The organism is Burkholderia sp. RF4-BP95, from assembly GCF_001521985.1.
GTDB classification, from domain to species: Bacteria; Pseudomonadota; Gammaproteobacteria; order Burkholderiales; family Burkholderiaceae; genus Burkholderia; species Burkholderia diffusa.
Window position 1 is genome coordinate 113997 of sequence record NZ_LOSX01000016.1, and the last position, 54936, is coordinate 168932.

Annotated in this window: 53 protein-coding genes, 1 tRNA gene and 1 pseudogene (1 of these 55 cut by a window edge); 29 read left to right on the forward strand and 26 right to left on the reverse strand. The window is 67.2% G+C overall.

Annotation, left to right across the window (positions count from 1 at the left end):
- On the forward strand, positions 1–1004 hold the 3' portion of the coding sequence (locus tag WS46_RS04455) for a DNA translocase FtsK (RefSeq protein ID WP_059689418.1). It extends 3823 nt beyond the left edge of the window; the window shows 1004 of its 4827 coding nt (coding positions 3824–4827); its start codon lies beyond the left edge, outside the window; its stop codon occupies positions 1002–1004.
- A gap of 101 nt (positions 1005–1105) precedes the next feature.
- Here WS46_RS04455 and WS46_RS04460 read toward each other — a convergent pair whose 3' ends face one another.
- Positions 1106–2353, reverse strand: a complete 1248-nt coding sequence (locus WS46_RS04460) for a lactonase family protein (RefSeq protein WP_156443073.1) — start codon at positions 2351–2353, stop codon at positions 1106–1108.
- Between the two features lie 165 nt (positions 2354–2518).
- On the opposite strand from WS46_RS04460, the gene WS46_RS04465 reads away from it, so the two are divergent.
- Positions 2519–4348 carry a glycoside hydrolase family 15 protein gene (locus WS46_RS04465; protein ID WP_059527320.1) on the forward strand — a complete coding sequence of 610 codons (1830 nt, stop codon included), beginning with the start codon at positions 2519–2521 and terminating at the stop codon, positions 4346–4348.
- 211 nt (positions 4349–4559) lie between these two features.
- The gene (locus tag WS46_RS04470; protein WP_059689420.1) at positions 4560–6047 is read left to right on the forward strand and encodes a polyhydroxyalkanoate depolymerase; all 1488 of its coding nucleotides are present in this window, start codon (positions 4560–4562) and stop codon (positions 6045–6047) included.
- An 81-nt stretch (positions 6048–6128) separates the two neighbouring features.
- Here WS46_RS04470 and WS46_RS04475 read toward each other — a convergent pair whose 3' ends face one another.
- Positions 6129–6761 carry a TetR family transcriptional regulator gene (locus WS46_RS04475; protein WP_059527327.1) on the reverse strand — a complete coding sequence of 211 codons (633 nt, stop codon included), beginning with the start codon at positions 6759–6761 and terminating at the stop codon, positions 6129–6131.
- A gap of 156 nt (positions 6762–6917) precedes the next feature.
- On the opposite strand from WS46_RS04475, the gene rsxB reads away from it, so the two are divergent.
- On the forward strand, positions 6918–7913 hold the full coding sequence (gene rsxB, locus WS46_RS04480) for an electron transport complex subunit RsxB (protein ID WP_059689421.1): 996 nt from the start codon (positions 6918–6920) through the stop codon (positions 7911–7913).
- Complete coding sequence (gene nth / locus WS46_RS04485; RefSeq protein ID WP_006754450.1) at positions 7910–8554, forward strand: endonuclease III; 645 nt, start codon at positions 7910–7912, stop codon at positions 8552–8554. The genes rsxB and nth overlap by 4 nt, the downstream gene beginning before the upstream one ends.
- A 109-nt stretch (positions 8555–8663) precedes the next feature.
- Here nth and WS46_RS04490 read toward each other — a convergent pair whose 3' ends face one another.
- Positions 8664–9593 carry a DMT family transporter gene (locus WS46_RS04490; RefSeq protein WP_059689422.1) on the reverse strand — a complete coding sequence of 310 codons (930 nt, stop codon included), beginning with the start codon at positions 9591–9593 and terminating at the stop codon, positions 8664–8666.
- Positions 9594–9794: 201 nt separating this feature from the next.
- Between WS46_RS04490 and WS46_RS04495 the strand changes: the two genes are divergently transcribed.
- Positions 9795–10262, forward strand: coding sequence for a DUF1841 family protein (locus WS46_RS04495; protein WP_373557189.1), 468 nt, complete (start codon positions 9795–9797; stop codon positions 10260–10262).
- A 72-nt stretch (positions 10263–10334) separates the two neighbouring features.
- Here WS46_RS04495 and WS46_RS04500 read toward each other — a convergent pair whose 3' ends face one another.
- Positions 10335–10694, reverse strand: coding sequence for a cytochrome c (locus tag WS46_RS04500; RefSeq protein WP_011885615.1), 360 nt, complete (start codon positions 10692–10694; stop codon positions 10335–10337).
- A 40-nt stretch (positions 10695–10734) separates the two neighbouring features.
- The gene (locus tag WS46_RS04505) at positions 10735–11094 is read right to left on the reverse strand and encodes a cytochrome c (RefSeq protein ID WP_011885616.1); all 360 of its coding nucleotides are present in this window, start codon (positions 11092–11094) and stop codon (positions 10735–10737) included.
- Positions 11095–11338: 244 nt separating this feature from the next.
- On the opposite strand from WS46_RS04505, the gene WS46_RS04510 reads away from it, so the two are divergent.
- The 5 genes from WS46_RS04510 to WS46_RS04530 all read left to right on the forward strand — a co-directional run bounded on the left by WS46_RS04510 (position 11339) and on the right by WS46_RS04530 (position 16467).
- The gene (locus tag WS46_RS04510; RefSeq protein WP_059527339.1) at positions 11339–12181 is read left to right on the forward strand and encodes a MoxR family ATPase; all 843 of its coding nucleotides are present in this window, start codon (positions 11339–11341) and stop codon (positions 12179–12181) included.
- A gap of 21 nt (positions 12182–12202) precedes the next feature.
- Positions 12203–13378 carry a VWA domain-containing protein gene (locus WS46_RS04515; RefSeq protein ID WP_059527344.1) on the forward strand — a complete coding sequence of 392 codons (1176 nt, stop codon included), beginning with the start codon at positions 12203–12205 and terminating at the stop codon, positions 13376–13378.
- A gap of 56 nt (positions 13379–13434) precedes the next feature.
- Positions 13435–14646, forward strand: coding sequence for a benzoate/H(+) symporter BenE family transporter (locus WS46_RS04520; RefSeq protein WP_059689423.1), 1212 nt, complete (start codon positions 13435–13437; stop codon positions 14644–14646).
- 168 nt (positions 14647–14814) lie between these two features.
- Positions 14815–15768: a transaldolase gene (tal, locus tag WS46_RS04525; protein WP_059689424.1), complete on the forward strand. Its 954-nt coding sequence runs from the start codon at positions 14815–14817 to the stop codon at positions 15766–15768.
- A 246-nt stretch (positions 15769–16014) separates the two neighbouring features.
- Complete coding sequence (locus WS46_RS04530) at positions 16015–16467, forward strand: VOC family protein (protein WP_059527353.1); 453 nt, start codon at positions 16015–16017, stop codon at positions 16465–16467.
- 53 nt (positions 16468–16520) lie between these two features.
- Here WS46_RS04530 and WS46_RS04535 read toward each other — a convergent pair whose 3' ends face one another.
- The 4 genes from WS46_RS04535 to WS46_RS04550 all read right to left on the reverse strand — a co-directional run bounded on the left by WS46_RS04535 (position 16521) and on the right by WS46_RS04550 (position 20370).
- On the reverse strand, positions 16521–17033 hold the full coding sequence (locus WS46_RS04535) for a hypothetical protein (RefSeq protein WP_156443074.1): 513 nt from the start codon (positions 17031–17033) through the stop codon (positions 16521–16523).
- A 430-nt stretch (positions 17034–17463) separates the two neighbouring features.
- The gene (mctP, locus tag WS46_RS04540; RefSeq protein ID WP_059689426.1) at positions 17464–19014 is read right to left on the reverse strand and encodes a monocarboxylate uptake permease MctP; all 1551 of its coding nucleotides are present in this window, start codon (positions 19012–19014) and stop codon (positions 17464–17466) included.
- Positions 19011–19253, reverse strand: a complete 243-nt coding sequence (locus WS46_RS04545; RefSeq protein WP_011352801.1) for a DUF3311 domain-containing protein — start codon at positions 19251–19253, stop codon at positions 19011–19013. Before WS46_RS04545 ends, mctP begins: the two co-directional genes overlap by 4 nt.
- 199 nt (positions 19254–19452) lie before the next feature.
- A complete protein-coding gene (locus tag WS46_RS04550) occupies positions 19453–20370 on the reverse strand; it encodes a hypothetical protein (protein WP_059689427.1) in 918 nt (305 codons plus the stop codon).
- Positions 20371–20512: 142 nt separating this feature from the next.
- On the opposite strand from WS46_RS04550, the gene WS46_RS04555 reads away from it, so the two are divergent.
- Entirely contained in the window at positions 20513–20767 is a 255-nt protein-coding gene (locus WS46_RS04555; protein WP_059689428.1) for a hypothetical protein, read from the forward strand.
- A gap of 37 nt (positions 20768–20804) precedes the next feature.
- On the opposite strand, the gene WS46_RS04560 is transcribed toward WS46_RS04555, so the two are convergent.
- Genes WS46_RS04560 through htpG form a run of 3 tightly spaced genes read right to left on the reverse strand, consistent with a single transcriptional unit; the run spans position 20805 to position 23784 of the window.
- A complete protein-coding gene (locus WS46_RS04560; protein ID WP_059689429.1) occupies positions 20805–21281 on the reverse strand; it encodes a DNA-deoxyinosine glycosylase in 477 nt (158 codons plus the stop codon).
- Positions 21281–21877: a chorismate lyase gene (locus WS46_RS04565; protein WP_059689448.1), complete on the reverse strand. Its 597-nt coding sequence runs from the start codon at positions 21875–21877 to the stop codon at positions 21281–21283. Before WS46_RS04565 ends, WS46_RS04560 begins: the two co-directional genes overlap by 1 nt.
- Before the next feature lie 8 nt (positions 21878–21885).
- A complete protein-coding gene (gene htpG, locus WS46_RS04570; RefSeq protein WP_059689430.1) occupies positions 21886–23784 on the reverse strand; it encodes a molecular chaperone HtpG in 1899 nt (632 codons plus the stop codon).
- Positions 23785–23925: 141 nt separating this feature from the next.
- On the opposite strand from htpG, the gene WS46_RS33435 reads away from it, so the two are divergent.
- Positions 23926–24504, forward strand: a complete 579-nt coding sequence (locus WS46_RS33435) for a DUF2778 domain-containing protein (RefSeq protein WP_306453738.1) — start codon at positions 23926–23928, stop codon at positions 24502–24504.
- A gap of 326 nt (positions 24505–24830) precedes the next feature.
- Here WS46_RS33435 and WS46_RS04575 read toward each other — a convergent pair whose 3' ends face one another.
- Complete coding sequence (locus WS46_RS04575) at positions 24831–26291, reverse strand: PLP-dependent aminotransferase family protein (protein ID WP_059689449.1); 1461 nt, start codon at positions 26289–26291, stop codon at positions 24831–24833.
- A 230-nt stretch (positions 26292–26521) separates the two neighbouring features.
- On the opposite strand from WS46_RS04575, the gene WS46_RS04580 reads away from it, so the two are divergent.
- The 7 genes from WS46_RS04580 to WS46_RS04610 all read left to right on the forward strand — a co-directional run bounded on the left by WS46_RS04580 (position 26522) and on the right by WS46_RS04610 (position 34876).
- A complete protein-coding gene (locus WS46_RS04580) occupies positions 26522–27214 on the forward strand; it encodes a VOC family protein (RefSeq protein WP_059689431.1) in 693 nt (230 codons plus the stop codon).
- A gap of 55 nt (positions 27215–27269) precedes the next feature.
- Positions 27270–28178, forward strand: a complete 909-nt coding sequence (locus WS46_RS04585; protein ID WP_059689432.1) for a DMT family transporter — start codon at positions 27270–27272, stop codon at positions 28176–28178.
- 152 nt (positions 28179–28330) lie between these two features.
- Complete coding sequence (locus WS46_RS04590; RefSeq protein ID WP_059600352.1) at positions 28331–29512, forward strand: PLP-dependent aminotransferase family protein; 1182 nt, start codon at positions 28331–28333, stop codon at positions 29510–29512.
- Positions 29513–29554: 42 nt separating this feature from the next.
- The gene (locus WS46_RS04595; RefSeq protein ID WP_006478174.1) at positions 29555–30013 is read left to right on the forward strand and encodes a RidA family protein; all 459 of its coding nucleotides are present in this window, start codon (positions 29555–29557) and stop codon (positions 30011–30013) included.
- A 13-nt stretch (positions 30014–30026) separates the two neighbouring features.
- Complete coding sequence (locus tag WS46_RS04600) at positions 30027–30908, forward strand: PhzF family phenazine biosynthesis protein (RefSeq protein WP_059689433.1); 882 nt, start codon at positions 30027–30029, stop codon at positions 30906–30908.
- A 217-nt stretch (positions 30909–31125) separates the two neighbouring features.
- Entirely contained in the window at positions 31126–33465 is a 2340-nt protein-coding gene (locus WS46_RS04605) for an EAL domain-containing protein (RefSeq protein WP_059527386.1), read from the forward strand.
- Positions 33466–33661: 196 nt separating this feature from the next.
- Positions 33662–34876 carry a chromate transporter gene (locus WS46_RS04610; RefSeq protein ID WP_059527389.1) on the forward strand — a complete coding sequence of 405 codons (1215 nt, stop codon included), beginning with the start codon at positions 33662–33664 and terminating at the stop codon, positions 34874–34876.
- 36 nt (positions 34877–34912) lie between these two features.
- Here the strand turns inward: WS46_RS04610 and WS46_RS04615 are convergent, their stop codons facing one another.
- The gene (locus WS46_RS04615; protein ID WP_059527391.1) at positions 34913–35359 is read right to left on the reverse strand and encodes a multidrug/biocide efflux PACE transporter; all 447 of its coding nucleotides are present in this window, start codon (positions 35357–35359) and stop codon (positions 34913–34915) included.
- A 112-nt stretch (positions 35360–35471) separates the two neighbouring features.
- Between WS46_RS04615 and WS46_RS04620 the strand changes: the two genes are divergently transcribed.
- Positions 35472–36356: a LysR family transcriptional regulator gene (locus WS46_RS04620; RefSeq protein WP_059689434.1), complete on the forward strand. Its 885-nt coding sequence runs from the start codon at positions 35472–35474 to the stop codon at positions 36354–36356.
- A 62-nt stretch (positions 36357–36418) separates the two neighbouring features.
- Here WS46_RS04620 and WS46_RS04625 read toward each other — a convergent pair whose 3' ends face one another.
- From WS46_RS04625 to WS46_RS04645, 5 genes are all read right to left on the reverse strand, one after another.
- Positions 36419–36877 carry a CopD family protein gene (locus tag WS46_RS04625; protein ID WP_059448642.1) on the reverse strand — a complete coding sequence of 153 codons (459 nt, stop codon included), beginning with the start codon at positions 36875–36877 and terminating at the stop codon, positions 36419–36421.
- Between the two features lie 247 nt (positions 36878–37124).
- Positions 37125–39446: a DNA topoisomerase IV subunit A gene (gene parC, locus WS46_RS04630; protein WP_059527396.1), complete on the reverse strand. Its 2322-nt coding sequence runs from the start codon at positions 39444–39446 to the stop codon at positions 37125–37127.
- A gap of 62 nt (positions 39447–39508) precedes the next feature.
- The gene (locus WS46_RS04635) at positions 39509–41491 is read right to left on the reverse strand and encodes a DNA topoisomerase IV subunit B (RefSeq protein WP_059527399.1); all 1983 of its coding nucleotides are present in this window, start codon (positions 41489–41491) and stop codon (positions 39509–39511) included.
- A 223-nt stretch (positions 41492–41714) separates the two neighbouring features.
- A complete protein-coding gene (locus WS46_RS04640; RefSeq protein ID WP_179949124.1) occupies positions 41715–43700 on the reverse strand; it encodes an ATP-binding cassette domain-containing protein in 1986 nt (661 codons plus the stop codon).
- Positions 43701–43893: 193 nt separating this feature from the next.
- A complete protein-coding gene (locus WS46_RS04645; protein WP_059528288.1) occupies positions 43894–44298 on the reverse strand; it encodes a DUF4399 domain-containing protein in 405 nt (134 codons plus the stop codon).
- A 197-nt stretch (positions 44299–44495) separates the two neighbouring features.
- Between WS46_RS04645 and WS46_RS04650 the strand changes: the two genes are divergently transcribed.
- Both WS46_RS04650 and WS46_RS04655 read left to right on the forward strand, forming a co-directional pair.
- Positions 44496–44678, forward strand: coding sequence for a rubredoxin (locus WS46_RS04650; RefSeq protein WP_006478164.1), 183 nt, complete (start codon positions 44496–44498; stop codon positions 44676–44678).
- A gap of 147 nt (positions 44679–44825) precedes the next feature.
- Positions 44826–44900: transfer RNA gene (locus tag WS46_RS04655), tRNA-Arg, on the forward strand.
- A 161-nt stretch (positions 44901–45061) separates the two neighbouring features.
- On the opposite strand, the gene WS46_RS04660 is transcribed toward WS46_RS04655, so the two are convergent.
- Entirely contained in the window at positions 45062–46324 is a 1263-nt protein-coding gene (locus WS46_RS04660; protein WP_373558354.1) for a right-handed parallel beta-helix repeat-containing protein, read from the reverse strand.
- A gap of 422 nt (positions 46325–46746) precedes the next feature.
- On the opposite strand from WS46_RS04660, the pseudogene WS46_RS04665 reads away from it, so the two are divergent.
- Positions 46747–46992, forward strand: a pseudogene (locus tag WS46_RS04665) (TetR/AcrR family transcriptional regulator); the annotation flags it as partial.
- 83 nt (positions 46993–47075) lie between these two features.
- Here WS46_RS04665 and eco read toward each other — a convergent pair.
- Positions 47076–47579 (reverse strand): serine protease inhibitor ecotin, encoded by a 504-nt coding sequence (gene eco, locus WS46_RS04670; RefSeq protein ID WP_059689437.1) that lies wholly within the window; start codon positions 47577–47579, stop codon positions 47076–47078.
- A 143-nt stretch (positions 47580–47722) separates the two neighbouring features.
- Between eco and WS46_RS04675 the strand changes: the two genes are divergently transcribed.
- Positions 47723–48100 (forward strand): hypothetical protein, encoded by a 378-nt coding sequence (locus WS46_RS04675; RefSeq protein ID WP_059527437.1) that lies wholly within the window; start codon positions 47723–47725, stop codon positions 48098–48100.
- 183 nt (positions 48101–48283) lie between these two features.
- Here WS46_RS04675 and WS46_RS04680 read toward each other — a convergent pair whose 3' ends face one another.
- Positions 48284–48685, reverse strand: a complete 402-nt coding sequence (locus WS46_RS04680; protein ID WP_059689438.1) for a hypothetical protein — start codon at positions 48683–48685, stop codon at positions 48284–48286.
- A 117-nt stretch (positions 48686–48802) separates the two neighbouring features.
- Between WS46_RS04680 and WS46_RS04685 the strand changes: the two genes are divergently transcribed.
- Positions 48803–49183, forward strand: a complete 381-nt coding sequence (locus tag WS46_RS04685) for a DUF5594 family protein (protein ID WP_059527440.1) — start codon at positions 48803–48805, stop codon at positions 49181–49183.
- 184 nt (positions 49184–49367) lie between these two features.
- Complete coding sequence (locus WS46_RS04690) at positions 49368–50735, forward strand: MFS transporter (protein ID WP_059689439.1); 1368 nt, start codon at positions 49368–49370, stop codon at positions 50733–50735.
- 25 nt (positions 50736–50760) lie between these two features.
- On the opposite strand, the gene WS46_RS04695 is transcribed toward WS46_RS04690, so the two are convergent.
- The 3 genes from WS46_RS04695 to WS46_RS04705 all read right to left on the reverse strand — a co-directional run bounded on the left by WS46_RS04695 (position 50761) and on the right by WS46_RS04705 (position 53089).
- Entirely contained in the window at positions 50761–51339 is a 579-nt protein-coding gene (locus tag WS46_RS04695; RefSeq protein WP_059527446.1) for an AAA family ATPase, read from the reverse strand.
- A complete protein-coding gene (gene otsA, locus WS46_RS04700; protein ID WP_059527449.1) occupies positions 51332–52753 on the reverse strand; it encodes an alpha,alpha-trehalose-phosphate synthase (UDP-forming) in 1422 nt (473 codons plus the stop codon). The genes WS46_RS04695 and otsA overlap by 8 nt, the downstream gene beginning before the upstream one ends.
- 150 nt (positions 52754–52903) lie before the next feature.
- Positions 52904–53089 (reverse strand): hypothetical protein, encoded by a 186-nt coding sequence (locus tag WS46_RS04705; protein WP_059689440.1) that lies wholly within the window; start codon positions 53087–53089, stop codon positions 52904–52906.
- Between the two features lie 248 nt (positions 53090–53337).
- Between WS46_RS04705 and WS46_RS04710 the strand changes: the two genes are divergently transcribed.
- Together WS46_RS04710 and WS46_RS04715 are read left to right on the forward strand one after the other, a co-directional pair.
- Positions 53338–53928, forward strand: coding sequence for a hypothetical protein (locus tag WS46_RS04710; protein WP_223962547.1), 591 nt, complete (start codon positions 53338–53340; stop codon positions 53926–53928).
- Positions 53925–54419, forward strand: a complete 495-nt coding sequence (locus tag WS46_RS04715) for a hypothetical protein (RefSeq protein ID WP_059689442.1) — start codon at positions 53925–53927, stop codon at positions 54417–54419. The genes WS46_RS04710 and WS46_RS04715 overlap by 4 nt, the downstream gene beginning before the upstream one ends.
- 70 nt (positions 54420–54489) lie before the next feature.
- Here WS46_RS04715 and WS46_RS04720 read toward each other — a convergent pair.
- Positions 54490–54936, reverse strand: a 447-nt coding sequence (locus WS46_RS04720) for an AAA-associated domain-containing protein (protein WP_179949125.1), incomplete at its 5' end; no start/stop codon positions are given.

The window sequence follows — 54936 nt, forward strand, 5'->3', positions numbered from 1 at the left end:
CGGGCAAGTCGGTCGCGATCAACGCGATGATCCTGTCGCTGCTGTACAAGGCGACGCCCGAGGACGTGCGGCTCATCATGATCGACCCGAAGATGCTCGAGCTGTCGGTCTACGAAGGCATCCCGCACCTGCTGGCGCCGGTCGTCACCGACATGAAGCTCGCGGCGAATGCGCTGAACTGGTGCGTCGGCGAAATGGAGAAGCGCTACCGCCTGATGTCGGCCGTCGGCGTGCGCAACCTCGCGGGCTTCAACCAGAAGATCCGCGACGCTGAAGCGAAGGAAAAGAAGATCGGCAACCCGTTCTCGCTGACGCCCGACGATCCCGAGCCGCTGTCGAAGCTGCCGCTGATCGTCGTCGTGATCGACGAGCTGGCCGACCTGATGATGGTCGCCGGCAAGAAGATCGAGGAGCTGATTGCCCGTCTCGCGCAGAAGGCGCGCGCGGCCGGCATCCACCTGATCCTCGCGACGCAGCGCCCGTCGGTCGACGTGATCACCGGCCTCATCAAGGCGAACATCCCGACGCGCGTCGCGTTCCAGGTGTCGTCGAAGATCGACTCGCGCACGATCCTCGATCAGATGGGCGCCGAATCGCTGCTCGGCCAGGGCGACATGCTGTTCCTGCCGCCGGGCACGGGCTACCCGCAGCGCGTGCACGGCGCGTTCGTCGCGGACGAGGAAGTGCACCGGATCGTCGAATACCTGAAGCAGTTCGGCGAGCCGCAGTACGAGGAAGGGATTCTCGACGGCCCGGCCGCCGACGGCGCGACGCAGGACCTGTTCGGCGACGCGCCGGATGCGGAAGCCGATCCGCTGTACGACGAAGCGGTCGCGTTCGTCGTGCGCACGCGGCGCGCGTCGATCTCGTCGGTGCAGCGCCAGTTGCGCATCGGCTACAACCGCGCCGCGCGCCTCGTCGAGCAGATGGAAGCAGCCGGGCTCGTGTCGCCGATGGGGATCAACGGCAGCCGCGAGGTGCTCGTGCCGGCCGCGGCCGACTGAGCACGGCGGCCGCGCGGCCGACGACGACCGATACGGGCGCCCCGCGCAAGCGGCCGCCCGAACGAAGAAAGGGCGCTGCCGAGGCAGCGCCCTTTCTCCATTTACTGCGCCACCGGCACCAGCTTGAAATCGACCGGGCTGCCGAGCGCCACCTTCTGCGGATTCGGGCCGAGCTGCCCCGTTTCGACGTCGCGACTGAATACGTAGAACGTATCGCTGTCCTGGTTGCCGACGATCAGCCACTTGCCGGTCGGATCAATCAGGAATTCGCGCGGCGTCTTGCCGAGGCTCGACTGGCGCCCGACGGTCTTCAGCCGGCCATCGGCCTTGTTCACCGCGTAGATCACGATTTCGTTCACGTCGCCACGGTTGCTCGCGTACAGGAAGCGGCCGTCCGGCGACAGGTGGATCGCGCCGCCGCCCACCTTGCCCTTGAAGCCCGGCACCGTCATCGGCAGCGACTCGACCGGCGTCAGCTTGCCGTCGTGGTGGCCGAACACCTCGACCGCCGCGTTGAGCTCGCTCGTCACGTACGCGAACCGGCCGTCGGCGCCGAACACCATGTGACGCGGGCCGGAGCCGGCCTTCACCGGCGTGTAGCGCGTGTCGGTCGGGCTGATCAGCCCGCGGCTGCCGTCGACCGTGTAGCGGTAGCCGTAGATCTTGTCCGCGCCGAGGTCCTGGACGAACAGGTAACGGCCGTCGGGCGAGAACACCGTCGAGTGCACGTGCGCGCCGTCCTGGCGCCCCTTCACGGGCCCCGTGCCTTCGTGATGCACCGTCAGCGCGGCCGGGCCGACCGCACCGCCGTCGCGGACCGGGAACACGGCGAAGCTGCCGCCCGGATCGGCCGCGACCGAGTAGTTGGCCGTGACGAGGTACTTGCCGTCCGGCGACAGCGCGAGATAGCAAGGATCGTTCCCTTCGGACGACACGCGGTCGATGAACGTCAGCGCACCCGTCTTCGGATCGAAGCCGAACGCGCTGACGCCGCCGCGCTGCGTCGCCGGGCCGTTGTCGCCGGGCAGTTCGTTGACCGCGTAGACGGTGCGACCGTCGCGGCTCGGCAACAGGTAGGACGGATTCACGGTCTTCGCCGACGACACGGGTGCGACACTGCCCGTTTTCGTATCGAAGCGGTAAACGTAGATCCCGTCGCTGCCGCGCCCCGTATAGGTGCCGACGAGCAGGTTGTAGACGCCGTCGGCCGGTGCCGGCGATTGTTGAGCGAAGGCATGGGTCGCGGACAAGGACAGCACGATCGCGAAACCTTTCATCCAGTGAGCGAGCCTAAGCGGGAACCCTCGTGTCGAAGCGCGTGCGTCACGCTCGCGTAAACGGCTGGGCATTGAATCCTCCTTGCATCGAGTCGCTTCAAGTGTTGAGATAGGACGAAACGCCGGCCGTTCATGCGCTCCGCCGCCCGGCCGAGTATACGGGGCGCGACGCCGGCACGTGAAGCCAGGGCGCCTCCGCCTGCATAGTGAACTCGAATACCCAAGGACCGCTTGCCCATGCCCGCCCTGATCGAAGACTACGCCCTCGTCGGCGACGGCCACACCGCCGCGCTGATCTCGAAAGACGGCTCCGTCGACTGGCTGTGCTGGCCCCGCTTCGATTCGGGCGCCTGTTTCGCGGCGCTGGTCGGCACGCCCGAGCACGGCCGCTGGCTGCTCGCGCCGGCCGACGACGCCGCGATCACGCACACGACGCGCCGCTATCGCGGCGACACGCTGATCCTCGAGACCGACTATGAAAGCGCCGACGGCGCCGTCACCGTGATCGACTTCATGCCGCCCGGCAACGGCTGGTCCGAACTGGTGCGGATCGTCGTCGGCCGCCACGGCACGATGAAGATGCGCATGGAACTGGTGTTGCGCTTCGACTACGGTTTCTCGATCCCGTGGGTCACGCAACTGACCCGCGAGGACGGCATGAAGGCGATCGCCGGCCCGGATACCGTCGTGCTGCGCACGCCGGTGCCGCTCACCGGCAAGAACCTCCATACGCTCGCGGAATTCACGGTGAGCGCCGATGAACGCGTGCCGTTTTCGCTCAGCTACGCGGCGTCGCACCTGCGGCTGCCGCCTGCGCGCGATCCGCTGTCGATGCTCGCCCGCACCGAGAACTACTGGCTCGAATGGTCGGGCCGCTGCCAGGTGCAGGGTCGCTACGCGGCCGCCGTGCGCCGCTCGCTGATCACGCTGAAGGCGCTCGCGTACGAACCGACCGGCGGGATCGTCGCGGCGCCCACCACGTCGCTGCCCGAGAAGATCGGCGGCAACCGCAACTGGGACTACCGCTACTGCTGGCTGCGCGACGCGACGATCACGCTGCTCGCGCTGATGCGCGGCGGCTACTACGACGAGGCGCGCGCCTGGCGTACGTGGCTCGGCCGCGTGATGGCCGGCTCGCCCGAGCAAATCCAGATCATGTACGGGATCGCGGGCGAGCGCCGGCTGCCGGAAATGGAGCTCGACTGGCTGCCCGGCTACCAGGATTCGAAACCGGTGCGCGTCGGCAACGGTGCCGCGAACCAGCTCCAGCTCGACGTGTTCGGCGAAGTGATGGCCGCGCTGCACCTCGCGCGCGTGGGCGGGCTGCAGGCCGACGACACGGTGTGGTCCGTCCAGTGTTCGCTGCTCGATCATCTCGAGAAGATCTGGCAGGAACCCGACGAGGGGATCTGGGAAACGCGCGGCGGCCGCCGCCATTTCACGTTCTCGAAGGTGATGGCGTGGGTTGCGTTCGACCGTGCGATCAAGTCGGCGGAAATGTTCCGGCTGCCCGCGTCGCTCGACCGCTGGCGCGCGCTGCGCGACCGGATCCACGCCGACGTCTGCGACAACGCATGGCATGAAGGCAAACGGGCGTTTGCGCAGAGCTACGGCAGCGACGAGCTCGACGCGAGCGTGCTGCTGATGCCGCTGCTCGGCTTCCTGCCGCCGGAAGACCCGCGCATCGTCGGCACGGTCGACGCGATCGAGCGGGAATTGCTGCACGACGGGCTCGTGATGCGCTACCGAACGACGGAGTACGACGACGGCCTGCCGCCCGGCGAAGGCACGTTTCTCGCGTGCAGTTTCTGGCTGGTCGACAACTACGCGCTGCTCGGCCGGATCGACGACGCGCACCGGCTCTTCAGCCGGCTGCTCGCGCTGTCCAACGACCTCGGGCTGCTCGCCGAGGAATACGATCCGGTCGAGGGCCGGCTCGTCGGCAACTTCCCGCAGGCTTTCTCGCACGTGGCGCTGGTGCATACTGCTATGAACCTGATGCACCACGAAGACGCCATGGCGCGCGCGGCCGGCCAGCCGGCGCCGGCCGTGGCGACGGGGCGCTGACCGGGGCCGGAGCGGCTTCTTCAGAGATCGTCAATTCGCAAAAGTTTGATGAAAAATCGGGGAAATGTTGCATTGCAACACCCATCGTTGTCCGATATGATCGATTCGATTGTCCGGCCGCACTGCACCATGGCCGGTCGCTGACCCACACGGCACGCCGCGACGCCCCACGCCGCCCTTGCGCACCGTCCCCCACGCGGGAGTAGTCTGCATGCTTTACCAACTGCACGAATTCCAGCGGGCGATGTTGAGCCCGCTCACGGCCTGGGCCCAGGCCGCATCCAAGTCGTTCGCCAATCCGTCCAGCCCGTTCTCGCTGATGCCCGGCGCGACGCGGATGGCCGCCGCGTACGAGCTGATGTACCGGCTCGGCAAGGATTACGAGAAGCCCGAATTCAACATTCATCAGATCGTCAAGGACGGCCACAACATCCCGATCGTCGAGCAGACGATCATCGAAAAGCCGTTCTGCCGGCTGCTGCGCTTCAAACGCTATTCGGACGACGCCGATGCCGTCACGCAGTTGAAGGACGAGCCGGTCGTGCTGGTCTGCGCGCCGCTGTCGGGCCACCACTCGACGCTGCTGCGCGACACCGTGCGCACGCTGCTGCAGGATCACAAGGTGTACATCACCGACTGGATCGACGCGCGGATGGTGCCGGTCGAGGTCGGCCCGTTCCACCTGCACGACTACATCGCGTACATCCAGGAATTCATCCGCCACATCGGCGCGCGCAACCTGCACGTGATTTCCGTGTGCCAGCCGACCGTGCCGGTGCTCGCGGCGATCTCGCTGATGGCGAGCCGCGGCGAGGACACGCCGCTCACGATGACGATGATGGGCGGCCCGATCGACGCGCGCCGCAGCCCGACGTCGGTGAACTCGCTCGCGACGCAGCACTCGACCGCGTGGTTCGAGAACAACGTGATCCACACGGTGCCCGCGAACTATCCGGGCGAAGGCCGCCACGTGTATCCGGGCTTCCTGCAGCACACGGGCTTCGTCGCGATGAATCCGGAACGTCACGCGCAATCGCACTGGGACTTCTACCAGAGCCTGCTGCGCGGCGACGAGGACGACGCCGAGGCGCACCGCCGCTTCTACGACGAGTACAACGCGGTGCTCGACATGGCGGCCGAGTACTATCTCGAGACGATCCGCGTCGTGTTCCAGGAATTCCGGCTCGCGGAAGGCACGTGGGATGTCGAAGGCGAGCGCGTGCGTCCGCAGGACATCAAGCACACTGCGCTGATGACGATCGAGGGCGAACTCGACGACATCTCGGGCAGCGGCCAGACGCACGTCGCGCACGAGCTGTGCACGGGCATCCCGCAGGACGATCGCCGCAGCCTGACCGCCGAGAAATGCGGTCACTACGGGATCTTCTCGGGCCGCCGCTGGCGCACGATCATTTACCCGCAGCTGCGCGATTTCATCCGCGAGCATGCGCCGGAACCGAAGAACGGCGCGACCAAGGCGCCCGCCGAAGCACCGGCCGCGACTACACTCGCCGCCGTGCCGGCCGTCAAGCCGCAGCCCGAAGCGACGGCGCGAGCGACTGCCGCGAAGCGCGCGCGCGCGAAGGCGCCGGCCGTGACGGTTGCGCCCGCCAAGACGGCAACCGCGAAGGCCGCACCGGCCGCGAAACGCGCGGGCGCCACGCGCGCCAAAACCGTTCGCGCGCGCAAGGCCGCCTGACGCGCCGCGTTCCGACGCAAAAACGCCGCCGTTGCTTGCGCACGGCGGCGTTTTTTTATCCGGCGGCCACGGGTGGGCCGCTCATCGGCGCAACAGATACGCGAGCAGCACCTCGGTGTTCATCCTGACCATCTCCGCGCGCTCGTCGGCTTGGCTGAAGTCGCGGCCGAGTGTCGCGGCGAGCGTGAAACGGTTCGACACGATGTAGTAGCCGAGCCCCGACAGCGTCACGTAGAAGCGCAGCGGATCGACGTCGCTGCGGAACAGCCCGGCCTTCTGGCCGCGCATCAGCACGTTGCCGAGCTTCGCGACGATCGGCGACATCATCTCGCGGATTCGCGTCGACTTGTGCAGGTAGCGCGCCTCGTGCAGGTTCTCGTTGTTGATGAGCCGCAGCAGCTCCGGATGATCGCGGTAGTAATCCCACACGAAGTGCGCGAGCCGCGTGACGGCCTCGACGGGCGCGACGCCGTCGAGATCGAGCACGCGCTCGGCCTCGGTCAGCGCGGAGAACGCGTGTTCGAGCACGGCCGTAAACAGCTGCTCCTTGCTGCCGAAATAGTAATAGAGCATGCGCTCGTTGGTTTCGGCCCGGCGCGCGATCTGGTCGACGCGCGCGCCGAACAGCCCTCCACTCGCGAACTCTTCGGCTGCCGCCATCAGGATGCGGCGGCGGGTACCTTCAGGATCTCTTTTGATTTTTGGCTGATTCATGGTGGCGTTTTGCTATGTGAGCCGCGTGATCCGGACCGGCACCCCCACCGCCTCGGCGCCGGCTGCCCTGGAACGAGCGCGCCGCGTGCGGCCGCCCTCCTGCTGAGCCCCTGCAAAAAAGCGGTTCGATTATGCGCACAGACAGCGTCCAGCGCAATGCGGGAAATCGGCGATAATCGAGGTTTGGCAAACCTTTCCGGCCGCGCCAGACGCGGCCGAGAGCCATTCGGCGCTGCTGCGCCCGTTGTCACCGTGACCGATTCCAAGACCCTCGCGGATCGCATCGAAGATCTGCTTCCCCAGACGCAATGCACGAAGTGCGGCTATGACGGCTGCCGTCCGTACGCCGACGCGATCGCCGCCGGCGACGCAAACTACAACCAGTGCCCGCCCGGCGGCGCCGAAGGCATCGCGCGCCTCGCGCGCCTGCTCGGCAAGCCGGTGATCCCGCTGAACCCCGTCAACGGCACCGAGCATCCGCGCGCCGTCGCGTTCATCGACGAAAGCCTGTGCATCGGCTGCACGCTGTGCATGCAGGCATGCCCGGTCGATGCGATCATCGGCGCGCCGAAACAGATGCACACGATCGTCGAATCTCTGTGCACGGGCTGCGACCTGTGCGTGCCGCCTTGCCCGGTCGACTGCATCGCGATGGTCCCCGTGACCGACGAGCGCACCGGCTGGGACGCGTGGTCGCAGGAACAGGCGGACGCCGCGCGCGAACGCCACGACCGCCGGCTCGCCCGCCAGCGCCGCGAACGCGAGGCCGCCGAAGCGCGCGCCGCCGCCCGCCGCGCGGCCAGTGCCGGTGCGGCCAAGGCGGCGCCGGCCGCGGCGCCGGCTGGCACGCCGGGCGCCGCCCCGGCCGACGACGCCGACGCGAAGAAACGCGCGATCATCGCCGCCGCGCTCGAACGCGCCCGCAAGAAGAAGGAAGAACTGTCCGAACAAGGCGCCGCGCCGAAGAACACCGAAGGCGTGAGCGCGGCCGTGCAGGCGCAGATCGACGCGGCCGAAGCCCGCCGCAAGCGGCTCGCCGAACAGCAGGCGCAGCGCGACGCCGAAGCTGCGGCTGCGCGCGACGACCGCGACGTTCCGAACAACGACGACCAAAGCGACCCGACCGCGCCGCCCGACAAGAACCGTCCATGAACGCCACCAAACGACGCGCGATCTACGAAACGCTGCAGAGCCTCAATCCGCATCCGACCACCGAGCTCGAATACACGACGCCGTTCGAGTTGCTGATCGCGGTGATGCTGTCCGCGCAGGCGACCGACGTGTCGGTCAACAAGGCGATGCGCAAGATGTTCCCGGTCGCGAACACCCCGCGACAAATCGTCGCGCTCGGTGAAGAAGGCGTCGCCGACTACATCAAGACGATCGGCCTGTACCGCACCAAGGCGAAGAACGTGATCGCGGCGTGCAACATCCTGCTCGAGCGCTACGACGGCGAGGTGCCGGCTGATCGCGAAGCGCTCGAGAGCCTGCCGGGCGTCGGTCGCAAGACCGCGAACGTCGTGCTGAACACCGCGTTCGGCCAGCCGACGATCGCGGTCGACACACATATCTTCCGCGTCGCGAACCGCACGGGGCTCGCGCCGGGCAAGGACGTACGGGCCGTCGAGGCCGCGCTCGAGAAGTTCACGCCGAAGGAATTCCTGCAGGACGCGCATCACTGGCTGATTCTGCACGGTCGCTACGTGTGCAAGGCCCGCAAGCCCGAATGCTGGCACTGCGCGATCGAGCCGCTGTGCGAATTCCGGCCGAAGACACCACCGCCGAACGAGTGAGCGCCGGCGGCGGCCGACGCGCCTCACGCGGCCGGCCTGGCCGTGCGCGGCCCGCGGCACGACCCGCAAGCGCCGGTGCGGCGCCCACGACTTTCACCGTTTCCGCTGCTTATGCGTTGGACGTCGCCGTCGCGTCGTCGGCCGCCGCGCCGCCCGCACGCACGAGCGCCAGCACGGCCGCGAGGATCGCGACGCCGCCGGCCCACTGCAACGGCGACAGCGCCTCGCCGAACAGCAGCGCCGCGAGCGCGACCGTCACGACCGGCTCGAGCGTCGACAGCATCGACGTGCGCGCAGCCCCCAGCCGCTCGAGCCCGGCGAAGAACGCGAGCATCGCGGCGACCGTCGACACCAGCGCGATCGCGAGCATCGACGCCCAGCCGGCGGCCGTCGCCGGCCAGCGCGGCGGCGCGCCGAACGCCGCGGTCCGCACGACCGCGATCGCGACGAGCGTCGCGGTCGCCGACAGGCAGATGATCGCGGTGGTCGCGAGCGGATCGACGCCGCGCGTTGCCTTCGTGCCGCCGACGATGTACAGCGAATAGATCACCGCGGCGGCCAGTGCGAGCGCGATGCCGAGCGGCTCGCCGTGGCCGCCGCCGACCATCAGCGCGGAGCCCGCGACACAAAGCACGAGCGCGATCGCCTTCGCGCGCGTCAGGCGCTCGCCGAGCCACCACGCGGCCAACAGCGTGACGAAGGCCGGATACAGGTACAGCAGCAGCGCGACGAGGCTCGCCTGCGCATGCTGGAGCGCGCTGAAATAGCAAAACGACTGCCCGACGTAGCCAAGTGCACCCATCGCCACGAGCGGCGCGAGCGCGCGGCCGCGCGGCCATGCGACGCGGCGGTGCCGGGCGATCGCGGCCAGAACCGCGCCGCCGATCGCGAAACGCACGATCAGCAGCCCGAGCACGTCGACGCCGGCCGCATACGCATAGCGGCCGAAGATCGCCATCGCGCCGAATGCGGCGGCGGACAGCGCGACGTAGAGCGCGCCCTGCAGCGCGGCGGACGATGAGCGGACGGTGGCGGACATGATGTAAGTGGGCAAGTGCGACGACGGGAATCGTCGGAGTGTAGCGGCCCGCTGGCCGGCAGCCTAGCCCTCGCTTACCTGTTGCGCCGCGCAGCAGCCCGCGCCGGCCGACGCCAATCGACGTCGCCGCGCCGCGCCACGGGCGCCCCCCGCCCGCCGCCAGCGCCGTGCGCCGACCCGGCGTACAATGCGCGACGCGGCATGACGCCGCCCGAATCACGACGCGTCCCCACCATGTTCAATCCGAGTCGCGACGAAGTCCGTCGCTTTTTCACCGAGACCTGGCGCAAGCAGCGCGCCGGCGAGATCCTGACGCCGCTGGAAGCGATGGCGGCCGACTGGATCGTCGAGCATCCCGAATACCACGACGACCTCGCGGACGCCGACAGCGCCGCCGCGCGCAACTACACGCCCGAGGAAGGCCGCACGAACCCGTTCCTGCACCTGTCGATGCACCTCGCGATCAGCGAGCAATTGTCGATCGATCAGCCGCCCGGCATCCGCGCCGCGCACGACAAGCTGGCCGCGAAGCTCGATTCGACCCACGAGGCGCAGCACATGATCATGGAATGCCTCGGCGAGACGATCTGGGAAGCGCAACGCACCGGCACGCCGCCCGATACCGACGCGTACCTGCAGCGCATCCTGCGCCGCGCGTCGCGCGACTGAGCGCCGCGGACAAAAAAATACCCCGCCGCGGCGGGGTATGCTGGCTGCACGGACCGGCGAGGTCCGGCGCGCTTACTTCTTGAAGACGAGATCGGTCTCTTTCAGCGACTCGATGTAGGCGGCAATGTCCTTCATGTCGCTGACCGACAGGTTCTGCACCTGCGCCTGCATGATCGCGTTGTTGCGACCGAGCAGCGGGTTCGTCAGCCCCATCTGGTACTGGCGCATCGCCCACACGAGATAGTCGGCGTGCTGGCCCGCGAGGCGCGGATATTCCGCGTTGATCGGCTTGTTCAGCTGCGCGCCGTGGCAGGCCGCGCAGTTGTGCGACTCGACCAGCTCCTTGCCCTTCGTGGTGTCCGCCGCATGCGCGGTACCGATCGCGAGGCCGGCCGCCAGTGCAACCGCCGCCGTCTTGAATGCGTTGTTCATGAATGCTCCTGTCCCGCCGGTCAGATCGGCGGCGCGCGCTTTACTTGTAGGGATTGTCCTTCGTGTCGGCCTTCTGGGCGGCGTAGTAGGCCGCCAGATCCGCGATGTCCTGGTCCGTCAGCGAACCGGCGATCGCGTTCATCGACGGGAAATGACGATCCTTCTTGCGGTAGGCCTTCAGCGCGTTCTCGAGGTATTGCTGGTTCTGGCCGCCGAGGACCGGCACCCGGTAGACCTCCGGGTATGCCGCGCGGTAATCCTGGATGCCGTGGCAACCGATGCACATGGCGGCCTTGCTCGCCCCGTCCTTCGGGTTGCCGACCACACCGGCCGCCTGCGCGCTGCCCGCGAGCGCCACGAGCGCTGCGACAACGACGTGTTTGCCGACGAATTTGTTCATAGCTCTTGTAACCTAGCTTGAGGGGAAACTGGCGCCGAAGCGGCAACGGCCCGCGCCGTTTTGCTTGTCGGTCGCCACGCAGGCCAAAAAAAACGGCCAGATTGTACCGCGTCGGCGGGGAATGCGTCCATACGGCGCCCCGGCCCGCCCCGCCGCAGCCCCGCAACGATACGCGGCCCCGGGCCAACCGGACAGCCCTTCTGACTTATACTGGGTTTTTTTGCGACCAGGAAAGAGCGCCGCCATGCGTTTCGAAGGATCCTCGCACTACGTCGCCACCGACGACCTGAAGCTCGCGGTCAACGCCGCGCTGACGCTGCAACGGCCGCTGCTGATCAAGGGCGAGCCCGGCACCGGCAAGACCATGCTCGCCGAGGAAGTGGCGGCCGCGCTCGACATGCCGCTGTTGCAGTGGCACATCAAGTCGACGACGAAGGCGCAGCAGGGCCTGTACGAATACGACGCGGTATCGCGGCTGCGCGACTCGCAGCTCGGCGACGAGCGCGTGAAGGACATCTCGAACTACATCGTGAAGGGCGTGCTGTGGCAGGCGTTCGACGCCGAGCACCCGAGCGTGCTGCTGATCGACGAGATCGACAAGGCCGACATCGAATTCCCGAACGACCTGCTGCGCGAGCTCGACCGGATGGAATTCCACGTGTACGAGACGCGCGAGACGGTACGCGCGAAGCACCGCCCGCTCGTGATCATCACGTCGAACAACGAGAAGGAACTGCCCGACGCGTTCCTGCGCCGCTGCTTCTTCCACTACATCCAGTTTCCCGATCCGTCGACGATGCAGCAGATCGTCGCGGTCCACTTCCCGCACATCCGCGAGGAGCTACTGCGCGCGGCGCTCGAGAGCTTCTTCGAGTTGCGCGCCGTGTCGGGGCTGAAGAAGAAGCCGTCGACGTCCGAACTGCTCGACTGGCTGAAGCTGCTGCTCGCCGAGAACATCCCGGCCGACGCGCTGCGCGGCGCCGACGCGAAGCAGATCGTGCCGCCGCTCGCGGGCGCGCTGCTGAAGAACGAGCAGGATCTGAGCCTGCTCGAGCGGCTCGTCTACATGAACCGGCACAACCGGTAACCCACCCGCGAAGGCCCGGCCATGCTGCTCAATTTCTTCTACGCGCTGCGCGCAGCCAAGCTGCCCGTCTCGGTGAAGGAATACCTGACGCTGCTCGAATCGCTGAAGGCCGGGCTGATCTCGCCGTCGATCGACGCGTTCTACTTCCTCGCACGGATGACGCTCGTCAAGGACGAGCAGTACTTCGACAAGTTCGACCAGGCGTTCGGCGCGTATTTCCATGGCGTGTCCGCGTTGCCATCCGAAGCGTTCGACATTCCGCTCGACTGGCTCGAGAAGCGTCTCGAGCGCGAGCTGTCGCCGGAGGAAAAGGCGCAGATCGAAGCGATGGGCGGCCTCGACAAGTTGATGGAGCGCCTGAAGGAACTGCTCGACGAGCAGAAGGAACGCCACGAAGGCGGCAACAAGTGGATCGGCACCGGCGGCACGTCGCCGTTCGGGCACGGCGGCTACAACCCCGAAGGCGTGCGCATCGGCGGCCCGTCGAACGGCAACCGCACCGCGGTCAAGGTGTGGGAGGCGCGCGCCTACCGCGACTACGACGATTCGGTCGAGATCGGCACGCGCAACATCAAGGTCGCGTTGCGGCGCCTGCGCCGCTTCGCGCGCGAAGGCGCGGCCGAGGAACTCGACCTGCCCGGCACGATCCGCAGCACGGCCGCGAACGCCGGCTGGCTCGACTTGCGGATGGTGCCCGAGCGCCACAACAACGTGAAGGTGCTGATGCTGCTCGACGTCGGCGGCTCGATGGACGATCACATCAAGCGCACCGAAGAGCTGTTCTCGGCCGCGAAGGCCGAATTCAAGCACCTGGAGTTCTACTACTTCCACAACTGCGTGTACGACCACCTGTGGAAGAACAACCGCCGCCGCCACTCGGAGCGCACCGCGACGTGGGACGTGCTGCACAAGTTCACGCCCGATTACAAGCTGATCTTCGTCGGCGACGCGACGATGAGCCCGTACGAGGTGCTTCAGCCCGGCGGCTCGGTCGAATACAACAACCCGGAAGCCGGCGCCGTCTGGCTGCGCCGCCTCGCGGACCAGTTCCCCCACCATGCCTGGCTGAACCCCGAGCCCGAGCGGCTATGGGAGTACCGGCAATCGGTCGCGGTGATCCGCGATCTGCTCGGTCAGCGCATGTATCCGCTCACGCTCGCGGGCCTCGAAACCGCGATGCGCGCACTCAGCAAATAACGAACCCGCCCTGCAGACACTAAGGCCGCGTCCAGGCGGCCTCCCCCGGAGATAGCATGAACCCTTCGCCCACCGCGAGCGCTGGCCGCGCCGGCGGCCGCCGCTTTTTCGCCGATACGTCCGTCTCGACGCTCGTCGCCGGCTTCGTCGCGATGATGACGGGCTACACGAGCTCGCTCGTGCTGATGTTCCAGGCCGGCCGCGCCGCGCACCTGACCGACGCGCAGATCTCGTCATGGATCTGGGCGCTGTCGATCGGCATGGCGCTGACGACGATCGGCCTGTCGCTGCGCTTTCGCGCGCCCGTCGTGGTCGCCTGGTCGACGCCCGGCGCTGCGCTGCTGATCGCGTCGCTGCCCGGCGTGCCGTACGCCGAGGCGATCGGCGCGTTCGTCGTGTGCGCGCTGTTGCTGACCGCGATCGGCGTGAGCGGGCTGTTCGACACGCTGATGCGGCGCATTCCGGCCGGCATCGCGGCCGCCTTGCTCGCCGGCATCCTGTTCGAGATCGGCATCGAGATTTTCCGCGCCGCGCAGTTCCAGACCGCGCTCGTGCTCGCGATGTTCTTCACCTACCTGATCGTCAAGCGGCTCGCGCCGCGCTACGCGATCGTCACGACGCTGATCGTCGGCACCGCCGTGGCCGGCGGCCTCGGGCTGCTCGACTTCAGCCGCTTCCATATCGCGCTCGCGCAGCCCGTGTTCACGATGCCCGCGTTCTCGATCGCATCGATCGTCAGCATCGGCATTCCGCTGTTCGTGGTCGCGATGGCGTCACAGAACGTGCCCGGCATTGCGGTGCTGCGCGCGGACGGCTATTCGACGCCGTCGTCGCCGCTGATCGCGACCACCGGCCTCGCGTCGCTGCTGCTCGCGCCGTTCGGCTCGCACGGCGTGAACCTCGCGGCGATCACCGCCGCGATCTGCACGGGCCCCGAAGCGCACGAGGATCACGCGAAGCGCTACACGGCCGCCGTGTGGTGCGGCACGTTCTACCTGATCGCCGGGATCTTCGGCGCAACCATCGCCGCGCTGTTCGCGGCGCTGCCGAAGGCGCTCGTCGTGTCGGTCGCCGCGCTCGCGCTGTTCGGCTCGATCATGAGCGGGCTCGCGAACGCGATGCAGGACGTGAAGCAGCGCGAAGCAGCGCTCGTCACGTTCATGGTCACCGCGTCGGGCCTCACGCTGCTGTCGATCGGCTCGGCGTTCTGGGGGCTCGTCGCGGGGATCGTCACGCAGGTGATCCTGAACGCGCGGCGCCCCGCATAGCGCCGCATGGCGCGGGCCCGCACCGCAAACGGCACGCCGAAACGTGCGCGACGCGATTCGGGCCTAGAATAGTGGACCGGAGGCGGCGCCCGGCGCCGCCTCGCTTCGCTGCCGCGCTCGCGCGGCCCGTGAGAACCCCGGCGCCTTGCGCCCTCCTCCCGAATCGCCATGACTACCGCACTCGACCAGCTGAAGCAGTACACGACCGTCGTCGCCGACACGGGCGATTTCCAGCAGCTTGCGCAATACAAGCCGCAGGACGCGACCACGAACCCGTCGCTGATCCTGAAGGCCGTCCAGAAGGACGCATACAAGCCGATCCTCGAGAAAACCGTCCGCGATCACCGCGACGAAAGCACCGATTTCATCATCGACCGCCTGCTGATCGCATTCGGCACCGAGATCCTGAAACTGATCCCGGGCCGCGTGTCGACCGAGGTCGATGCACGCCTGTCGTTCGACACGCAGCGTTCGATCGACAAGGGCCGCGAGCTCATCAAGCTGTACGAAGCCGCCGGCATCGGCCGCGAACGCATCCTGATCAAGCTCGCGTCGACGTGGGAAGGCATTCGCGCGGCCGAGGTGCTGCAGAAGGAAGGGATCAAGTGCAACATGACCCTGCTTTTCTCGCTGGTCCAGGCCGCCGCATGCGCGGAAGCCGGCGCGCAACTGATTTCGCCGTTCGTCGGCCGCATCTACGACTGGTACAAGAAGCAGGCCGGCGCCGACTGGGATGAAGCGAAGAACGGCGGTGCGAACGATCCGGGCGTGCAGTCGGTGCGACGCATCTACACGTACTACAAGACGTTCGGCTACAACACCGAAGTGATGGGCGCGAGCTTCCGCACGACGAGCCAGATCACCGAGCTCGCGGGCTGCGACCTGCTGACGATCAGCCCCGATTTGCTGCAGAAGCTGCAGGACAGCAACGACACGGTGGCACGCAAGCTGTCGCCGGACGCGCTGCTGGACAAGCCGACCGAGCGCGTCGCCATCGACGAGGCATCGTTCCGCTTCCAGTTGAACGACGAAGCAATGGCAACGGAAAAACTGGCCGAGGGCATCCGCGTGTTCGCCGCCGACGCGGTGAAGCTCGAGAAGCTGATCGATGCGCTGCGCTGAACCGCGTTGCGCGTGACGGCTGTCAGTTGAACTGTCAGCAAGCCTGACAACAGCCGTCAGCAAGCGTGGCAAACGGCCGCGAACTGCGTGTTCGCGGCCGTTTTTATTTTTCATTCCATCGTCAAGCGCGCGCACTACAATCCACGTCACGAGTGCGCCGGCCGCATCCCGGCGTGCTCTTCCCGGTCAATCTTGGAAGTACCCGTGCCGGCACCGACACGCCGGCCCGGTCAACAGGAGACAACGATGCAAGTCCAACCGTATCTGACGTTCTACGGCCGCGCGGAAGAGGCCCTTCAGTTCTACGAAAAGGCGCTCGGCGCGAAGACGATGTTCAAGATGCACTTCAAGGACGCGCCGCCGAATCCCGACTACCCGATGTCGCCGGAGATGAGCGACAAGGTGATGCATGCGAGCTTCACGATCGGCGACTCGATGATCATGTGCTCGGACGGCGACTGCAGCCAGCCGGGCGGCACGCATTCGGGTTATTCGCTGTCGCTGAACCCGGCGACGGTCGAGGAAGGTCAGAAGCTGTTCAATGCGCTCGCCGACGGCGGCGAGGTGACGATGCCGTTCGGCAAGACGTTCTGGGCGCTCGGCTTCGGGATGGCGAAAGATCGTTTCGGCGTGCACTGGATGGTCAACGTCGAAGACCTCTCGCAACGCGAGGATCTCGCGAAACGCGCGGGACAGTAACGCACCCGCGCCGCCCGGACCGCCACGCAAGCGCCGGGATCCGGGCGGCCTCGCTACTTGCGCAGCACTTCCGCCAGCGCCCGCTCCAGCGTGCCGTTCGAATGGCACGCGACGCGCGCGCTCTTCTGCTTGCCGGCCGCGACCACGCTGGCCGTGCCCGCGACGTCGATCGACACGGTCACGCCTTGCGTGGCGTCGTCGATGCGCGTCACGACCTTCAGCGTATGCGTCACGTTCGACGTCTGCTTCAGCGCGGAGCAATCCAGGAAATTGCCCGCGTTCGGATAATCGGCATAGGCGGCGGCCAGAAGGCCCGCGTCGCGATCGCTGACGCGCACGGCAAGCTTGTGGTCCGCATAGAACTGCGCGACAGCCGTCCATACTTCGTCGTACTTGCGATTGCCGATCACGATGCCCGACGCATCGTCGACGCCGTGCGCACGGTCGGACGTATCCTGCTGCTCCGACGGCGCATCGCGCGCCGCGTACCGCTGTCCAGGACCGTAGACTGAAATGCAGCCGGCGAGCATCGCGCACAGCATCGCGGCCGGCAAGATCGTTTTCATCGGGCCCACCATCACCGGTAATACATGTTCGCGCAGCCGGCGAGCAGGATCGGGGCGACGAGCACCCACATCAACAGGACTCTCATCGTTGGCCTCACCGGTAGTACGCGTTCACACAACCGGCAAGCGCGGCGCACCACAGGCCGAGCACCAGCAACCCCATCTTCATCATTGCATCCCTCATGTAGTCGAATCGTGTCGAGATCGAATCACCCGGCGTGGGCCGGGCGGGACGCAATATTGACAATCGGCAAGCACCTCTTCCAATCGGTCATACACCGATTTTCACCGCGGCGCGGTCATCCTAGAATCGCTTGGAGATCAACGAGAACGGAAGCACGGCCGCACGGGGCGTTCGCGGCGGACCATGCAAAACGCCCGCGATTTGCGTCGCAGGCGCCGTGTCGAAACTGCAACAGCTCGGGTGCGTTCAGCTCTCGACGACGTCGAGGTAATCCTCCGGCCGCGTGCGGTCCTCCGCATGCGCCATGCCCATCGCGCGCACCAGCACGCTGACCACCACCGACACCACGAGGTTCACGACCAGCGACCACACGGCCGCATAGCCGGGGATCGCGAGGCCGAACAGGTGGATCGTGAAGATCGAGCTCGCAAGCTTCAGCGACACCGCCATCCACGTGCCGCACACGATGCCTGCCGCCCAGCCGGCCAGCAGGCCGCGGTGGTCGAGCAGCCGCGTGTACAGGCCGAGCACGATCGCGGGCAGCGTCTGGATGATCCAGATTCCGCCGAGCAGCTGCAGCTGGATCGCATAGGTCAGCGGCAGCCCGAGGATGAACGCCACCGCGCCGACCTTCACGATCAGCGACACGAGCTTCGCGACGTGCGTCTCCTGGTCGTGCGTCATGTTGCGGTTCACGAACTCGCGGTGGATGTTGCGCGTGTACAGGTTCGCGGCCGCGATCGACATGATCGCCGCCGGCACCAGCGCGCCGATGCCGATCGCCGCGAACGCGACGCCGACGAACCACGACGGGAAATACTCGAGGAACAGCGCGGGCACCGCGAAGTTCGGGCCGAACGCCTTGAAGTACGGCGCGTACTGCGGCATGTCCTTCACGCCCGCGGCGAGCGCCATGTAGCCGAGCAGCGCGAGCAGGCCGAGCACGAACGAGTACGCGGGCAGCATCGCCATGTTGCGGCGGATCGAGTTGCCCGACGCCGACGACAGGATCGCCGTAACCGAGTGCGGATACAGGAACAGCGCGAGCGCGGAACCGAGCGCGAGTGTCGCGTAAGCGCTGTAGCCGTTCAGGCTCGCCGCGTCGGGCGCCTTCAGCAGCAGCTTCGCCGGCGGCACCGACGCGAAGATATGGCCGAAGCCGCCGAGCTTCGCAGGGATCACGATGACCGCCGCGGCAATCGTGATGTAGATCAGGATGTCCTTCACGATCGCGATCATCGCGGGCGCGCGCAGCCCCGACGTGTACGTGTAGGCGGCGAGAATCGCGAACGCGATGATGAGCGGCAGATCGCCGATGAAGCCGGTCGTGTCGAAACCGAGCGCGCCGATCACGACTTCGATGCCGACGAGCTGAAGCGCGATGTACGGCATCGTCGCGAGGATGCCCGTCACCGCGATCGCGAGCGCGAGCATCCGGCTGCCGTAGCGCGCGTTGACGAAGTCGGCGGCCGTCACGTAACCGTGCCGCTTCGCGATGCTCCACAGCTTCGGAAACACGACGAACGCGAACGGGTAGATCAGGATCGTGTACGGCAACGCGAAGAAGCCCATCGCGCCGGCGCCGAACACGAGCGCGGGCACCGCGACGAACGTATAGGCCGTGTAGAGGTCGCCGCCGAGCAGGAACCACGTGACGATCGTGCCGAAGCGGCGTCCGCCGAGGCCCCATTCGTCGAGGTGGGCGAGATCGCCGCGCCGCCAGTTCGCGGCCAGGAAGCCGATGATCGTGACGCCGATGAAGAGCAGGACGAAGACGAAGGTTGCGCCGAGGTTCATCGCGCACCTCCTTGCGGGCCGCTCGCCTTCCACGCGTTCTTGGTCTTGAAATACACGAACGCGGTGATCACCGCGCTAATGAACACCCACAGCAACTGGTACCAGTAGAAAAACGGAAAACCCAACCATTGCGGTTCGATCTTGCTGTACGACGGCACCCAGACCATCGCGATCAGCGGCAGCACCAGCAGCCAGAGCCAGCGCTTGGCGGCCCGATTGGCGTCGGCATCGTGAGCCATGACGTCTCCTCATCTTTCCCGGTTATCGATCTTGTCAAGCGGGTACGGCGGCGAGAGGAGGGGCAAAACGGGTAAGCTGCGGCTCCCCTGGCTTCGCGCCAGTATAGGAGCCGCGAGCGAGCGGTCAAGCAGGGGCGAACCCGAGGTGATCCGCCCCCAGTCAGGCTGGTTGCACCGGCATGCGACCGGTGCATGAGCGTCAGATCGCGAACGAGGATTCGCGTGCGCCGATCGTTTCTTTCAAAGCTTTCACCCACTTGCGCGCGGGCAGCTTCAGCGTGTCCTCGATCAGCTTCGCGCGGGCCTCCAGCTGCGCGAACGACACGTCGAGCGCGGGGCCCGAGAACGCGATCGCGATCCGGTTGCCGTCGTGCACTTCCGGCAGCGCGATCACGCGATGGTCGAACGCCGCGTTCAGATGCTTCATGTTGCGCACGAAGCTCGGATGGTCGCCGAACAGGTTGATCGTCGCGATGCCCGCGTCGGCGAGGCAGCCGCGCACCGCGCGGTAGAACGCGACGCTGTCGAGCACCGGACCGCGCGCGGTCGCGTCGTACAGGTCGATCTGCAGCGCGCCCGTCGTGCCGCGGTTGGCCGGATCGTTCACGAAATCCCATGCGTCGGCTTCATGCACGACGAGGCGTGCGTCATCGGGCGGCAGCGCGAACATCGTGCGCGCCGCGACGATCACGGCCGGGTTCAGTTCGACGGCCTCGACCTTCGCGTGCGGCAGGAAGCGGTGCGAGAACTTGGTCAGCGCGCCGGTGCCGAGCCCGAGCTGGACGATCCGCTCGGGCGTTTCGAGGAACAGCAGCCACGCCATCATCTGCTGCGCGTATTCGAGCTCGATGTGCAGCGGCTTCGAGATCCGCATCGCACCCTGCACCCATTCGGTACCGAAGTGCAGGAAGCGCACGCCGCGCTCTTCGGAGAACGTGACGGGCGCGAAGCGCGGCTTGCGCGGCGCCTCGAGGACGGGCACGTCGTCGTGTTCGTCGATCTCCGGACGGCGTTTCACGCGCGCCGGCTGGAGTTTGTCGGAGCCGTTGTAGGCGGCCGGCTTGCGTTGCTTGAACGCGCGCGCCTCGGCGGACGCGCGCTTGATCAGTCGGGTCATGATTGAATCTCGCTGGGTGACGCTGGATGAGCGGACGAGAGGATAGCATTGGTGGGGGATGGCGGCCGTGCCGCCCACCCTGCCCTGCGTGACTTCGAAGCCGGTTGGCGCTACGCTGCGCTCGGTGATCGAAGGAGAACGCATGAACCCGAACGGCAAAAGGATCTGGTTTCCGGCGAAGCGCTACGGATGGGGATGGGGGTTGCCGATTGCCTGGCAAGGCTGGGTCGTACTGCTGCTGTTCGCGATCGGGATCATCGCGAGCGCGTGGCTGGTGCCGCCGCACCGGTCGCCGATCGCATACGCTGCATGCATCGCGGTGTTGGTCGCGCTGTTGACCGCCGTTTGCTGGATCAAGGGCGAAAAGCCCAGGTGGAGATGGGGCAAGGACGACTGAGCGCCGCGGCGACGGCCGCGCGCGATCCGGATCGATGTCAGGCGAGAATCGCCCGCCACTGCACCAGCTTCTGCTCGAACGACAGCATCGCATTCGCCGGACTCGACGACGGCAGCACCAGCGTGTCGTACCCGGCCTGGCCGATCACGTCGGCAAACCGCCCTGCCGTCTTGCCGTTGAAACACACTTTCTTCAGCAACGGCGCATGCGCGCGCAACGACGCGAAGTCGTTCGGCTTCGCATTCCGGATCGCAGAATCGAGACTGCCTTGCCGGTGGCAGGCGTCGAGGACGTCCCAGATGCCGATGCCGTGCGAAAGCACGCGCTCGAGCCGCGCGTCGTACGCAAGCTCGTGCAGCCCCGGCTCGCCGAGCACCGCCCCGAGCAACCGCCAGAACTGGTTGCGCGGATGCGCGTAGTACTGCGCGGCATCGAGCGACGCCTCGCCCGGAAAGCTGCCGAGAATCATCGTGTGCGTATGCGGCCCGACGACCGGCGGAAAGCCCTGCAGCATCACGCCGCTCCGCGCGGCCCGGCGGATCGCGGCCCGTCGCCGTGCGCATCGAGATGGCGCCACAGCGCGGGCAGCATGCATTCGGTGACCATCAACGGCTTGCCGTGCCGCTGGAACACCGAGCGCCGCGCGGCGAACGCATGTGGCGCCCGCGCGCCCTGCAACGCATGGCTCGCGAGCGCATACAGCGGATGACCGGCGATCACGCGCCGGCTGACGAGCGTGGAGCGCTCCACCTGCGGATCGCTGTACAGCAGCTCCGCGAGCGGCCGCGTGCGCAACCGCCGCATTGCCTGCCAGACACCCTTGCTGGCCGCGAGCGGCGCGATGCTGTGCGCGGCGACGTACGGCATGCCGTCGACCGACAGGATCACCTCGCGCACCCACATCGGCGCGCGCGGCGCACTGTCGAGCGCGTCCGGTTCGTCGAACCACGGACAGTCGACGGCCTCGCGCGTCACGCGCACGCTCACGCTGCCGAGGCGCGCCAGATGCGCGGTCAGCGAACCGCCGCGCGTCAGCCAGTCGCGCTGATCGAGCGTGCAGCCGGGCCGGGGCGTTTCGCGCCAGCCCGCCCGTGCGCCGTCGAATCGCATCCGCGCGTTCACGCGGTGCGCGACAGCAGCAGCGCGTTGGTCCGCTTCACGAAGCTCGCCGGATCGTCGAGCATCCCGCCTTCGGCCAGCAACGCCTGGTCGAACAGCAGGTGGCACCAGTCGCCGAAATTGGCGCTGTCGGCGTTCAGCTGCTTCACGAGCGCGTGCTCCGGGTTGATCTCGAGGATCGGCTGCATCGCCGGCGCGTTCTGGCCGGCCGCCTTCAGCATCCGCTGCAGGTAGCCGCTCATGTCGTTGTCGTCCGCGACGAGGCACGACGGCGAATCGGTCAGGCGGAACGTGACGCGCACTTCCTTCACCTTGTCGCCGAGCGCTTCCTTCATCTTCTCGACGACCGGCTTGATCGCCTCGCCCGCCTGCTCCTGCGCCTTCTTTTCCTCGTCGTTCAGCTCGCCGAGGTCGAGATCGCCGCGGGCCACGCTCGCGAGCGGCTTGCCGTCGAATTCATGCAGGAACGACAGCATCCATTCGTCGACGCGATCGGTCAGCAACAGCACCTCGACGCCCTTCTTGCGGAACACTTCCAGGTGCGGGCTGTTCTTCGCGGCCTGCCACGTATCGGCGGTCACGTAGTAGATCTTGCTCTGCTCGGGCTTCATGCGCGACACGTAGTCGGCGAGCGACACGTCCTGCGCGTCGGTGTCGCCGTGCGTCGATGCGAAGCGCAGCAGCTTCGCGATCCGCTCGCGGTTCGCGTGATCCTCGCCCAGACCTTCCTTCAGCACCTGGCCGAACGCGCTCCAGAACGTCTTGTACTTTTCCTTGCCGGCGTCCTCTTCCGCGTTCGCGAGTTCCTCGAGCATCGACAGCGCGCGCTTGGTCACGCCTTCGCGGATCGCCTTCACGTCGCGGCTTTCCTGCAGGATTTCACGCGACACGTTCAGCGGCAGGTCGGCCGAATCGACGACGCCCTTCACGAAGCGCAGGTATTGCGGCAGCAGCTGCTCGGCGTCGTCCATGATGAACACGCGCTTCACGTACAGCTTCAGGCCGCCGCGGTAATCGCGGTTCCAGAGGTCGAACGGCGCGTGCGCCGGCACGAACAGCAGCTGCGTGTATTCGCTGCGGCCCTCGACGCGGTTGTGCGTCCACGTGAGCGGATCCTGGTGATCGTGCGCGATGTGCTGGTAGAACTGCGTGTACTGCTCGTCGCTGACGTCGCTCTTCGAACGCGTCCAGAGCGCGCTCGCCTGGTTGACGGTTTCGTCCTCGTCCTTCAGGACCATCTCGCCCTTTTCCTGATCCCACTCTTCCTTCTGCATCAGGATCGGCAGCGCGATGTGGTCGGAGTACTTCTGGATGATCGACTTCAGGCGGTGCGACGACAGCAGCTCGTCCTCGCCTTCGCGCAGATGCAGCGTGATCGTCGTGCCGCGCTGCGCGCGCTCGATCGCGTCGATTGTGAAATCGCCCTCGCCCGCGCTTTCCCAGCGCACGGCTTCGTTCGCCGGCAGGCCGGCGCGGCGCGTCTCGACGGTGATCCTGTCCGCGACGATGAAGCCCGAGTAGAAGCCCACGCCGAACTGGCCGATCAGCGCCGCGTCCTTCTGCTGGTCGCCGGACAGCTTCGTGAAGAATTCCTTGGTGCCCGAACGCGCGATCGTGCCGAGGTTCGCGATCGCCTCGTCGCGGCTCATGCCGATGCCGTTGTCCTCGATCGTGATCGTGCGTGCGGCCTTGTCGAAGCCGATGCGGATGCGCAGATTCGGATCGTTCTCGTACAGCGCGTTGTCCGCGAGCGCTTCGAAACGCAGCTTGTCGGCCGCGTCGGACGCGTTCGACACCAGTTCGCGCAGGAAGATTTCCTTGTTGCTGTAGAGCGAATGAATCATCAGGTGGAGGAGTTGCTTGACCTCTGCCTGAAAGCTCATCGTTTCGTGTGCCATGGATGCTGTTTCCTCTTACATGAATGGTGTTAACCCCGGGCACCCGGCGCACGATGCCGGGGCCGACCGGTTGTTGCCGCCATCTGGGGGCGGCCGGCTGGATTTCAAGGGCTCGGCCGTGTGCTTCGGTGCCTTGTCCGGATGCACGTGTGGGTCGAGTCGCGAATTAGCGCTTTTACCGCGCGAATTTCGGACCGATCCAATGTTCGCGCCGCTTTCAATTCGCTGAAATACCGTATCGCTACCCGAATTGAGAACGAAATGATTCCATGCAGCTTTGAGCTTAATGATCAACCCATCAGCCACTTCCAGATTCGCGGCCTTGAACTGCCGGCATTCTCAGGACTTCCCCCTTACGTCAACGCTCGAACGGCTGCCTGCGTTGCAGAACGCGGACCGATTCCGCCCGGAGAATATTACGTTGTCGACCGACGATCAGGGGGCAGGCTCGGATGGCTGCATGATCGTGTCGGCGGAAAATCGGAATGGTTCGCACTATATGCGGCCGATGGCTCGATTGACGACGCCACACTGTGCGACGACGTGCAACGAGGCCAGTTCCGCCTGCATCCGCGCGGCCTTCGCGGAATCAGCCGTGGATGCATCGTGATCGACAGTCAAAGCGACTTCCGGCGTTTGCGGGAGCTCCTGGTCAACAACGGCCTGCATCCCATACCCGGAAGCATGCTGCGCGCATACGGAATGGTGGCAGTGTGGTGAAGCGGCTACTCCGCATCTGCACGGTCATTGCATGGATTTCGTTTGCATCGCTTGCACTGACCTATTGGTGGATTCGTCATCCCGACCTTGTCCCTGCCCCGCCGCTAGCGCTCTCGCTGTGGCTGGACCGCCTGTTCTCCGCGCACGATTGCGAGTCTTCAGCGAATTTCGATATCTACTACGCACTTGTCGTGTCCGCGGTGGTAGTAAGCCTTCTTACGTTCATCTGCTGCCGGATCTTCGGACGGTTCAATCGATCCCGTATCGAATGACCTCTTGGGCGCCGCGTCCCGGGCGGCGGGATGATGAAGCGCGGCACGCCGCCGTCACGACGCGCGCCGCGCCGCCGCTTCGATATAGCGCGCGAGAAACCCCGGCAGTGCCGGATCGCCGCAGTTCGCGACGTTGAAGCGCGTCCATGTCGACGACGACTGCTGCGGCGAGAACAGGCTTCCCGGAGTCAGCAGGAACCCTTCCTCGTGCGCGGCGGCCGCGAGCGCGTCCGAATCGACGCCCGTGTCGGCCCACAGGAACATCCCCGCCGCCGGCATCGTGAAGAGCCGCAGCCCGGTACGCTCGAGCATCCGCGCGGTCTTGTCGCGCACGCCGTCGAGCCGCGCGCGCAGCCGCTCGACGTGTCGCCGGTAATGCCCTTCGGTCAGGATCTTGTACAACACGCGCTCGTTGAGCTCCGGCGTCGTCATCCCGACCAGCATCTTCTGGTCGGTGACCGCCTTCGCGATCTCCGGCGCGCAGGCGACATAGCCGACCCGCAAATTCGCCGCGAGCGTCTTCGAATAGCTGCCCAGGTAGATCACGCGCTTCAGCTGGTCGAGACTCGCGAGTCGCGTGGCCGGATAGCTCGGTGGGCACAGGTCGCCGTACACGTCGTCCTCGACCACGAGGAAGTCGTACGCTTCGGCAAGCTTCAGGATCCGGAACGCCTGCGCGGCGGACAGCGACGTGCCGGTCGGATTCTGCAGCACCGAATTGATCACGAGCATCTTGGGCCGCCACATCTGCACGAGCGTTTCCAGCGCGTCGAGATCGGGGCCGTCGGGCGTATAGGGCATCCCGACCAGTTGCGCGCCCTGCGACGCGAAGCGGCCGAACATCTGGAACCACGCGGGATCGCCGACGATCACCGCATCGCCGGGCCGCACGTAGATCCGCGAGATCAGGTCGATCGCCTGCGTGATGCCCGACACCAGCACGAGCTGCTCGGGCTTCGCGCCGATCTCGACTTCCGCGAGCCGCGTCTGCAATTGCTGGCGCAGCGGCAGGAAGCCCTGCGCGGTGCCGAAACCGAGCATCTGCGCGCCGGACTGGCGCCCGAGCGCGCGCAGCGCGCCGGTGATCAGCTCGCCGTCGAGCCAGCGGCCCGGCAGGTAGCCGAGACCCGGCCCTTTTTCCGGGCTGACGGTATGCAGCATATTGCGCAGCAGCCAGACGACATCGATCGTGTTGTGCACGGGCGCGGCCTCGGCCACGCGCGCCACGTTGTCGGCCGGCTGCGGGCCGGTGGCCGTGCGCTCGCGCACGTAGAAGCCCGAGCCGCGTCGCGAGTCGAGATAGCCCTGCGCGACGAGCCGTTCGTACGCTTCCACCACGGTAAAGCGCGACACGCTCTTGTCGAGCGCGAGCTTGCGGATCGACGGCATGCGCATGCCGGGCCGGAACACGCGTTCGTCGATGCGGCGCCGCGCCCACTGGACGAGCTGGTCGACGAGCGTGAGCGTGGCCGTATCGTGCGGCGCGGGAATCTGGGCGAGGGGGACGGTGGACATGAGCGGCGACTCCAACTGTACCGAAGGCTATCGCGCCGATTGTACCGTTACTGTGCCGGTGCCGACGATTACAGTTGACCGGAATGGCGATCGTGCGGCTGCCGTCGCGGCCTTGCCGCACGCGGCGCCGCACCGCCGGGCCCGTATCGCGGCCCGGGCACCGGCCGGTTCCGCAACCGCCCGGCGCATCGCCCGCCTACCATGACACTTTCGCTTCCCGACCGACGTTCATGCCAGCCCGCTCCCTGACCCTCGACCATCTCGTGATCGCCGCGCGCACGCTCGACGAAGGCGTGCGCCATGTCGCCGCGTCGCTCGGCATCGAACCGGCCGGCGGCGGCCGCCATCCGCTGATGCGCACCCATAACGCGCTGTTCGGCGCGTGGGGCGGGCTGTACCTCGAAGTGATCGCGATCGATCCCGATGCGCCCGCCACGAGCGACGACGCCACGCCGCCGCGCGCGCGGCTGTTCGGCCTCGACGATCCGGCGATGCATGCCAGGCTCGCGCAGGGCCCGTTCCTCGCGCATTGGGTCGCACGCGTCGACCGCCCGCGCCAGCTCGCGATGTGGCAACGCCAGTACCCGGCGCGCATCGCGCCGGTCGTCGCGATGCGGCGCGGCGACCTGAGCTGGGGTCTCACGGTGCCCGACGACGGCGCGTTCCCCGCTTGGCAAGGCGCCGGCGACGGCCTCGTGCCATCGCTGATCCAGTGGGACAGCCCGCGCCATCCGGCCGAATCGCTGCCGAACGACGGCGTCGCCCTGAAGGCGCTCAAGGGCGTCCACCCGCGTGCAGACGTCATCCGCGAGCAGCTCGACTGGCTCGGCGCGGGCCATCTGCTCGACCTCGACATCGGCGACGCCCCGCCGGCGCTCGTCGCCGAATTCGACACGCCGCAAGGCGCACGCACGCTGCGCTGAACGCCGCTGCCGCCCCTCGATTACACGAAACCCGCAATACGGAGACACCCATTTCATGAATTCGCGCGAAACCCGGGGCATGCTGCTCGGCCTCATCGGCGTGATGATCTTCAGCCTGACGCTGCCGATGACGCGTATCGTCGTCTCCGAACTCAACCCGCTGCTGAACGGGCTCGGCCGCGCGCTCGCCGCGTCGGTGCCGGCCGGCCTGCTGCTGTGGTGGCGCCGCGAACGGCTGCCGACCCGCGCGCAACTGAAAAGCCTCGCGGTCGTGTCGGCCGGCGTGATCATCGCGTATCCGGTGTTCTCCGCCTGGGCGATGAAAACCGTGCCGGCCTCGCACGGCGCGGTCGTCAACGGGCTGCAGCCGCTGTTCGTTGCACTGTACGCGGCGCGGCTGTCGCACGAGCGGCCGTCGAAGGCGTTCTGGGCCAGCGCGCTGGCGGGCAGCGCGCTCGTGATCGCGTTCGCGCTGCGCGACGGCGGCGGCACGGTGCAGGCCGGCGACGCGCTGATGCTCGTCGCGGTCGGCATCGGCGCGCTCGGCTATGCGGAAGGCGCGCGCCTCGCGCGCCAGATCGGCGGCTGGCAGGTGATCTGCTGGGCGCTCGTCGTGTCCGCACCGTTCCTGGTGCTGCCGGTCGGCTGGCTCGCGTGGACGCAGCACGTCGCGCACCCTGCCCCGCTCGCGTTGCGCACGTGGCTCGCATTCGGCTACGTGACCCTTTTTTCGCAATTCATCGGCTTTTTCGCGTGGTACGCCGGGCTCGCCATGGGCGGCATCGCGCGCGTCGGCCAGGTGCAGCTGCTGCAGATCTTCTTCACGATCGCCTTTTCCGCGCTGCTGTTCGGCGAGACGGTGACGCCGTCGACGTGGCTGTTCGCGGCCGCCGTGATCGCGACCGTGATGCTCGGCCGGCGCTCGGCGGTGGCCACGGCCCCGCGTCCCGCTCGCGCCGGTTGATGAGGTGCGCCATAATGTTCGTTTTGCCTGAACGGTTGTGCCCACCCGGCCGCGACGGCCCGGTCGCGCTCCCGCACGCCCACCCGGCCGCGTCGACGCGATCAGCCCGATCGACCTTTCTTGACTGACCACGATATCCGAACGAGGAGACTATGAATCCGAGCGACCTGCATCCGCCGCACTGGCAGCTTTCCGAACGCGCCCGCAAGCTGACGAGCTCTGCGATCCGCGAGATCCTGAAGGTCACGGAACGCCCCGAGGTCATCTCGTTCGCAGGCGGCCTGCCCGCTCCCGCGACGTTCCCGGCCGAACGCATGCGCGCCGCGGCCGACCGCGTGCTGCGCGATGCGCCCGCCGCCGCACTCCAGTACAGCGCGACCGAAGGCTACCTGCCGCTGCGCGAATGGATCGCCGAGCGCTACAGCGTGCGCGTGTCGCAGGTGCTGATCACGACCGGCTCGCAGCAGGCGCTCGACCTGCTCGGCAAGGCGCTGATCGATCCGGACAGCCCGATCCTCGTCGAAACCCCGACCTACCTCGGCGCGCTGCAGTCGTTCTCGCTGTACGAGCCGCGCTACGTGCAGGTGCCGACCGACGAACTGGGCCTGCTGCCCGAGGGCCTCACGCCCGACCTGACGCAAGGCGCGCGCCTGCTGTACGCGCAGCCGAACTTCCAGAATCCGACCGGCCGCCGCCTGCCCGTCGAGCGGCGCCGCGCGCTCGCCGCGTTCGCGCAGTCGAGCCCGTTCCCGGTGCTGGAAGACGACCCGTACGGCGCGCTGAACTATCAGGGCGAGCCGCTGCCGACGATGCTGTCGATGGCGCCCGACCATATCGTGCACCTCGGCACGTTCTCGAAGGTGCTCGCGCCGGGCCTGCGGATCGGCTACATCATTGCCCCCGAGGAACTCCACTTCAAGCTCGTGCAGGCCAAGCAGGCCACCGACCTGCACACGCCGACGCTCACGCAGCGCATCGCGCACGAAGTGATCAAGGACGGCTTCCTCGACGAGCACATCCCGACGATCCGCCAGCTGTACGGCGCGCAATGCGAAGCGATGCTCGCATCGCTCGCGCGCCACATGCCGGAAGGCGTCACGTGGAATCGCCCGGACGGCGGCATGTTCATCTGGGTGAACCTGCCCGCGCAGATCGACAGCATGAAGCTGCTCGAAGCCGCGGTCGCCAACCACGTCGCCTTCGTGCCGGGCGCGCCGTTCTTCGCGAACGACCCGCAGCAGAACACGCTGCGCCTGTCGTTCGTGACGGTGCCGCCGGAGAAGATCGAGGAAGGCGTCGCGCGTCTCGGCAAGCTGCTGCGCGAGCGTCTCTGATCCCCTTTTTCCTGTCACGACTCTCAACGAGGAATCGAACACATGGCTAACGTCTACGACAAACTGAAGTCGCTCGGCATCGAACTCCCGACCGCCGGCGCACCGGCCGCCGCCTACGTGATGAGCGCGCAAAGCGGCAACACGGTCTACCTGTCGGGCCACATCGCGAAGAAGGACGGCAAGGTCTGGGCCGGCAAGCTCGGCGCGGATCTGCAGACGGAAGACGGCAAGGCGGCCGCCCGCTCGATCGCGATCGACCTGCTCGCGACGCTGCACGCGCACACCGGCGACCTGAACAAGGTCACGCGCATCGTGAAGCTGATGAGCCTCGTCAACTCGACGCTCGACTTCACCGAACAGCACGTCGTGACGAACGGTGCGTCGGAACTGATCGCCGAAGTGTTCGGCGACGCAGGCAAGCATGCGCGTTCGGCGTTCGGCGTCGCGCAGATTCCGCTCGGCGCGTGCGTCGAGATCGAACTGATCGCCGAAGTCGCGTAACGGGCGCATCGAGATGACCGGTCGTCTCGTCCGCTTCAAGCAGGTCGACGTCTTCACGTCGGTGCCGTTCAAGGGCAACCCGCTCGCCGTCGTGTTCGACGCCGATTCGCTCGGCGACGACGCCATGCTCGAGATCGCCCGCTGGACGAACCTGTCGGAAACGACGTTCGTCTGCACGCCGACCGATCCGGACGCCGACTATCGCGTACGGATCTTCACGACGGCCGGTGAACTGCCGTTCGCCGGCCACCCGACGCTCGGCACCGCGCATGCGTTCCTGGAAAGCGGCGCGCGGCCGCGCACGCCGGGCCGGCTGATCCAGCAGTGCGGGGTCGGCCGGGTGGCGCTGCGCGAGCAGGCCGGCGGCTGGGCGTTCGCCGCGCCGCCGGCCCGCGTCACGCCGCTCGACCGTTCGGACTACGCGGCGCTGGCTGCCGCGTTGCGCAGCGACGCGATCGACCTGGAAGCCGAGCCGTGCGCGGTGGACAACGGCGCGCCGTGGCTGGTCGTGCGGCTGACGTCGGCCGACGCGTGCATCGGTCTGTCGCCGGATCCGGCCGCGCTGGAGGCGCTCACGCGCCGCTACGGCATGGACGGCCTCGCGGTCTACGCGCCGCACGCCGAAGGCGGCCCCGCGACGTTCGAAATCCGCTGCCTGATGACGGGCGGCAACTTCGGCTTCGGCGAGGACCCGGTCACCGGCAGCGCAAACGCCGCGCTGGCCGGGCTGCTGACGCGGCAGGAACGCCGTCCCGGCCAGTCGTATACGGCCCGCCAGGGTACGGCGATCGGCCGCGACGGCCGCATCTCCGTCAGCTATGACGAAGATGGCACCACGTGGATCGGCGGCCACGTCGTCACGGTCGTCGACGGCACCTTCCGGTCGCCCGTGTAACATTTCGCGATGTGCGCCGGCGCCGGCCCGCCCGGCGCCCCTACGATTCGCCCAACTATCGCAAAAGCGTTCCAGCCAGTAATATCGGGCCTAATCCGTTGTTTCGGAGGTCTGTCCATGGTTGCGTGTCCCGCGAACGAACAGACGTCGGGACAACCCGAACCATAGCCAGCCATCCTGACGGATGACGCACGCGAGCAGGACGCCGCCCTCTCAGATGAGCTCCGCCCGGTCAAACCACACGCCGCCGACCCGGCCGCTGCGCGCGCCGCGCAAGTCGCGCCGGCGCGCGCTGTTCGCGATCCCGCTGCTCGGGATGCTGGCGCTCGCGCTGCTGTGGGCGGTGATCGTCGCGCGGCTGTCGGTCGAAAAGGACAGCGCATACAAGGAAGCGGCGGCTTCCGCGGCGATCCTGTCGTCCGCGCTCGAACAGCACACGGTCAAGGCCATCCATCAGGTCGACCAGATCACCCGCTTCGTCAAGTTCGAATTCGAGAAATCGCCCGCGCACTTCAACCTCGCGAGCGCGGTCGAAAAAGGCGTCGTGCCGAGCGACACGCTGATCCAGGTTTCGCTCGTCAACGCGAAGGGCGTCCTGTTCGCGAACACGGCCGAACTCCATCCGAAGCCGATCAACCTGGCCGACCGCGAGCACTTCAAGGTCCACCTCGCGCACAACGACGATCGCCTGTACATCAGCAAGCCCGTGCTCGGCCGCGTGTCGAGCCACTGGACGCTGCAGATGACGCGGCGCCTGAACAATCCGGACGGCAGCTTCGCGGGCATCGTCGTGGTGTCGGAAGACCCGAGCTACTTCACGAACGACTTCTACAACAACGCGGCGATCGGCAAGGAAGGCGTGATCGCCGTGGTGTCCGACACGGGCACCGTCCTCGCGCGGCGAACCGGCTCGCTCAACAACGCGCCCGGTGCGTTCTCCGCGTCGGGCGTCTATCCGATCGCCGAGCGCGTGACGGGCACGATCATCGACCCGATCGACGGCGTGACGCGCATCGTGTCGTACCGCCACCTCGACGGCTATCCGCTCGCGGTGATGGTCGGGCTGTCGCAGTCTGAGGAATTCGCGGACTACTACCACACGCGCAACGTCTATCTGCTGATGACGAGCTTCATCACGCTCGCGATGCTCGCATTCTTCGGCGTCGCGACGGGGTTGATCGGCAAACTGCTCGGCCGCGAGCGCGAGATGACCCAGCTCGCCGAATACGACCTCCTCACCGGCCTCGCGAACCGCTACGCGACGCTGCGCGGGCTGCGCAACGACGTGTCGATGCCGGCCAGCCTGTCGAGGCTCGGCCTGCTGTTCATCGACCTCGACAACTTCAAGACCGTCAACGACACGCTCGGCCACAACGCCGGCGACATCGTGCTGCAGATGACCGCGTCGCGGCTGTCGGATGCCGTCGGCGACGAAGGGTCGCTCGCGCGGATCGGCGGCGACGAGTTCGTCGTCGTGATGAAGGGCGACGACGTCGAACGGCGCGCGGTGCGGCTCGCGGAAGCGATCATCCGGATGTTCGCCGAGCCGTTCGACGTGCGCGGCAGTTCGTTCGTGCTGCACGCGAGCATCGGCATCGCGCTGCACACCGTCGCGAACGAAAGCGAGATCGACCTGCTGAAGAAGGCCGACCTCGCGATGTACAGCGCGAAGGACGCGGGCAAGAACTGCTACCAGTTCTACGCGCCGCACCTGTCGCATCGCGCGGACCACCTGATGCGCTGGGAACAGCAATTGCGCGTCGCGCTCGCCGAGGGGCAACTGTTCCTCGCCTACCAGCCGAAGATCGACCTGACGCACCGCACGATCACCGGCTTCGAGGCGCTCGCGCGCTGGGATCACCCCGAGCACGGCATCATCTCCGCGAACGAATTCATTTCGATTGCCGAGTCGACGGGCCTGATCGTGCCGATCGGCGACTTCGTGATCCGCACCGCGTGCGAACAGATCGCGCGCTGGCGCGACGACGGCCACGACACGCTGACGCTCGCGGTCAACATCTCGCCGGTGCAGTTCTGGCGCGGCGACCTGATCGAGACGATTTCGCAGGCGCTGCAGGACACCGGCATCGAGGCGAACCGGCTCGAAATCGAGATCACCGAGACCGCGATGATGGAATATCCGGAGCTCGTGTCCGAGAAGATCGTCGCGTTGAAGAAGCTCGGCATCCGGATCGCGCTCGACGATTTCGGCACCGGCTATTCGTCGCTGTCGTACCTGCACCGCTTCTCCGTCGATACGCTGAAGGTCGACCGCTCGTTCGTGCAGGCGATCCCGAACGATCGCAGCGTGTGCGTGATGGTGTCGTCGATCGTGCATCTCGCGCGCTCGCTCGGCCTGACGGTGGTCGTCGAAGGCACCGAAACCGAGGAGCAGATCGCGTGGCTGTCCGCGCTCGGCGAGATCGAGGCGCAGGGCTTCCTGTTCTCCCGCCCCGTGCCGGCCGACGCGATCCCGGCGCTGATCGCGCGCTTCGGCGTGCGCGGCGACCGGCCGAGTGTCCTCGCGCACCGCGCAACCGGCAGCACGGGCGCCTGAGCCCGCGGCCCGCGCGGCCATGTTGCGCAGCACACCGATTATTTCGGTTTCCGATCCGGTTGTTTAGTTCATTAACTAGCGTTTTCGCGCATGGCAGTGTCACGATGCGCGGCGGACAATCGGGAGGGCCATCGTGTCGGCGGGCCGCCGGCACGTTTCCACGCGCGAGACCAGGCCCAGCGCCAACAGCACCGTCATGACAACCATCGAAGTCGAAGCGGCCGAACGTGTCGAACAGACACAGGCATCCCTATGGGCCTTGTTCAAGGTCGTGGCCGGCATTTCCGCCGTGTCGTGGGGCGGGCTTTCGATGATGGCGCAGCTCGAACGCCACTACGTCGACCGGTTGCAGCGCATCGAGCCGCACGTGTTCGCCGATCTCGTCGCCCTTGCATGGCTCGTGCCAGGCCCCGTCGGCTGCAATGTCGCGGTGCAGGTCGGCCAGACGCTGCACGGCCGCATCGGCGCATGGATCGCCGGCATCGCGAGCGTGCTGCCGTTCTCCGTGCTGATGACGCTGTTCGCGATCTTCTATCGCACGCCGATCGTGCGCTCGCTCGCCGCGCCGATGCTGATCAATCACTTCGGGATGGTGCTCGCCGCGCTGATCGGCGTCACGTGGGTCAAGCAGTTGCGCACGCTCGCGAGCACGCGGCTCGAACGAGCGATCGCCGCGCTCTCGACGATTCTGCTCGCTTTCGCGCATAGTCCGGCCGCTTTCGTCGGGATTCTCTTCGCTGCGTTCGCAGCCGGCTGGCTGACCGGGCCGCCGCAACACGACGCGGTCGACTTCACGCTGTCCAAACGCGACCGCAACCTGCTCGTGCTGCTCGCCGTGCTCGTCGCGCTGTTCGCGCTGCCGCTGCCCGGCGACTACCAGGAGACGCTGCTGTGGCCCCGGCTCGCCGGCGCGGGCATGACGCTGTTCGGCGGCGGCTTCTCCGCGCTGCCCGTGCTCAAGACGCTGTTCGTGTCGCCGGCCACCGGCATCTCCGATCACGACTTCACGCTCGCGTTCGCGCTGTCGCCGGTGTCGCCCGGCCCGCTGCTGAACGTCGTGCCGTTTCTCGGCTACCTGACCGACGGCTGGACCGGCGCGCTGCTCGCGACCGCCGCGCTGTTCATTCCGTCGGGGTGTCTCGTCGTGTTCGCGCAGAACCATCTCTTCCGGCTCAAGCGCCACTCGCGCTTCGAGCACGGGATGCGCCTGCTGCGCGCGGCGACGACGGGTTTTCTCGTCGTCGCCGTCGTGAGGATCCTGCACCGCGAACCGGCCGATCCCGTCTACTGGCTCACGGGCGCCTTCGCGACGCTGTGCTTCGCGCGCTTCAAGGTGCCCGTGTACGCCGTCTACGGTGCGGTCGCGATCGTATGCGGCGGATGGCTGTTGTGGGCCGCCATCGCGCACTGACGGCAGTCCCTCCCACCACCGCCGGACGATTGCCGCTCAGCTCGCCTGCACCGCGACGCGGCGCGCGACCCAGCGTGCACGCAGCGCGTCGTACGCGAGGTTGAAGCAGAACGTGTACGGCAGGAAGAACAGCACGATGCCGAGGTCGAGCAGCAGCGCCTCGACGAGGCTCACGTTCAGCCACCACGCCGCCACCGGCACCACCATCGCGACGAGGCCGAGCTCGAACACGACCGCGTGCGCGATCCGCATCCCGAGCGTGCGCGTGAGGCCGGCGCGGCGCTCGAAACGGTCGAACAGCGTGTTGAACGTCATGTTCCAGGCCATCGCGATCAGCGACACCATCACCGTCAGCACGCCGACGTGCGACACCGGCATGTCGAGCAGCCATGCGCCGATCGGCGCGCACAGCGCGATCGCCACCAGCTCGAACGTCAGCGCGTGAACGAGGCGTTCCGTCACCGTTTTGTTCATCTGTTTCATCGTTCCCTCCAATTCGGTTGTGCAGCAAATGTCGGCCATTTTGATCGGCGTACATGCATGAATCCAGTTTGATACCATCGGTTTTACAGATACAACGATGTGAGATCCACGCATGCGCCACGCCCCCGAAGCCCTGCTCGCCTTCGCCGAAGCCGCGCTGCTCGGCTCGTTCACGGCTGCCGCGCGCAAGCTCGGCAAGCGCCAGTCGACGGTGTCCGAAGCGATCGCGAACCTCGAGATCGATCTCGGCGTGCAGCTGTTCGACCGCTCGACGCGCACACCGACGCTGACCGATGCCGGACGCGCGCTGCTGCCGCAGGTGCAGCGCGCACTGGAAGCCGGCGCGGCGATCGACCGCATCGCCGCGCGGCTCGCGCAGGGAGAGGAAGCACGGCTGACGCTCGTCGTGTCCGATACGTATCAATCGAAGCGTTACGAGGAAACCTTGATGGCGCTCGAGCGGCGCTTTCCGACGCTGGAACTCGAGTGCCAGATTGCCGAACACGAGGACGTGCTCGACCTGATCCAGCAGGGCCGCGCACAGCTCGGGCTGATGGCCGCGCGCGCCGTCTACCCGCCCGATATCGGCGCGGCGACGGTGGCGGAGGAATCGGAGATCGGGCTGTTCGTCGGGCGCACGCACGCGCTGGCGGCCTGCGGCGACGCTGACGTGCCGCATTCGGCGCTGCGCGACGCGCGCGAGCTGCGCCTCAACACGTACGTGAAACCGGAGGATCGCGGCGCCGACGACCGGATCGTCATCGGCACGCAGCGCTGGCTCGCGCCGAGCTACCTGATGCTGCTGGAGATGGCGGTGCTGGGGTTCGGCTGGGCCGAGCTGCCGCGCTGGATGGTCGAGCACTTCGCGCGCGATCGCCTCTGCGAGCTGCGCTCGCGCGGCTGGCCGCGCCGCGTGCGGGTCGATGCGGTGTGGTCGCGCAACCGGCCGCTCGGCCCGGCCGGCGCGTGGCTGCTCGACGCGATGCTGGCCGCGTAGCGGCGCGCGGCATCGCGCCGGCGGCAGGCGCCGAACGGCGCCGCAAGGTCAGGTGTTCGCGATCAGAACCCGCGCGACAGCACGGCCGCGCCGATCGTCACGACGCCGAGCACGAGGTTGACGACGACGAGCAGGCGCACCGTGTTCACCGCGCGCGCGCCGTCCGGCCAGTTCTGCGCCTGCACCGCGCGGCGGATGCGCGGGAACAGCGCGAAGCGGATGTGGCCGAAGATCAGCATCATCACGACACCGAGCCCCGCCATCGCGTGCAGCGTCCACGTCGCGTGCGCGCCGCCGAATGCCGTGAGCAGGAAACCGCCGGACAGCAGGATCACGATCACCGAGCCCGACACCCAGTTGAAGAAACGGCCGAACACGCCCTCGATCAGCGGCAGTCGCAACTGCGGCGTCAGGTCGGACAGCGCCGGGCGCAGGCAGAAGTTCGCGAAGACCATCCCGCCCACCCACACGGCGACGGCCAGCAGATGAAGAAACAGCGCGACGGCAACGGCGTGGGACATGGCGGCAATCCTGGTATGAGTTGTGTGCAACGAACGGCCGCGTCATGCGCGGTCTCGAGCGACGTTCGACCGGCGCGCCGCCGCGCGGTTCAGACCCCTGGCGGAATTTCACAATATTTTGCAAGTTCCGCGTGACGGCGCCACTCGCGCTTACCTGAGTATGTCGCGCAAAAAAGAACCGGCCGCACACCCGCCGAAGCGGAGGTGCGGCCTTCGATGCCGATCGAACCGGCCAACGGATGCGGCGTCAGCCGAGCAGCGGACGCAGCTCGTTGACGACCTTGAGCTTCGTTTCCGGCGCGCGGCCCTTGCGTGCACGCTTGCCGACGTGCGGCGCGAGTCCCGCGTACGACAGCGTTTCGTCCTGCGCCTTGCCGCCGCGACCGGTGCCGATCAGCACCACGCCGGCCGGGTCGATCGCGAGCGCCTGCACGAGCGTTTCCTTGTCGTCGAGCGCCATCAGGATCACGCCGCGACCGCCGCCCGACAGCGTCTTCATCTCGTCCATCCCGAACACCAGCAGACGGCCGCCGCTCGACAGGCACGCAACCTGCGTCGCGTTCGGCAGCACGGGCATCGGCGCGAGCGGCACCGCGCCCGCATCGATGGTCATGAACGACTTGCCGGCCTTCACGCGGCTCACCATGTCGCCGACCTTCGCGAGGAAGCCGAAGCCGTTGCTCGACGCGAGCAGCAGTTGCTGGTCGGCCGGCGCCGCGTAGTAGTGCATCAGGTGCGAGCCCGACTCGAGCTCGATCAGCGACGTCACCGGCACGCCGTCGCCGCGCCCGCCCGGCAGCACCGACACGTCGACCGAGTACACGCGGCCGCTGCTGCCCCACGCGATCAGTCGATCGGGCGTGCGGCACTGGAACGCCGCATACAGGTGATCGCCTGCCTTGAACGAGAAGCCGGCCGGGTCGAGCCCGTGCCCCTTCAGCGCACGCACCCAGCCCTTCTGCGACACGACGACCGTCACCGGCTCGTCGACGACCTTCGCCTCGAACGTCGCGCGCTTTTCCTGCTGGATCAGCGTGCGGCGATCGTCGCCGTACTGCTTCGCATCGGCCTCGATCTCCTTGATCATCAGCCGCTTCATCGCGCTTTCGTTCGCGAGCAGTTCCTCGAGCTTCGCCTTCTCGTCGCGCAGCGCCTCGAGTTCCTTCTCGATCTTGATCTTCTCGAGCCGCGCAAGCTGACGCAGGCGGATTTCGAGGATGTCTTCGGCCTGGCGGTCGCTGAGACCGAACGCGCTCATCAGCGCGGCCTTCGGCTCATCCGACTCGCGGATGATGCGGATCACCTCGTCGATGTTCAGGAAGACGATCATCCGCCCTTCGAGGATGTGGATGCGGTCGTCGACCTTCGCGAGACGATGGCGGCAGCGGCGCGTCATCGTCAGCTGGCGGAACTTCACCCATTCGTCGAGGATCGTCAGCAGCCCCTTCTGGCCCGGCCGGCCGTCGGCGCCGATCATCACGAGGTTCAGTGTCGCGTTCGACTCGAGGCTCGTGTACGCGAGCAGCGTGTTCACGAATTCCGTCTGGTCGATCGTGCGCGACTTCGGCTCGAACACGAGCCGCACCGCCGCTTCCTTGCCCGACTCGTCGCGCACCGCGTCGAGCAGGTCGAGCATCGCCTTCTTGGTGTTGAGCTGCTCGGGCGTGAGCGTCTTCTTGCCGAGCTTGAGCTTCGGGTTGGTGAGTTCCTCGATTTCCTCGAGCACCTTCTGGCCCGACGTGTTCGGCGGCAACTCGGTGACGACCAGCTGCCACTGGCCGCGCGCGAGATCCTCGATCTTCCAGCGCGCGCGCACCTTCAGGCTGCCGCGGCCGGTTTCATAGGCCGCCGCGATTTCGGTGTCGCTCGAGATGATCTGGCCGCCGCCCGGGAAGTCCGGGCCGGGGATCAGGTTCATCAGCTCCGCATGCGTGAGCTTCGGATTGCGGATCAACGCGACCGCCGCCGCCGCGACCTCGCGCAGGTTGTGCGACGGAATCTCGGTCGCGAGACCGACCGCGATGCCCGACGCGCCGTTCAGCAGCACGAACGGCATGCGGCTCGGCAGCGTCTTCGGTTCCTCGAACGAGCCGTCGTAGTTCGGCATGAAGTCGACCGTGCCCTGGTCGATCTCGTCGAGCAGCAGCTTCGAGATCGGCGTGAGCCGAGCTTCGGTGTATCGCATCGCCGCCGCGCCGTCGCCGTCGCGCGAGCCGAAGTTGCCCTGCCCGTCGATCAGCGGATAGCGCAGCGAGAAATCCTGCGCGAGACGCACGAGCGCGTCGTATGCCGACTGGTCGCCGTGCGGGTGGTATTTACCGAGCACGTCGCCGACCACGCGCGCCGACTTCACCGGCTTCGCGTCCGGGCCGAGGCCCATTTCGTTCATCGCGAACAGGATCCGGCGCTGCACCGGCTTCTGGCCGTCGCACACGTCGGGCAGCGCGCGGCTCTTCACGACGCTGACCGCGTAGCTGAGGTACGCCTGCTCCGCGTAGTTGCCGAGCGTCAGCGCATCGGCGTCCGGTGCGTCGGATCCGGCGAAGAGATCGGAAGTATTGTCGTCCATCTGAATTCCGTATTCGTAAGTGGCGTGAGGCCGGGCCGGGCGTCATGCCCGGCCGCGCGGATTTAGATGTCCGCTTCGACGTCGTTGCCCTTTTCCTCGAGCCAGCCGCGCCGCGCGGCTGCCTCGCCCTTGCCCATCAGCATCGTCATGCGCGCGACGGTCGCCTCGTAGTCGAGTTCGCCGAGCTTCACCGGCATCAGGCGGCGCGTGTCGGGGTTCATCGTCGTGTCCCACAACTGCTCCGCGCTCATTTCGCCGAGACCCTTGAAGCGGCTGATGCTCCACTGCGTTTCGCGCACGCCGTCCTTGCGCAGCTTGTCGAGCGTCGCCTCGAGTTCGCCTTCGTCGAGCGCATAGAGCTTCTGCGCGGGCTTCTTGCCGCGCGCGGGCGCATCGACGCGGAACAGCGGCGGCCGCGCGACATGCACGTGACCGCGCTCGATCAGCTGCGGGAAATGCTTGAAGAACAGCGTGAGCAGCAGCACCTGGATGTGCGAGCCGTCGACGTCCGCGTCCGACAGGATGCAGATCTTGCCGTAGCGCAGGTTCGACAGGTCGACGGTGTCGTCGGGGCTGTGCGGATCGACGCCGATCGCGACCGAGATGTCGTGCACCTCGTTGTTCGCGAACAGGCGGTCACGCTCGGTTTCCCATGTGTTCAGCACCTTGCCGCGCAGCGGCAGGATCGCCTGGTATTCCTTGTCGCGGCCCATCTTCGCGGAACCGCCCGCCGAGTCGCCCTCGACGAGGAACAGTTCGTTGCGCGCGATATCTTCCGTCTCGCAGTCGGTCAGCTTGCCCGGCAGCACCGCGACGCCCGAGCTCTTGCGCTTCTCGACCTTCTGGCCGGCGCGCGTGCGCGCCTGCGCCTGCTTGATCACCAGTTCGGCGAGCTTCTTGCCGTGCTCGACGTGCTGGTTCAGCCACAATTCGAGCGCCGGACGCGAGAACGACGATACGAGCTTCACCGCGTCGCGGCTGTTCAGACGCTCCTTGATCTGCCCCTGGAACTGCGGATCGAGCACCTTCGCGGACAGCACGAACGACACGCGCGCGAACACGTCTTCCGCGAGCAGCTTCACGCCCTTCGGCTGCAGGTTGTGCAGTTCGACGAAGCTCTTGACCGCCTGGTAGAGACCGTCGCGCAGGCCCGACTCGTGCGTGCCGCCGGCCGGCGTCGGGATCAGGTTCACGTACGACTCGCGCACGAGCGATCCTTCCTCGCTCCAGGCGACGACCCACGACGCGCCTTCCCCTTCGGCGAAGGTTTCGTCGGTCGAACGCGCATCGGCGAAGCGCTCGCCTTCGAACAGCGGAATCAGCAGCTCGCTGCCGTTCATCTCGTCGAGCAGATAGCCGCGCAGGCCGTCCTCGTACTTCCACGCCTGACGCTCGCCGGTCTTCTCGTTGACGAGCACGACCTCGACGCCCGGCAGCAGCACGGCCTTCGAGCGCAGCAGACGCTGCAGCTCGCCGAGCGGCAGGTTCGGCGAATCGAAATACTTCGGATTCGGCCAGACCTGCACGCGCGTGCCGGACTTCTTCTCGCCGCGGCCCGCGCCTTGCGTCGCGAGCGGCTTCACGACGTCGCCTTCGGCGAAGCCGAGCTCGGCGATCTTGCCGTCGCGCCAGACCGTCACGTCGAGACGCGTCGCGAGCGCGTTCGTCACCGACACGCCGACGCCGTGCAGGCCGCCCGAGAACGTGTACGCGCCGCCGGCGGCCTTGTCGAACTTGCCGCCCGCGTGCAGGCGCGTGAACACGATCTCGACGACCGGCACGCCCTCTTCGGGGTGCATCCCGAACGGGATGCCGCGGCCGTCGTCCTCGACCGACACCGACTGGTCGGCATGCAGCGTGACCGTGATCTGCTTGCCGTAGCCGCCGAGCGCCTCGTCGGACGCGTTGTCGATGACTTCCTGAATGATGTGCAGCGGATTTTCGGTACGGGTGTACATGCCGGGCCGCTGCTTGACCGGCTCGAGACCCTTGAGCACCTTGATCGATGCTTCGCTATAGGCCGCGCTGGGCTTCTTCGTTGACATAGGCGCTGAATTTCGTCATTCATCGGGACGTTGTCCACACCTCGTGTGGATAACGTCGTGGACAAAACGTTGAGTTCCGTAAAAAAGCGAATCGAAACAACGGTGTGCTTGGACTGCTCCGAAAGCGGGCGCGCGGCGTTCGCTGCGCTGCCCGGGACGCGCGGTATTTTACTGGTTCCGCGTGGCGCGCCGTCGCAAGTTCAATTACACGGCGCACGGGGCGTCAGACCGGCTTGCGCTTTGCCTCGAGCGTCTCCCACCGTTCGAGCGCGGCGAGGAGCTCGTCGTCGATCGCCGCGAACCGTTCGGTCAGGCGCGTGCCTTCCTGCGGATCCTTCGCGAAGATCGAACCGTCCTCCAGCTGCGCGTTGATCGTCTTCTGCTCTTCCTCGAGCGCCGCGATCTTCTCCGGCAGTGCATCGAGTTCGCGCTGCTCGTTGAACGACAGCTTCACCGTGCGCTGTGCGTTGCGGCCGGCCGCGCTTTTCGCCGCGTCTTCCTTGACCGGCGCCGCCTCCTTCACCGCGCGCTTCGCCGCCTCCTGCTGCGCGAGTTGCTGCGAACGCTCGCTCTGGATCTGCCAGTCGGTGAAGCCGCCGACGTATTCGCGCCACTTGCCGTCACCCTCGGCCGCGATCACCGACGTGACGACGTTGTCGAGGAACGCGCGATCGTGGCTGACGAGCAGCACCGTGCCGTCGTAGTCGGCCAGCAGTTCTTCGAGCAGTTCGAGCGTCGGGATGTCGAGGTCGTTGGTCGGTTCGTCGAGCACCAGCACGTTGGCCGGCCGCGCGAACAGGCGCGCGAGCAGCAGCCGGTTGCGCTCACCGCCCGACAGCGACTTCACCGGCGAGCGTGCGCGCTCCGGCGCGAACAGGAAGTCGCCGAGATAGCTCATCACGTGCTTGCGCACGCCGCCGATCTCGACCCATTCGCTACCGGGGCTGATCGTGTCGGCCAGGCTCTTTTCCTGGTCGAGCTGCGCGCGCATCTGGTCGAAATAGGCGACCTGCAGGTTCGTGCCGGTGCGCACCGTGCCCGCGTCGGGCTTCAGTTCGCCGAGGATCAGCTTGAGCAGCGTGGTCTTGCCGGCGCCGTTCGGGCCGACGAAACCGATCTTGTCGCCGCGCATGACCGTCGTCGAGAAGGTGTCGACGACCGTGCGATCGCCGTAGCGCTTCGTCACGTCCGTCAACTCCGCGACGATCTTGCCCGACTTCTCGCCCTGCGCGACGTCGAGCTTCACGTTGCCCTGCGAATTGCGGCGCTCCGCGCGCTCGTTGCGCATCTGCACGAGCCGCGCGATGCGCCCGACGCTGCGCGTGCGGCGCGCCTCGACGCCCTTGCGGATCCACACTTCTTCCTGCGCGAGCAGCTTGTCGAACTTCTCGTTTTCCACGCGCTCGACTTCGAGCTGCTGCGCCTTGCGCGTCTGATACGCGGAGAAATTGCCCGGATACGACAGCAGCCGGCCGCGGTCGAGCTCGACGATGCGCGTCGCGACGCGGTCGAGGAACGCGCGATCGTGGGTGATGAACAGCAGGCCCGCGCGCTGCGCGACGAGCAGTTCTTCCAGCCAGCGGATGCCGTCGAAGTCGAGGTGGTTGGTCGGTTCGTCGAGCAGCAACACGTCGGGCTGGAGCACGAGCGCGCGCGCCAGCGCGACACGCTTCTGCATCCCGCCCGACAGCGCGTCGACCTGCGCGTCGCCGTCCGTCAGGCCGATCTGCGCGAGCGTCATCGACACGCGCGTACGCCAGTTCCATGCATCGTGGGCATCGAGCGACGACTGCAGCGCGTTCATCCGCGCGAGCAACGCGTCGTGCTCGGCGCCTTCGGGCGTCTCCGCGAGGCGGTGCGCGATCGAATCGTATTCTTCGAGCACTTCGCGCGTGTGCGTGAGCCCCGACGCGACGGCATCGAACACGGTCGCGCCCGGTTCGAATTCGGGCTCCTGCGGCACGTAGACGGTCACGAGCTCCTGCTGGCGCGTGATCAGCCCGTCGTCGGGCTTCGCCAGCCCGGCGACGATCTTCAGCAGCGACGACTTGCCCGCGCCGTTGCGACCGATCAGGCCGACGCGCTCGCCGGCCTCCAGCGAGAAATCCGCGTGATCGAGCAACGCGACGTGACCGAACGCGAGTTGCGCGCCGGTAATGGAATAAAGCGACATGGGGAGACGGCGAAGAGAGAAATCGGAAGCGCCCATTGTACCGGTGGCGGACGCCTGCGCCGGGATGGCCGGACGGACTAGGCCGGTGCGCGGTTCATTTCGTGCCGCGGCGGCATGACGGCGCGCCCGGCGGACGGGGCCGGCATGCGATGCGGCGATGTTGCGCAGCCCCCGCGGCGGGCATCCGGCCGCAGCTTCCCGGCCGGGTGCCTGCATGCGGGCGGTGCGATTACTTCACGTTGACCGAGATCGTCGAGCTCAGTTCGGGACCGTACGAGCGGTGCGCGCCGTCGCCGAGTTGCAGCGTCAGCGTGTGCTGGCCGGGCGGCAGCGTCACGTCGGTTTCGGTCTGGCCCTTGCCGAAATGCAGCGAATGGTCCGTCGCGGGGATCACGTCGCCCTTCGGCACCGGCTTGCCGTCGATCAGCAGGTGATGGTGGCCCGTATCCGGCGTCATGTCGCCGGCCGGCTTGAGCCCCATGCCTTCGAGGCCGAACTTCACGTGCACGGGGCTCGACACCGTCGCGCCGTCCTTCGGCTCGACGAAGAACACGCGCGCCTCGGCACGCGCGAGCGTCGACACGGCCAGCGCCGCGACACATACCGCACCCGCGATCCACTTCTTGTTGAGCATCGTTTCCTCCTTCAGATTGAAAGGCTCACGAAGCATACACTGCGTGCGCGGCCCGCGCGATGACGTCCGTTGTTCGCGATGCGCACGTTTAAAACGACGTTGCAGAGGCGTTCGGCGAAATTCCGGTACCATTGCGCCTTTCGTCCGCCGGCCACGCCGCGGACGGCATCACAGATTTTCATCATTCCGAGCACCACATGAGCGAAGTAACCGAATACCAGAGCTGGGTCTGCCTGATTTGCGGGTGGGTCTACAACGAAGCGGAAGGCCTGCCCGACGAGGGCATCCCCGCCGGCACCCGTTTCGCCGACATTCCCGCCGACTGGCGCTGCCCGCTGTGCGACGTGGGCAAGGAAGATTTCGTCGTCGTCGATTTCTGATTCGGGCTTCCGGACACGATCGAGCGCGCGCGGCGCGCATCGGCACGCATTCCGTCCGCCGATGCGCCGCGCGTTTGCTATACTCTGCGCGCTGTCCACATCGCCGTCCCGTTCGCGTCTTCTGTGCGTGAAACTGCGGACATGGCTCTCCCCGTAGTTCAATGGATAGAACAAGCGCCTCCTAAGCGCTAGATACAGGTTCGATTCCTGTCGGGGGGACCAACAATTTCCCGATTTTCCGCCCTGTTCCAAACCCGCGTCGCCCGCATTTGCTGCATCCGGGCGCTGGGTCGTGCACGTGCCCACCTAGTCGCTGCTCGGCCGCAACCACCTCCATCGGGCTTTGCCACGACGCCCACCCGCCTTCCGGCCTCACCGCCCCGTCACTGCATCAACCCCGTCCTGACCTGCGGCAGCAGACTCGCATTCGCGCCCGTCACGGCAAACGTCCCCGTCGGCGACGCCCCGGCCGGCAGCACCAGCAGACTGCCGTCCCCGAGCCGATTCGCATCGACGACGATCTGGTTCGCCGCGCAACCATTCGTCAACAACCAGACCGGCAAGCCGGCAATCGACGAGAACGTGTTGCCCGTCACACTGAACGAACAGACGTTCCCGTACGCCCGGAAACCCGCATAGCCGGAGCCCGACACGCGGTTGTCCGCCACCGTGACGTCCGACACGGTTCCCGACCACGTATCCAGCTCGATCGCGGCCTGCTGCGTCGGCTGCAGCCCGTTGTTCACGTTCGCGTTCTGGATGTTGGTCACGGTATTGCCCTTGATGACGACGTTCGAAGACCCGTAGGTTTTCCAGCTGTCTTCCTGCGCGACCAGAATCCCCGCCGCCTTCTCGACGCCGTCGACCGTATTGCTCGAGATCGTTACCGCCTGCCCGCCGACGACGGTGATGCCGCGCCCCCACGCGTTGCCCGACACCGCGTTATGGTCGATCAGCACGTTGTTGCTCAGGCGGCCGTCGCCGAGATAGCTGACCACGGCGATCAGATCGTCGCCGGTGCCGGCCACCGTATTGTTCTGCACCAGCACGTTGGCCGAACCGTAAGTCGTATGGATGCCGTCGGCCAGCGTCGCCCGCACGGTATTGCCCACGATCGCGATACCGTTGCCGCCGAACACGAAGATCCCGGCGCTCGCGCCGCCCTGGATCGTCACGCCGAGCACCTGGACGTCCGAGCCCGTCACCTCGACTTTCGTCGACTCGGGCGTCGTGAGGCGCGTCGTGCCGGTGCCGGCCAGCGTCACGCCGACGAGCGTCGAACCGGCACCGCGCATCTCGATCGTCTGGTCGGCCGGATTCGTGGCGGCCAGCGTCGCGCCGTATCCGGAAATCACCGCCTGGGGCGCCGTCACGGCAAGCGAATGCCCGACGACGTAGCGTCCCGGTGCGATGACCAGGCGTTGGCCGGCACGCAGGCTGTCGAATGCCTTCTGCAACGCGTCGGCCTGGTCGCTGCCGTCGGCGGCCGGGAAGACCGTCACATCGGCGACGGGAATGGGCGTGGTGCCATTGGAGGGCTGACGCGTTGCACCGGACGCCGTACCGGTCGCCCCGGCGGTCGACACAGGGCTGCCGGAATTCGTCGATGAAGCCGATGCGCCGGATGCAGGACCGGCAGGTGCGATGGACGATGTCGATGTGCCCGCAACGGTCTGCGTACCTGCGGCAGCGTTGTCGTCACCGCCGCCACATGCGGCAAGATAAAGGCAGAGCGCGGCAAACGTCGCCCGATCGACTGTACGCATACGAAGTTCCGCTAGCCCAAATTGGCGTCATCGTAAGTACGCTTGATCACTTTGTAAATGAATTCCACATTTCACCTGTGAAATATTTCGTTATCCTCTTTCATTCATCGCCGCGTCGTCACGACGGCATGCGACACGCGATCGCACCCTGACCGAGCGCAGTCGACATGTACCGGAGATTACGTAGAATCCCGAACCTTCATCTGCACACGGACCTCGACCATGATTCGAACACTCGCGGCCTTGGCCATGTTTTCGGCGCTGATCTGCACGGCGAATGCCGCCGATGTCGCAAGCGCGACCGGCAAACGCTGATCGCGATGCGCGAGCAGACGGTCACCGCGTTACGCGCGCGCCTTGGCGAAGACGTGGTAACCGGCGAACTCACCGCGCACGCGAACCTCGATGCGATCGGGCGCTTCTACGTGACGCTGCAACAAGGGATGTCGATTCAGACGCGCTACGGCGCGAGCCGTCGCGATCTGGAGGTGGCCGCGCAAACCGCGCTGGCCGCATGGCCGGCGCTCGCGGACGCGAGCGGCGGATAACGTAACGGGCTCCGGAGAGAAACCCGCAAGACCGCGCGGTCATGCAGCGGCAAGCACCCCGCATGACCGCGCCGGTCGGTGCGTTACTGCGTGACGGCGTGCTGCACGTCCTTCGACGCATGCCACACGCGGTAGCGCACGTCGAAACCGTCCGGTACGTATACGACGAGCGGCAGGCGGCTGTTGTAGCGCAGCAGCTGGCCGTCACCGCGCACCTGCACGAAGCGCTGCTGCGGCGCCTGGCCGGGGCAGGCCATCAGCGTCGATGCCGGCCCCTTCACGTCGGTCAGCCGGTAATACGTATAGCCCCAGCCCTTCACGTCCTCGGCGCTCAGCTCGCCGCCGAACCATTGCTGGTTGCAGTCGGTCTGCAGCGTCTTGCCGATCATCAGCTCGACGCGCGCGTCGCCTTCGTTCTCGAGCGCGGGCAGCGCGATCACCGCGCGCTGCTGGCCAGCCGCCGGCTGCGGGAACATCTTGATCGATTCTGCCGACACGGCGGGCGCCGATGCGGGCCCGGCCGCGCAGGCGGCGGCAGCGGTCGTCACGCAAAAGGCGGCCAGGACGGCCCGGATCGCGAATTTCATCGATGTGCTCCTGATAAACAAAATAGGCCCCGATGCTAACACTTTCGTCGCACGACCTTACGAGGCTGTAATTTGACGACACAATTGCAAACAGCCGGCAATCCCCGCGCGCGGTACTTATAGGGGAACCAACGGAGATCATCATGCTCAAGCTCATTGCCGCCGCCGGCGTCGCCACGCTGCTGGCCGGGTGCGTCGTCGGGCCGGACGCCGGATACGGATACGGCTACGGACCGACCTACTATTCCGATCCGGGCTATGCGTACGGCCCGGCCTACGCACCGTCGCCCGTGTACGGCACGGTCAACATCTGGGGCGGTGGCGGCGGGCGCGACTGGGACCGCGACCGCCGCGGCTGGGATCGCGGACGCGACGGCTGGAATCGTGACCGCGGCGGCTGGGACCGCGACCGCGGCGAGCGCGCCCGTCATGGCGGCTGGGGCCGCGGCGACGGACGTCGCGCCGACTGGAACGACGGCGGCGGGAACGGCCAAGGCAACGGCGGCGGCCATCGCCACTGACGCAATTGCAACCGTTTGTATCCGCACACGGTTCACACCAGACCGAAACGAACCGATAGACGACCGCCAAAACACGAAGGCCCTCGCATCACTGCGAGGGCCTTTTGTCGTCCGCCCTGCCGGGAGTCCGGCAACGCCGGCGATGCAGCGCCGAGCCTGCCCACTCGTCAGACGCGCGCCCGCTTACCACCCGGCCGGCCGCGCATAGCCGCCCGACACCGGCGCGCCGCACACGTACGGGCGCTGATAGCGGTCGTAGCAGTAGTCCGGGCCGTCGTCCTGGTACTGCGCCTGCTGATAGGTCGGATAAGCCGGCTGCTGGTAAGCCGGTGCCTGGTAGTACGTCGGCGGCTGATAGGCCGGTGCCTGATACACCGGCGCCTGATACGCGACGGGCGGATTCATCGCCGACGTCACGATCGCGCCGAGCACCGCGCCGCCGATCAGTGCGCCGATGATGGCGCCCCCGTCGCGGCCATGCGCGGACGCCGGGCCCGCCACGGCGAGCGAACCGGCGAGGACACACACTGCGGCAATTCTTTTCATGATGGACTCCCACGCGAAGTGGTACTTGATGCGATGCATTGTGGCTGCGCACGGCCGTAATAGATGCAGCAAGTGGTAACGCGCCATTACGCGTATCACGCACACCGAAACGCGGCACCGCCGTGCTACGATTTTCGGCACACAGGAGACGCCTTCATGCAGCCCGAAACCGCCCGCCGTTTCGATACCGAATTCGCGCCGCGCATTGCGCAGGCGATCGCCGCCTACTTCGCCGACCACGTGCTGACCGGCGTCGTCCCATACGGCGGGCACGGGCAACCGACGCGCGTGCAGATCCGCAGCGCGCCGCACGAACACGTGAGCGGCTTCGCGCATCCGCTGAACCTCGAGCTGACCTGGGACACCGACGAGATCGAACGACTGATGGCACCCGACGGGCCCGCGCGATTCGAGCACTACCTGAGCGCGCTGCCGAGGAAACTGAGCGCATGGCAGGGCGCGCGCGACATCGATCTCGCGTCGCGCACGCAGGCCGACCCGCTCGTGCGGCTCGGCGGCCTCGACTTCGAAGGCTGAGCGCACGCCCCGGCCGCCGGCCGGACGCTGGCGGCGTCGCGCGAAACGGTCCGGTGATACACTCGACCGGTCCCGCTCCGGCGCCGCCAGGCTGACCGGACCGTTCACCGCCGCCACCACCCGCGAGCATGGTTGCGCACGCAACCGGCATCCGGGCACGCGGACAATCACGCCTTCTCCCGTCATGAACGCCGATACCGGCCTGCCGCTTCCGCAACGCTACTGGGCAATCGTCTGCGTCGCACTGGGCATCACGCTCGCCGTGCTCGACGGCGCCATCGCGAACGTCGCGCTGCCGACGATCGCGCGCGACCTGCACGCGTCCGATGCCGCGTCGATCTGGATCGTCAACGCGTACCAGCTCGCGGTCACGATCACGCTGCTGCCGCTCGCGTCGCTCGGCGAACGCGTCGGCTATCGCCGCATCTACATCGCCGGGCTTGCGCTCTTCACCGCGGCGTCGCTCGGCTGCGCGCTCGCCGGCTCGCTGCCCGTGCTCGCCGTGATGCGCGTGATACAGGGGTTCGGTGCAGCCGGCATCATGAGCGTGAACGCCGCGCTCGTGCGGATGATCTACCCGTCGTCGATGCTCGGGCGCGGGCTGTCGATCAACGCGATGGTGGTCGCGCTGTCGTCGGCGATCGGCCCGACGGTGGCATCGGCAATCCTGTCGGTCGCGTCGTGGCCCTGGCTGTTCGCGGTCAACGTGCCGATCGGCATCGCCGCGGTGTTCGGCAGCCTCCGGGCGCTGCCGGCCAACCCGCTGCACGACGCGCCGTACGACTTCCCGAGCGCGCTGATGAACGCATGCGTGTTCGGCCTGCTCATCATGGCCGTCGACGGGCTCGGTCACGGCGAAAGCCACGCGTACGTCGCAGGCGAACTGGCGATCGCGTTCGCCGTCGGCTACTTCTTCGTGAAGCGGCAGCTGTCGCAGCCGGCGCCGCTGCTGCCGGTCGATCTGATGCGCATCCCGATGTTCGCGCTGTCGATCTGCACGTCGGTTGCGTCGTTCACGTCGCAGATGCTCGCGTTCGTCGCGCTGCCGTTCTGGCTGCAGCATTCGCTCGGGTTCTCGCAGGTCGAAACCGGCCTCTACATGACGCCGTGGCCGCTCGTGATCGTATTCGCCGCGCCGCTTGCCGGCGTGCTGTCGGATCGCTACTCGGCCGGCATCCTCGGCGGAATCGGGCTCGCGCTGTTCGCGGCCGGGCTGCTGTCGCTCGCGACGATCGGCGCGCATCCGGGCACCGTCGACATCGTGTGGCGGATGGCGCTGTGCGGCGCAGGTTTCGGGTTGTTCCAGTCGCCGAACAATCGCGCGATGTTGTCGTCGGCGCCGCGCGAGCGCAGCGGCGGCGCGGGCGGGATGCTGAGCACGGCACGCCTGACGGGCCAGACGCTCGGGGCCGCGCTCGTCGCACTGATTTTCGGGCTGGCCCCCGACCGCGGGCCGACGATCGCGCTCTATGTCGCCACGGTGTTCGCGGCGCTCGCGGCGGTGGTCAGCATGCTGCGCATCGCGTCGCCGCGCCCCGACGCGACGACCTGACGCCGCCGCGCGCGGCGCCCGCCGGTCACGCGGCGTCGAGCGCGTCCATCACGAAACGCACGCGCGCCTTCACGCTCACGCACGGCAGCTCGATCAGCCGATACCCGTAGGCCGTATAGCAATCGACCATCGCGTCGTAGGTGCGCACTGCCTCGGCGAAATCCTGCCGGCGCTCGGTGTCCCGCGTGTAGATGTCGGGCCACGGCGGCGCGATGAACACGCGCCGGTGATAACGGAAGCGCCGCGCCGCGGCCTCCGCATGCGCGGGCACCGCGAGGCCCGTCAGACGCAAGTAGCCGATCACGTCCGGCACGCCGCGGTCGAAGAACACGGGCCCGCGCGCGCCTCGTGCGAGATGATACGAACGCATCTCCCAGTTCAGCATCTGCTCGGCAAACGCGGCCCGGTCGCGCCAGGGCAGCGCCGGACCGTCGATCGCCATCTGGTCGCGGATCACACCACGCCCGGCCTCGTGCGAGCGCGCGAAACCGCAACGCTCGAGCGCATCGAGCAGCGTGCTCTTGCCGGAGCCTGGGCCGCCCGTGACGACGAAGAAGCGGGCGGACGCCGCCTCCGCGCCGCCCTCCTCCATGCGCTCAGACATGCACGGCTCGCCGGCCCGCGCGCTGCGTGACCGACGCGGCCGCCGCGACGCTGCGCAGGTCGGCGACGAACGTATCGCGCCAGACCGACAGATTGTTCTCGCGCAGGCGCGCGAGGTTCTCTTCGTGACGCGCCTGCCGCTCGGCGAGCGGCATCGACAGCGCGCGCTCGAGCGCGTCGGCCATCTGCGACAGGTCGTAAGGATTGACGAGCAGCGCGCCGGTCAGCTCGGCCGCCGCGCCCGCGAACTCCGACAGCACGAGCACGCCCGGATCGGCCGGATCCTGCGACGCGACGTATTCCTTCGCGACGAGATTCATCCCGTCGCGCAGCGGCGTCACGTAGCCGACCTGCGACATCCGGAAGAACGCCATCAGCAGATTGCGCTCGTACTTGCGGTTCAGGTACTGGATCGGCGTCCAGTCGAGCTGCGAGAAGCGGCCGTTGATGCGGCCGGCCTCGCCTTCGAGCGTTTCGCGAATGCGCTGGTAGGTCTGCACGTCGGAGCGCGTCGGCGGCGCGATCTGCACGAGCGACACGCGCCCCTGCCAGCCCGGCGCGTTGGCGAGCATCCGCTCGAACGACTGGAAGCGTTCGACGAGCCCCTTCGAATAGTCGAGCCGGTCGACGCTCATCACGAGCTTGCGGCCGGCGAGCGCATCGCGCAGCATCTTCACCGGCTTGCGCGAGCCGTACTGGACGGCCGCCTCGGCGATCGCATCCGGATGCACGCCGATCGGATAGGCGGCGACCTTCACGACGCGGCCGTGCGCATGCAGCATCCCGTCGTCGCTCGCCGCGCCGATGCCGCGCCGCTCGATGTAGTCGGTGAACGCCTGCTTGTCGGCATCGGTCTGGAAACCCGCGATGTCGTATGCGCACATGAACTTCACGAGTTCCTCGTTCGGCGGCACGACGCGCAGCATGTCGGGCGACGGAAACGGGATGTGCAGGAAGAAGCCGATCGGGTTCTTCACGCCGAGTTCGCGCAGGCAATGCGCGAACGGCAGCAGGTGATAGTCGTGCACCCAGATCAGGTCGTCGGGCCGCAGCAGCGCGGCGAGCTGCTTCGCGAGCATCGCGTTCACGCGCAAATAGCCGGCATACTCCTGCCGGTCGAAGCGCGCGAGATCGCCGCGGTAGTGGAACACCGGCCACAGCGTCGCGTTCGAGAAGCCGCGGTAGTACTGATCGTAATCGCGCCGGGTCAGCCCGAGCGTCGCATACGTGACGTTGCCGTCCCGCTGGATCGCGGGTGCGGCGTCGGGCGTACCGACGATCTCGCCATTCCAGCCGAACCAGACGCCACCGGTTTCCTTCAGCGCGTCCATCACGCCGACCGCGAGGCCACCTGCGCTCGGGCGCGTGTCCTCGCCGGCGGCGACACGGTTCGATACCACGATCAATCTGCTCATGCGGCTTCCCCTCCTCGATTCGATTGGATGACGCGCGGCGCGCGCCAAGGCAGACGCGACGGCCCGAAGGCGGTCGCGCGGCGATTCAGATGTGAGCGATGCAACAAAGAGCGCAATGAAATGCGGCGGCGGAATGCAACGGCGACGGCATCAGGCGTCCTGCTCCCGGCCGAGGTCGCGTTGATAGTCGAGCCCTTCCGGGCGTGCGCCGCCCTGGTTGTGATCGCCGTCGGATGGCGTCTCGTCGGGCGCGCCGGCCGGCGCGTCGGTCTGCGGACGCGGGCGCTCGGCACCCGCATCGGGCGGCCGGGAAGAAAACCGTTTCGAACGGCGCATGGCTGGGTGTCTCATATGCAACGCGGCTCGGGGCCGTCGTAGAAACATTCCATAACAAAACAGTCTAGGTGCCTTGCTCGCATGCCACGGTAACAATTGCCTTCAATTTGTAACGTTTCGACCCCCGCTCAGCCAACTGTCCGACAATAGCGCCGCGCGTACGCGCGCGAGCCGTCGCCCGCCGATTTGTCAAAGCTTTGCAATTTTCCTATGACAATTGCGAAACAATGACGCGGCATGGGGCGCGCATGCGCCGCCGCTCACCCAGACAGGACTTGCACTCAGGGATGAACATTCGTTTCGAACCGCCGCGTCGGGCCATGCCGGCGCGCATCGTGCTGGCCGCGATCGCCACGGCCACACTGCTGTCCGGCTGCAACTCGCTGTACAGCGAAGGCGCGACTGCTGGCGCCGGTATCGCGGGCGCCGCGATTGCCTCCAAGGTCACCAGCAACGCCGCCGTCGCGACGGGCATCGGCCTCGGCGCCGTCGCCGGCGCGCGTGCGGGCGTGCAGTACACGCAGCGGGTTGCGCACCGCTACACGCAGGAGCAGATCGCGAAAGCGGCCGGCCCGCTCGACGTCGGCGGCGTCGCGCCGTGGACGACCCACCACTCGTTCCCGATCGAGGACGACGAACAGGGCCGCGTGACGGTCAGCCGGATGATCAGCATCGGCCCGCTCGACTGCAAGGAAATCGTGTTCGCGGTCGACACGCCCGCGAAGGCCGACAAGGCCGCCGAATCGGCGTTCTACGTCGCCACGATCTGCCGCGACGGCCCCGTGTGGAAATGGGCGTCGGCGGAACCCGCGACCGAACGCTGGGGCGCGCTGCAATGAGCGTCGCGATCCGTATCGCGGCGATCGGCACGCTGTGCGCGGCCAGCGCCGCGCTGTCGGGCTGCGGCTCGGTCGGCGCGGCGAGCGGCGCGCTCGCCGGCGCGGCGACGGGCCTCGTCACCGCGAACCCGGCCGTGGGCGTCGGTGTCGGGATCGCCGTGCAGGCGGCGACCGACGAGGCCGTCAACCGCACGATGAAGCAGCTCCATCAGAATCAGCAGGACGCGATCGCGAAGGCGGCGGGCAGTCTGGCCGTCGGCGAAGCGAAGCCGTGGAAGGTGAAGAACACGCTGCCGCTCGAAAACGGCGAAGGCGAGGTGCGCGTCACGCGTGCGTACTCGACGGCGCTCGCGCTGTGCAAGGAATTCGCGTTCTCGGTGAAGGACGGCGACAAGGCCGACTGGTATTTCGCGAATGCGTGCCAGCAAGGCACGCACTGGAAGTGGGCGTCGGCCGAACCGGCCGTCGACCGCTGGGGCAACCTGCAGTAACGAGGCGAGGCGCGGCGCCCGACACGCGCGGCGCATGCGAATGCCGGGCCCTGCGGCCCGGCGCGATGGTTCAGGACTCGACGTCCTCGAGACTGAAGATTTCGGTCTGGTCGTTGTACGAGAAGATCTCGCCGTAACGGCCCCAGTCGATCACCGCGTCGAGCGTTTCCTCCGCCGCACCGTCCGACAGAAAATCCTCCAGCTCCTGCTCGAAGCGCACGCGCGGCGCGCGATGGCCCGGGCGCTCGTTCAATACCTTCTTGATCCGCGCGGCGAGCGGCACGTGCTTCAGCAGATGATCCGCGAACATCAGCTTGCGCTCCTGCGTACCGAATTCCGCGAACACGCGCCCCGGCGGCGTCAGGAACACGTCACCTTCGCGCACGTCGGCGAAGCCGAGGTATTGCAGCACTTCGGCGATCGGGAACAGGTCGTCGACCTCCAGATGCAGCGTGCGCGCGATTTCCGGCATGTCGGCGCGGCCGTGGTACGGCGCCATCGCGAGCGTCTCGATCAG

Bases quoted from the DNA above. Each gene is read 5' to 3' on its own strand.
- WS46_RS04460 (WP_156443073.1), bottom strand. From the start codon at position 2,353: ATGCCCAGCCGTTTACGCGAGCGTGACGCACGCGCTTCGACACGAGGG.
- WS46_RS04465 (WP_059527320.1), top strand. From the start codon at position 2,519: ATGCCCGCCCTGATCGAAGACTACGCCCTCGTCGGCGACGGCCACACC.
- WS46_RS04470 (WP_059689420.1), top strand. From the start codon at position 4,560: ATGCTTTACCAACTGCACGAATTCCAGCGGGCGATGTTGAGCCCGCTC.
- WS46_RS04475 (WP_059527327.1), bottom strand. From the start codon at position 6,761: ATGAATCAGCCAAAAATCAAAAGAGATCCTGAAGGTACCCGCCGCCGC.
- rsxB (WP_059689421.1), top strand. From the start codon at position 6,918: ATGCGGGAAATCGGCGATAATCGAGGTTTGGCAAACCTTTCCGGCCGC.
- nth (WP_006754450.1), top strand. From the start codon at position 7,910: ATGAACGCCACCAAACGACGCGCGATCTACGAAACGCTGCAGAGCCTC.
- WS46_RS04490 (WP_059689422.1), bottom strand. From the start codon at position 9,593: ATGTCCGCCACCGTCCGCTCATCGTCCGCCGCGCTGCAGGGCGCGCTC.
- WS46_RS04495 (WP_373557189.1), top strand. From the start codon at position 9,795: ATGACGCCGCCCGAATCACGACGCGTCCCCACCATGTTCAATCCGAGT.
- WS46_RS04500 (WP_011885615.1), bottom strand. From the start codon at position 10,694: ATGAACAACGCATTCAAGACGGCGGCGGTTGCACTGGCGGCCGGCCTC.
- WS46_RS04505 (WP_011885616.1), bottom strand. From the start codon at position 11,094: ATGAACAAATTCGTCGGCAAACACGTCGTTGTCGCAGCGCTCGTGGCG.
- WS46_RS04510 (WP_059527339.1), top strand. From the start codon at position 11,339: ATGCGTTTCGAAGGATCCTCGCACTACGTCGCCACCGACGACCTGAAG.
- WS46_RS04515 (WP_059527344.1), top strand. From the start codon at position 12,203: ATGCTGCTCAATTTCTTCTACGCGCTGCGCGCAGCCAAGCTGCCCGTC.
- WS46_RS04520 (WP_059689423.1), top strand. From the start codon at position 13,435: ATGAACCCTTCGCCCACCGCGAGCGCTGGCCGCGCCGGCGGCCGCCGC.
- tal (WP_059689424.1), top strand. From the start codon at position 14,815: ATGACTACCGCACTCGACCAGCTGAAGCAGTACACGACCGTCGTCGCC.
- WS46_RS04530 (WP_059527353.1), top strand. From the start codon at position 16,015: ATGCAAGTCCAACCGTATCTGACGTTCTACGGCCGCGCGGAAGAGGCC.
- WS46_RS04535 (WP_156443074.1), bottom strand. From the start codon at position 17,033: ATGAAAACGATCTTGCCGGCCGCGATGCTGTGCGCGATGCTCGCCGGC.
- mctP (WP_059689426.1), bottom strand. From the start codon at position 19,014: ATGAACCTCGGCGCAACCTTCGTCTTCGTCCTGCTCTTCATCGGCGTC.
- WS46_RS04545 (WP_011352801.1), bottom strand. From the start codon at position 19,253: ATGGCTCACGATGCCGACGCCAATCGGGCCGCCAAGCGCTGGCTCTGG.
- WS46_RS04550 (WP_059689427.1), bottom strand. From the start codon at position 20,370: ATGACCCGACTGATCAAGCGCGCGTCCGCCGAGGCGCGCGCGTTCAAG.
- WS46_RS04555 (WP_059689428.1), top strand. From the start codon at position 20,513: ATGAACCCGAACGGCAAAAGGATCTGGTTTCCGGCGAAGCGCTACGGA.
- WS46_RS04560 (WP_059689429.1), bottom strand. From the start codon at position 21,281: ATGCTGCAGGGCTTTCCGCCGGTCGTCGGGCCGCATACGCACACGATG.
- WS46_RS04565 (WP_059689448.1), bottom strand. From the start codon at position 21,877: ATGCGATTCGACGGCGCACGGGCGGGCTGGCGCGAAACGCCCCGGCCC.
- htpG (WP_059689430.1), bottom strand. From the start codon at position 23,784: ATGGCACACGAAACGATGAGCTTTCAGGCAGAGGTCAAGCAACTCCTC.
- WS46_RS33435 (WP_306453738.1), top strand. From the start codon at position 23,926: ATGCACGTGTGGGTCGAGTCGCGAATTAGCGCTTTTACCGCGCGAATT.
- WS46_RS04575 (WP_059689449.1), bottom strand. From the start codon at position 26,291: ATGTCCACCGTCCCCCTCGCCCAGATTCCCGCGCCGCACGATACGGCC.
- WS46_RS04580 (WP_059689431.1), top strand. From the start codon at position 26,522: ATGCCAGCCCGCTCCCTGACCCTCGACCATCTCGTGATCGCCGCGCGC.
- WS46_RS04585 (WP_059689432.1), top strand. From the start codon at position 27,270: ATGAATTCGCGCGAAACCCGGGGCATGCTGCTCGGCCTCATCGGCGTG.
- WS46_RS04590 (WP_059600352.1), top strand. From the start codon at position 28,331: ATGAATCCGAGCGACCTGCATCCGCCGCACTGGCAGCTTTCCGAACGC.
- WS46_RS04595 (WP_006478174.1), top strand. From the start codon at position 29,555: ATGGCTAACGTCTACGACAAACTGAAGTCGCTCGGCATCGAACTCCCG.
- WS46_RS04600 (WP_059689433.1), top strand. From the start codon at position 30,027: ATGACCGGTCGTCTCGTCCGCTTCAAGCAGGTCGACGTCTTCACGTCG.
- WS46_RS04605 (WP_059527386.1), top strand. From the start codon at position 31,126: ATGAGCTCCGCCCGGTCAAACCACACGCCGCCGACCCGGCCGCTGCGC.
- WS46_RS04610 (WP_059527389.1), top strand. From the start codon at position 33,662: ATGACAACCATCGAAGTCGAAGCGGCCGAACGTGTCGAACAGACACAG.
- WS46_RS04615 (WP_059527391.1), bottom strand. From the start codon at position 35,359: ATGAAACAGATGAACAAAACGGTGACGGAACGCCTCGTTCACGCGCTG.
- WS46_RS04620 (WP_059689434.1), top strand. From the start codon at position 35,472: ATGCGCCACGCCCCCGAAGCCCTGCTCGCCTTCGCCGAAGCCGCGCTG.
- WS46_RS04625 (WP_059448642.1), bottom strand. From the start codon at position 36,877: ATGTCCCACGCCGTTGCCGTCGCGCTGTTTCTTCATCTGCTGGCCGTC.
- parC (WP_059527396.1), bottom strand. From the start codon at position 39,446: ATGGACGACAATACTTCCGATCTCTTCGCCGGATCCGACGCACCGGAC.
- WS46_RS04635 (WP_059527399.1), bottom strand. From the start codon at position 41,491: ATGTCAACGAAGAAGCCCAGCGCGGCCTATAGCGAAGCATCGATCAAG.
- WS46_RS04640 (WP_179949124.1), bottom strand. From the start codon at position 43,700: ATGGGCGCTTCCGATTTCTCTCTTCGCCGTCTCCCCATGTCGCTTTAT.
- WS46_RS04645 (WP_059528288.1), bottom strand. From the start codon at position 44,298: ATGCTCAACAAGAAGTGGATCGCGGGTGCGGTATGTGTCGCGGCGCTG.
- WS46_RS04650 (WP_006478164.1), top strand. From the start codon at position 44,496: ATGAGCGAAGTAACCGAATACCAGAGCTGGGTCTGCCTGATTTGCGGG.
- eco (WP_059689437.1), bottom strand. From the start codon at position 47,579: ATGAAATTCGCGATCCGGGCCGTCCTGGCCGCCTTTTGCGTGACGACC.
- WS46_RS04675 (WP_059527437.1), top strand. From the start codon at position 47,723: ATGCTCAAGCTCATTGCCGCCGCCGGCGTCGCCACGCTGCTGGCCGGG.
- WS46_RS04680 (WP_059689438.1), bottom strand. From the start codon at position 48,685: ATGCATCGCATCAAGTACCACTTCGCGTGGGAGTCCATCATGAAAAGA.
- WS46_RS04685 (WP_059527440.1), top strand. From the start codon at position 48,803: ATGCAGCCCGAAACCGCCCGCCGTTTCGATACCGAATTCGCGCCGCGC.
- WS46_RS04690 (WP_059689439.1), top strand. From the start codon at position 49,368: ATGAACGCCGATACCGGCCTGCCGCTTCCGCAACGCTACTGGGCAATC.
- WS46_RS04695 (WP_059527446.1), bottom strand. From the start codon at position 51,339: ATGTCTGAGCGCATGGAGGAGGGCGGCGCGGAGGCGGCGTCCGCCCGC.
- otsA (WP_059527449.1), bottom strand. From the start codon at position 52,753: ATGAGCAGATTGATCGTGGTATCGAACCGTGTCGCCGCCGGCGAGGAC.
- WS46_RS04705 (WP_059689440.1), bottom strand. From the start codon at position 53,089: ATGCGCCGTTCGAAACGGTTTTCTTCCCGGCCGCCCGATGCGGGTGCC.
- WS46_RS04710 (WP_223962547.1), top strand. From the start codon at position 53,338: ATGCGCCGCCGCTCACCCAGACAGGACTTGCACTCAGGGATGAACATT.
- WS46_RS04715 (WP_059689442.1), top strand. From the start codon at position 53,925: ATGAGCGTCGCGATCCGTATCGCGGCGATCGGCACGCTGTGCGCGGCC.